We start from the raw sequence: 51,934 nt of genomic DNA on the forward strand, positions 1-51,934 counted from the left end.
GCAGGAGGGGGCGGAGGGAAGGGGTTTCCCAAAGGAAGCGCAAGCCCAAGAAGCTCCCTCCTTCCGGCTTCCCCGGGGGCCTTGGGGGCAAGGGAAGGGTGCGGTATAGCCCCGCCGCGAGAAAGAGGAATCCACTTCCCAAGCCCAGGGTCCAGAGGCGGCTTCGGGCGAAGAGGAGGCCTGCGGCCAGATCGGAAAGGGCGTCGGCCACGGTGTAGAGGGCCCCCAGCTGTCCCCGGGCCCGGGCCAAGGCCTCCTTGGGGAGGAGGTCGGCGAGAAGGGCGCCTGTGGCCACCATCCGCAGGGCCTCCAGGAGGGCGAAGAGGAAGCCCACGAGGTAGAAGGGGAGGAGGGCGGGGGTGGCGAGGAGGGGAAAGAGGGCCAGGGTGAGCCCCCCCTGGCCCAGGGTGGCCAGGAGGAGGAGCCTTGCCCTAGGCCACCGGTCGGCCAGGTGCCCCCCGTAGAGGGCAAAGAGGGGTTCCGCCAGGAGGCGGAAGGCCAGGGCCAGGCTGGCCTCCAGGGGGCTTAAGGCCCCAAGGGCGGTGAGGGCGGCGTGGCTAAAGTAGAAAAACCCTGCCCCAAAGAGACGGAAGGCCTCGAGGCCAAGGAGCAAGGTCACGGACATCCTCATGCGTGAAGGCCTGTGTCAGAAATCCTCGGGGGGCCTAGCTGCCCAGCCTGGGCTTACCCCAGGCTCTGCCGGTACGCCAGCGCCTCGGCCACGTGGGCTTCCTCCACCCTTTCCGCCCCTAGGAGGTCGGCGACGGTGCGGGCCACCCGCAGGATGCGGTCGTAGCTCCTTGCGGAGAGGAGCATCTTCTTGGCGGCGGCTTGCAGAAGGGCCTCGGCCCCTGGGGTGAGGCGCACGTGTTCCCGCAGGGCCTTGCCGGAAAGCTCCCCGTTGGGCCTGCCCTGGCGGGCGAGCATCCGTTCCCGAGCCCTTAGGACCCGTTCCCGCACCGCCTCCGTGCCCTCCCCTTCGGGGGCGCGGGATAGCTCCAGGGGCGTGAGGCGGGGCACCTCCACCACCAGGTCAAAGCGGTCCAAAAGGGGGCCGGAGATGCGGCCGGCGTAGCGCTTTTGGGCGGAGGGGGTGCAGGTGCAGGGCCTTTCCGGGTCGCCGTGCCAGCCGCAGGGGCAGGGGTTCATGGCCGCCACCAGGAGGAAGCGGGCGGGGAAGGTGAGGCTGGCCCGGGCCCGGGCCACGGTGACCACCCCGTCCTCCAGGGGTTGGCGGAGGGCCTCGAGGGCGTCCCGGGAGAACTCGGGGAACTCGTCCAGGAAGAGCACGCCCCGGTGGGCCAAGGATACCTCCCCCGGCTTGGGGATGGCCCCGCCCCCGATGAGCCCGGCGTAGCTCACCGTGTGATGAGGGGCGCGGAAGGGGGGCGTGCGCAGGAGCCCCTTCACCGGCTTCCCCGCGGCGGAGTGGATGCGGGTCACCTCCAGGGCGGCCTCCCGGGCGAGGGGCGGGAGGAGGAAGGGCAGGCGCCGCGCCAGCATGGTCTTCCCCGAGCCCGGGCTTCCCACCAGGAGCAGGTGGTGGTAGCCGGCGGCGGCGATCTCCAGGGCCCTTTTGGCCTTGGCCTGCCCCTTCACGTCCCGGAGGTCCAGAACCTCCAGGGCCTCCCCCGTTTCCTCGGGGTGGGCGGGGGCGAGGGCCGCTTCCCCCCGCAGGTGGGCCACCGCCTGGGCCAGGGTTTCCGCCCCCAGGGCCACCACCCCCTCCACCAGGGCCGCCTCCTTGGCGCTTTCCTTGGGAAGGAGGAGCTTTTTCCCCTCGGCCGAGGCGGCCAGGGCCAGGTTAACCGCCCCCGGCACGGGGCGGAGGGTGCCGTCTAGTCCCAGCTCCCCCGCCACGGCGAGGCCAAAGAGGGCCTCGAGGGGCACCACCCCTTGGGCCGCCAAGAGGCCCAAGGCGATGGGGAGGTCAAAGTGGCTTCCCTCCTTCCTGAGCTCGGCCGGGGCCAGGTTCACCACCACCCGGGCCTGGGGGTAGGGGAAGCCGGCGTTTTTCAGGGCGGCCCGCACCCTTTCCCGGCTTTCCTCCACCGCCTTGTCCGGGAGGCCCACCAGGGCGTAGGTGGGAAGCCCGGGGCTAACGTCCACCTCCACGGTAACCGGAACCGCGTCCAGGCCGAAGAGGGTGTAGCTTCGCACCTGGGCTAGCATGTAGGGAGTTTAACGAAAGTTTGTTGGTTTGCCCAGGGGGAAGGCCCTTTCCTAGCAGCGGGGTTTTGCGCTAGGGTTGGGGCCAGGTGCCCCGTAAGGCCAAAAGCGCATATAACAAACTTTGCCGCGCCCCAGGGTGAAAGACCTCCCCTCCTTTACCCGGAGGACTTCTGAAGCACGGGCAGGTAAAGCCCTAGGGCCAAAAGGAGCAAGAGGAGAAGCCCCCCAAAGGCCCACGTGTACCCCAGGCTTCCCACCGCCACCCCCACCCCCCATTGCAGGAGGAAGGTGCCGCCGATGCCGAAGAGGTTCACCAAGGTGGTGCCGCGGCCCACCAGGTGGCCCGGCACCAGTTCCCGGGCCTGGGTGAGGGTGAGGATGTTGAAGGCCCCGAAGAAGCCCAAAAGGGCGTAGGCGGGGGCCAAGAGCTTGAGGAGAAGGAGAAGAAGCCCAAGGGCGAAGGCCAAGGCGGAAAGGAGGAGCACCCGCGCCGTGCCCAGGCGGTCCGCCAGGTACCCGGATACCAGAAACCCCAAAACCGCCATCCCCGAGTAGAGGAAAAGGAGGTTCCCCACCGCCACCGCCGAAAGCCCCAGGTGGTACCCGTAGGCTCCAGCCCAAAGGGTCTGGAGGGCCAGGAAGCTCCCGGTGAAGGCCAAGGCCAAAAAGGCCACCCGGAGGAGCCTCCCGTTCTGCCAAACCTCCCGGAGCCCTCCACTCCCCCCCGCCTTGGGCCAGGGGACCCCGGGAGGGGTGTTCCGCACCCCCAGGTAGATGGCCAGGGCCACCCCCACCACCCCCAGGGCTCCCACGAGGAAAACCCCCCGCCAGCCCAGGGCCTCCTTGAGGAGGGCGAGGGGCGTGGCCGCCAAAAGCCCCCCCGTGGCCCCGAGGCCCACCAGCAGGGTGGACACCGTGGCGTAGTTCTTGGGGAACCAAAGGCTAAAGGCCTTGAGGGAGCCCATGAGGGCCGCGGCCATGCCCACCCCGATGAGGGCCCGGCCCAGGGCCAAGATGGGAAAGCTCGGGGCTAAGGCGAAGACCACGCTCCCCAAGGCGGCCACCAGGAGAAGGGCCGGGGTCACCACCCGGGGCCCCACCCGGTCCAAAAACCCCCCCAAGGGGAGTTGCGCCGCGGCGAAGGCCAGGTAGAAGAGGCTCGTCATGAAGCCGAGCTCCGCCGGCCCAAGCCCCAGGTCCTGGGAGAGGTCCTTGGCGAGCACCGCATTGGCCGAACGGTAGAAGTAGGAGAGGAAGTAGCCCAAGGTGAAGAGGAAAAACACCCGCGCCGCCATATCACCTCCGGTTTAAGACTACCCCCAAAAGGATGAGGCCGCCCCCCAAAAGCGCCTCTGGCCGTAAGGGCTCCCCCGCTAAGGGCCAGGCGAAGATGGCCCCCGCCACGGGCTCCAGCATGGCGAGGAGGGTGGCCTCCCGGGCGGGGACCAGCCGCACCCCCTGCAGGAAGAGGGCGAAGGGGAGGAGGGTGCCGAAGAGGACCAGGTAGGCCACGGCGCCCCAGGCCTCGAGGTCCAAGGCGAGGAGGTGGGGCAGGTTTAGGAGAAGAACGGGCAGGGCGAGGAGGCTTCCCACCCCGGTGGCCACCCCCAGGCTCACCAAGGGCGGGGTCTTGAGCCCTTGGGAGGTGGCGGCGTACAGGGCGAAGGAAAGGGCGGCCAAAAGGCCAAAGGCCACCCCCAGGGGGCTTCCCGCAAGCCCCACCCCCCCGCCACCAGGATGTAGGCCCCCAAAAGGGCCAGGGCCACCCCAAAAAGGGCCCGGCCGGGAAGCCTTTCCCGGCGGAGGAGGGCGTAAAGGGTGAGGAGGGCGGGGGCGAGGTACTGGAGGAAGATCCCCGTGGCCACGCCTGCGGCGTGGATGGCCAGGTAGTAAAAGGCCTGGGCCCCGGACAGGGAGAAGCCCACGGCCAAGAGGCGCCGCCTTTCCTCGGGCCTTGGGGGGTGGCGGAGGAGGAGGGGAAGGAGGAGGAGGAAGCTCAGGAGGAAGCGCAAGGGGATGAGGACCCCCGGGGGGATGCCCTCCATGAACCGCCCCGCCAAGGCCCCTCCCAGGCCCCAAAGGAGGGCGGCCAGGGCCACGAAGATCACCGCCTACCCCCCACCACGGCCAGGCCCACGCCCAGGAGGAGGACCAAGGCCCCGAGGAGCACGGGGAGGCCCGGAAGCTCCCCAAAGAGCAAGAAGGCCAGGAGGCTTGCCCCCACCGGCTCAAAGAGGATGGCCAGGGTGACCAGGACCGGGGGGATGTGCCGCGTGGCCCAGTTGAAGCTGGTGTGCCCCACGAGCTGGGGCAAAAGGGCCATGAGGAGGAGGTAGCCGTAGACGGCGGGGGGGTACCCGCCGTACCCGCCCCCAAAGAGGTAGGGAAGGGGGAGGAGGACCAAGGCCGCCACGGTGTAGGCGACCCGGATGTATTCCAAGGTGGAGAGCCCCCGCCGCTGGGCCTCCCGCCCCAGGAGAAAATAGAAGGAAACCGCCACCGCCCCCAAGACCGCCAGGAGGTCCCCCAAAAGGGGATTTTCCCCCCCGCCCCCTTCCGCATCCCCAAGCCCGATGAGAAGCCCCCCCACGAGGGCCACGGCCACCCCGAGGAGGGTGGTGCCGGAGGGCTTCTCCCCGAAGAGGAGCCAGCCGAAAAGGGTGACCCAGACGGGGTTGGTGGTGACGAGGGCGGTGCTTGCCGCCACGGAGGTGTAGGAGAGGGAGGTGATCCAGAAGGCGAAGTGGAGGGCCAAAAAGACCCCGGCGCCCACGGCGAAGGGAAGGCCCCTCTTTTCCCGCAAGGGCCTAAGCCAGCCCGGGGCGAGGAGGAGGGCGGCAAAACCCAGGCGCCCGGCGCTCATCACCAGGCTGAAGGCGAGGCTTCGGTCCTGGGCGGCCTCGAGGCTTAGGCGCACCAGGATGCTGCCGAAGCTTATGGCCAGGATGCCGGCAAGGAGCACGGCGAGGAGGGTGAGCCTCGAGGGGCGCATGGCGGTATTCTTCCACGAAAAGGCGGCGCTTGCGAGGGTGCGCTTTCTGCCCATCCCGGGGTACTTGGCGGAAAGTCCAGGAAGTGTAGACCTCCTTCCGGAGTGGTGTAAAGGGGGGCTTCCCCGTGGGACAGGCGTCCTCACCTGGGCTGGTATACTGCCCCCGAAGGAGGTCCTATGGTGACCGTAGCGGTTCCCAAGGAACGGGCTCCCGGGGAAAGAAGGGTGGCCCTGGTGCCCGAGGTGGTGGCCCGCCTGGTGAAGGGGGGTGCCCGGGTGCGGGTGGAGCGGGGCGCCGGGGAGGGCGCCTACCACCTGGACGCCGCCTACCAGGAGGCGGGCGCAGAGGTGGTGGAGCGAGGAGAGCTTCTCCAGGGCGCCAACCTCCTCTTCACCGTCCAACCCCCCCCGGAGGACCTCATCGGGGCGCTGGAGCCTGGGGCCATCGTGGTGGGCTTTGTCCAGGCCCACAAAAACCCCGAGTTGGTGCGGGCGCTTGCGGCCAAAAAGGCCACGGTGATCGCCATGGAGCTCATCCCCCGCATCACCCGGGCCCAGAGCATGGACGCCCTTTCCAGCCAGGCCACGGTGGCGGGGTACCTGGCGGCGGTCCACGCGGCGAGGCTTTCCCCCCGCTTTTTCCCCATGCTCACCACGGCGGCGGGCACCATCCGCCCGGCCAAGGTGATGGTCATGGGGGTGGGGGTGGCGGGGCTCATGGCCATCGCCACTGCCAAGCGCCTGGGGGCCCAGGTCTTCGCCTACGACGTGCGAAAAGCGGCGGTGGAGCAGGCGGTCTCCTTGGGGGCGAAGCCCATTGAGCTTCCCATCAGCGCCGAGGGGGAAGGCGGCTACGCCCGGGAGCTCACCGAGGAGGAGAAGCGCATCCAGCACGAGGCCCTGCGCGAGCACGTGGCGGGGATGGACGTCCTCATCACCACCGCCCAGGTGCCGGGCCGCCGCGCCCCCATCCTCCTCACCGAGGACATGATGGAAAGGCTCAAGCCGGGGACCGTGGTGGTGGACCTGGCGGCCGAGAGCGGGGGGAACTGCGTCCTCACCAAGCCGGGGGAGGTGGTGGAGGTGCGGGGGGTGCGGATCTTTGGCCCCTTGAACCTGCCGAGCGAGCTTTCCGTGCACGCCTCGGAGATGTACGCCAAGAACCTCCTCAACCTCTCCAGCTTGCTCATAGAAAAGGGGGAGTTCGCCCCCAAGTGGGAGGACGAGATCATCCAAGGAGCGCTCCTCATGAAGGAGGGGGAGATCCTGCACGGGCCCACCAAGGCCCTTCTGGGAGGTGCGTGATGGAGTTCGGCTTCTGGTCGGCCCTTTACATCTTCGTGCTCACGGCTTTTTTGGGCTACGAGCTCATCACCCGGGTGCCGGTGATCCTCCACACCCCCCTCATGTCCGGGTCCAACTTCATCCACGGGGTGGTGGTGGTGGGGGCCATGGTGGTCCTGGGGCATGCGGAAACCGGTTTGGAAAAGCTCATCGGCTTCCTGGGCGTGATCCTGGGAGCGGCCAACGCCGCCGGGGGGTACGCGGTCACCGTGCGCATGCTGGAGATGTTTGAGAAGAAGCCCGGCAAGGGGGGTGGTCAGTAATGGACCTCATCCAGGCGGCCTACTTCGTGGTGGCCATCCTCTTCATCGTGGGCCTGAAGCGCATGGCCCACCCCACCACCGCTAAAAGCGGCATCGTTTGGGCGGGCTGGGGCATGGTCCTGGCGGTCTTGGCCACCTTCTTCTGGCCGGAGATGGGGAACTTCGGCCTCATGCTCCTGGCCTTGGCCTTGGGTTCCGCGGTGGCCTGGTGGGCGGCGGTGAAGGTGGCCATGACCGACATGCCCCAGATGGTGGCCATCTACAACGGCATGGGCGGGGGCGCCGCCGCCACCATCGCCGCGGTGGAGCTTCTGAAGGGGGCTTTTGAAAACGCCGGGCTCATGGCCTTGGCCATCCTGGGCGGGCTCATCGGCTCGGTGGCCTTCACGGGAAGCCTCATCGCCTTCGCCAAGCTCCAGGGCCTCATGCGGAGCCGCCCCATCCTCTTCCCGGGGCAGAAGGTGGTCAACGCCCTGGTCCTTCTGGTCACGGTGCTCCTGGGCTTTTCCCTCCTTTGGAACGACCCCACCTTGAGCATCATCCTCTTCTTCCTCCTCGCCCTCCTTTTTGGCGTGCTCATGACCCTTCCCATCGGCGGGGGGGACATGCCCGTGGCCATCTCCTTCTACAACGCCTTCACCGGCATGGCCGTGGGCTTTGAGGGCTTTGCCGTGGGGAACCCAGCCCTCATGGTGGCGGGCACCTTGGTGGGGGCGGCGGGCACCCTCCTCACGGTGCTCATGGCGAGGGCCATGAACCGCTCGGTTTGGAGCGTGCTGGTGGGCGGTTTCGGCGTGGAGCAGGAGGCGGGGGAGGTCAAGGGGAGCCTGAAGCCCATTGACGTGGAGGACGCCGCCGTGATGCTGGCCTACGCGGGCAAGGTGGTCTTCGTCCCGGGCTACGGCATGGCCCTTTCCCAGGCGCAGCACAAGGTGAAGGAGCTCGCCGACCTCCTGGAAAGCCGGGGGGTGGAGGTGAAGTTCGCCATCCACCCCGTGGCGGGGCGGATGCCGGGGCACATGAACGTGCTCTTGGCGGAGGCCGGGGTGGACTACGATAAGCTCAAGGACCTCGAGGAGATCAACCCCGAGTTCCCCACCGTGGACGTGGCGGTGGTTATCGGGGCCAACGACGTGGTGAACCCGGCCGCCCGCCGCCCGGGAAGCCCCCTCTACGGCATGCCCATCCTGGACGTGGACAAGGCCAAGAACGTCATCGTCATCAAGCGGGGGCAGGGGAAGGGCTTCGCCGGGGTGGAAAACGAGCTCTTCTACGCCGACAACACCCGCATGCTCTACGGGGATGCGCAACAAGTCCTAACCCAGCTCACCCAGGCCTTGAAGAAGCTCTAGCGCCGAAAGAGCCCGCCCCGGAGGCCTTCCCGGGGCGGGTGCGTTTAGGCCAAGAGGAGCACGGGGTTTTCCAGGTAAAGGGCCACCCTTTCCAAAAGCTTCCGGGCCACGGGGGCTTCCAAGCCCGAGGCGGCCAGGACCCCTTCTGCGGAGAGGAAGAGGCTTGGCCGGCCCGTGTGGACCTCTTCCTCCCCGGCGAAGCAGAGGAGGCCCTCCCCCTCCTCGCCCCCTTCTTGCCGGAAGAGGGCGAGGAAGTTCCCCAAAGGCCTTAGCCCCACCACCCTCTCCCCCTCCAACCGGCCCAGGAGGGGCCTAAGGGGAAGCTCCAGTTCCGCCAGGGCCCGTTCCGCCCCTTTGAGCAAAAAGGGCAAGGGGTTTTCCGGCACCCCGTGGACCTGGGCGAAGGTTTTTAGGGCGTTTTGCAGGGAGGTGGGGTCAAGCCGGCGGCGGTAGACCCGAAGAAGGGTGGCCGCGGGGGCCACGGGGTTGGCGGCCGCGCCCAGGGTGGGGGCCACGGGGGGAGGGGGCGGGACCGGAACCGGGGCTTCTTCGGTCAGGAAGTCCTCCCCCGCCAAAAGTGTTTCGGGGACCGCTTCTTCCTCCGCCAGGAAGGCGGCGAGCTCTTCCTCCAGGGAACTTGGGGTCTCCGCAGGCTCCTTTTCCTCGGCCAAGAGGGCCTCGAGCTCCTCCTTCAAGGGGCTTGGTGCGGGCTCTTCCGGGGGAAGGACCAGGTCCTCCTCGAGGACGGGGGGCGGTTCCTCCGCCACCTCCAGGGCCTCCTCCTCCAGGTCCAGCTCCAGGTCCATCTCTTCCAGGACCGGCTCCAGCTCCAAGGCCTCCTCTTCCAGCTCCTCCAACTGCACCGTGGGGGTTTTGGGAGGCTCGGGGAGGAGTTCTGAGAGGTCCACCCCTTCCTTCCCCAGGGCTTCCTGGGCCCGCTTGAGGTCTTCCTCCGGCAGGACGGGGGGCGGCTCCTCCGGCATGGGGGGCAGGTCCACCTCCCCCGCCATCACCTTGGCCAAAAAGGCCAGGATGTCCCGCTCCACGATGGTCCCGTCGGGGCCCGTGCCTTGGAGGCGGCGCCAGTCTATGCCGTTCTCCTCGGCCAGCCGCCTTGCCAGGGGCGTGATCTTGGGTTCTTCCATCTTGGCCCTATGATAACAGGGTGGAAGCGCGTTTTGCCGAGCTTTTGGCCGAGTACTGCCTGGAGGCGGGCCCGGGAGAGACGGTTTTGGTGGAGGTGGAAACCCCGGCCCTTCCCCTCCTGCCTCACCTGAAGCGAACCCTGCTTCGGCGGGGGGCTTACCCCTTCTTCCGCCTGGCTTACCCCGGGGAGGGGCGGGACTTCCTCCTCCACGGAGGGGCATGGTTGGAGCGGGTTCCCGAGGTGGAGTGGGCCCTTTACGAGAAGGCGGACAAGTTCCTTAAGGTCCTTTCCGCGGAGAACCCCTTGGAGATGGCCTCCTTGGACCCAGAGCTTTCCCTAAAACACCAGCGGGCCTGGCGGCCCTTGCAGGAGGTGCGGCTTGGGAAGCGCTGGACCCTCACCCTCTACCCCACCGTGGGCTACGCTGTGGGGGCGGGGATGGGCACGGGGGAGTTCCGGGCGTACCTCGAGGGGGCCCTCTTCCTGGACCGGGAGGACCCCGTGGCCGCCTGGCGGGACCTTTCCCGCTTCCAGGAGGGCTTGATCGCGCGGCTTGCCCAAGGGAAGGAACTCCGCATCCTAGCCCCGGGCACGGACCTCACCCTTTCCGTGGCGGGGAGGGTCTGGATCAACTCCGACGGGCGGCGGAACATGCCCTCGGGGGAGGTCTTCACCGCTCCCGTGGAGGACAGCGCCGAGGGCGAGGTGCGCTTCAACCTCCCCGCCTTCGTGGGGGGGCGGAGGGTGGAAGGGGTTTACCTCCGCTTTGCCCGGGGCGTGGTGGTGGAGGCCCGCGCTGAGGTGGGAGAGGACTACCTGCGAAGCGCCCTGGCCACGGACGAGGGGGCGAGGCGGCTTGGGGAGGTGGGAATCGGCACCAACTTCGGCCTCACCCGGCCCACGGGCCTCATCCTCCTGGACGAGAAGATGGGGGGCACGGTGCACCTGGCCTTGGGGCAAAGCTACCCGGAAACGGGGGGCAAGAACCGAAGCGCCCTCCACTGGGACCTGGTGCTTTCCCTGAAGGAAGGCCGGCTCCTCCTGGACGGCGAGCCCCTCCTGGCCGAGGGGCGCTTTGTGGGCCTCTAGAGGTCCTTCCGCTCAAAGAGGAGGGCCGCCAGGAAGGCGAAGCCCAGGGTGTAGATGAGAAGGAGGGAAAGCCCAAGCCCCGCCGCCTGGGGCCGCAGGTGTAGGTCCAAATAGGTGGTGAGGAGGAAGGGCGTTAGGGCGGGGAAGGCCACCAGGAGGCGCATGAGGAGCAGGGTGGCCACCGCCGCCAGGGCGCTTGCCGTGGTGGAGAGGAAGAGGGTCCCGTAAAGGAGGGCCAAGGCGGCCAGGGGCACGAGGACCGCCCCCGCCAGGAGGTGCGCCCGGAGGAGTTCCCCTAGGGCTTCCCCCGGGGTGAGGAGCCCGGTGCCGGCAAACCCCCCTTCCCCCAGGCCCGTGCCGCCGAAGAAGGGGCCAAACCCGTGGGGTAGGCCCGCCAGGAGGCTTCCCAGGAAGCTCGCCGCCAGGAGGACGAAGGGGTAGAGGAGGACGGCGAGGAGCTTGCTCAGGAGGAGGAGGCTTCGGGGAAGGGGCCTGAGGAGGAGGGTCTTGAGCGTGCCCTGGGCCACCTCGCTTCCCAAGGACTCGCTCGCCGCCATGACCACCAGGAAGGGGAAGAGAAACTCCATCCCCGCCAGGAGGCTCAAGGAGACCACCTGCCACCCCGAGGCCAGGACCAGGCCGTAGACCTCCTTGAGCCCGGGGGCCAGGGCCCAGAGGAAGGGGAGGAGGAAGGCGAAAACGAGCCCCAGGGCCACGGAACGCAACCGGAAAAGTTTGTAAAGTTCAAAGAAAAAGAGCCTAAGCATGCTTCACCCGCTCCTGGTAGTAGCTCCTGAGGTCAAAGCGCTCGGCATGGAGGGCCTTCACCCGGTAGCCCTCCGCGAGGAGGGCCTTGAGCGCCGCTTCCGGGTTCCCCTCAAAGAGGATGGCGCCCCCCTGGAGCCGCGCCTGGGCCACCTGGGGGAGGGTCTTGAGGAGGGCCAAGGCCCCTTCCAAAGGGTGGGCCTCGAGGCGGTACACCTCCCGCCCGGAAAGCGCCACCTCGTCCAAAAGCCTTCCCCCGCCCAGGATCCCCACCTTGTGGGCGTACTGGCTCACCTCCTGGAGGTGGTGGGTGGAGAGGAGGACCGCCACCCCTTCCTGGGAAAGCTCCTTTAGGAGGCCGTGGACGAGCTCCACCCCTTCCGGGTCTAGGCCGCTGGTGGGCTCGTCCAGGATCAGGACCTTGGGCCGGTGGAGGATGGCCGCCGCCAGGCCCAGGCGCTGCCGTTGCCCCAAGGAGTAGCTTCCCACCTTCTGGTCCGCCACCGCCAGAAGCTTCAGGCGGGCCAGTACCTCGCCGATGCGCCCTTCCTCCCTCACCCCGGCCAAGTAGGCCTGCAGGTGGAGGTTCTCCCGCCCCGTGAGGTAGGGGTAGAAAGCGGCGGGCGCCTCTACCACCGCCCCCAGGTGGCGCCGGGCCGCGGGGTTTTTGTGCACGTCCTCCCCCAAAAGGATCGCCCGCCCTTCCGTGGGGAAGGCCAGGCCCGTCACCAGGCGGATCAGGGTGGTCTTGCCCGAGCCGTTGGGGCCCGCCAGGGCGTAGACCTCCCCCGGGGCCACCGTGAGGCTCACCCTTTCCAAGACGGGCTTGCGCCCGTAGCGCTTGCTCACGCCCTCTGAACCCGGACAGACACATATGAGACTGGACGAGTAAAAATGTGGGGACCACTCCAAGAGAGAGGAGGTCCCCACGGATGCAGCTTACCACGGTTGGCAAAGAGGTTTTGCGGGGAGCGCGGAAGGCCCGGGAACTCCAAGAGGCCGGGGCCGGCGATCCCACGGTTCAGGACCGCTTACGGAAGCTCAAACAGGTGGAGGCGCTCAGGAAATACCGGGTGGGCTGGCCCGAGATCCAGGAGCTTTTGGGGATCAGCCGGGCCACCTATTACCGCTGGCGGAAACGCCTCAAGGAAGAGGGCCTTGCCGGTCTTAAGCCTCGGTCAAGACGTCCTCAGCGCTTGCGGCGGAGGATTTACTGGTCTTCCGATCTGCTGATCCGGGTGGAAGCCCTAAGGAAGGAGAACCCCACCTGGGGCCGCTGGCCGATTTGGCTGACCCTAAGGAAGGAGGGCTTTGCGGTGAGCGAGCGCACCGTGGGGCGGATCCTGGCCTACCTGGAAGGGAGCGGACGCGTGGAGAGCGTGGCCAGTTTTTTGGCCAGGAGGGGAAGGGGAAAGGGAAGGGGAAGGCCAAGGAGGCCCTATGCGCAAAGGAAGCCCAAGGGATACGAGGTGGGTCACCCTGGCGACCTTATCCAGGTGGATACCCTCACCGTGACCCTGGGTCCTGGGGAGAGGATCCAGCACTTCTCGGCCGTCGACCTCTTCACCCGTTTCTCCCTTGCGGAAGTCCACACCCGAGCCACGGCCAACCTGGCGGCCAGCTTTCTTGCCCGCCTGATGGTGCGAGCGCCTTTTCCTATTCGTGCGGTGCAGGTGGATGGGGGCAGCGAGTTTATGTCCGATTTTGAGGAGGCCTGTGAACGTTTGGGCGTTAAGCTCTTCGTTCTTCCTCCGAGGAGCCCCAAGCTCAATGGTCACGTGGAGCGGATGCAGCGGACCTTTAGGGATGAGTTCTACACACGGCCGTTGCCTTCACAGATCCCCGAGCTCCAAAGGGAGCTTGACGCCTACCTGGACCACTACAACCGCCGGCGACCCCACCAGGCCTTGGGGGGCCTGGCCCCTTTAGAGTACCTGGCTAGAATACGGGGGGAGGCGGTCCCCACAGAGTCTCAAATGTGTTGACCGACTACACCCTCTAGCCTCAGGGCTTCCATGGGTGCTATACTACCCAAGCCCCCGGTCCAGCGCGGCGGGCCGGGCGTGAACCGGGTCAGGTCCGGAAGGAAGCAGCCCTAAGCGCCCAGGTCCGGGTGCCGCTGGGTAGCCGGGGGCGAGTTATCCACAGGGTTATCCACAGCCGTCCACGCCCTTGGCCAGAGGTTCTTGTGAAAAAAGCGCCCTTCCGAAGGGCGCTTTCCTTTACCCTTCTCGCCGCTTGGCCACCCGGGCGGCGCCCATTTCCACAAGGCGGCATACCTCCTCGGGGGTGTACCCCGCTTCCAAGAGGACGGCCTCCGTGTGCTCGCCCAAAAGGGGTGGGGGGTGGGGGGCCTGGCGGGGGTGCGGGAGAGGAAGCGCAAGGGGTTGGCCAGGGTGGGGAGGGTCCCCAAAAGGGGATGTTCCAGGGTCCAGACCGCTCCCCGGGCCTGCGCCTGGGGGTCCTGGAAGGCCTCGGCCAGGTCGTTCACCGGGGCGGCGGGGATGCCCGCCTCCTTGAGCCGCTCCAGCCAGTGGGCCCGGGGGCGGGTGCGGAGCACCTGGGCCAGGGTTCTTTCCACCTCCTCCCGCCCTTCCACGCGGCTCGGGTTGGTGGGGAAGCGCGCCGCCAAATGGGGAAGCTCTAAGACCTGGCAAAGCCTCCCAAACTGCTCGTCGTTCCCCACGGCGAGGACCAGCCACCCGTCCGCCGCCGGGAAGGCCCCGTAGGGGACGATCTGGGCGTGGGCGTTGCCAAGCCTTTGTGGGGGTCTTCCCGTGAGAAGGTAGCTTTCCCCCAGATTGACCAGGGCGAAGAGGCCCACGTCAAAGAGGGAGAGGTCCACGTGCTGGCCCACGCCGCTTCGCTCCCTTTCCCAAAGGGCGGTGAGCACGGCCACCGCCCCCATCATCCCCGTCATCACGTCAATCCAGGCCACCCCCACCTTCATGGGGGGGCCTTGGGGCTCCCCAGTGACGGACATGATGCCGGTGTAGCCCTGAAGGGCGGCGTCGTAGCCAGGTTCCTTGGCCCGGGGCCCGGTGTGGCCGAAACCGGTGAGGGAGAGGTAGACGAGCCTGGGGTTCAGGGCCTTTAAGCTTTCGTAGTCCAGGCCGTAGCGGGCGAGGTCCCCTGTTTTGTAGTTTTCCACCAGCACGTCCGCCCCCTGGGCCAGGCGCCGCACCGCCTCCTGGCCTTCTTTGCGCTTCAGGTCCAGGACCACGCTTTTCTTGCCCCGGTTCACCGAGAGGAAATAGGCGCTTTCCCCCGCGGCGAAGGGGGGGCCCCAGCCTCGAGTCTCGTCCCCCCAAGGGGGTTCCACCTTGATGACCTCCGCGCCCAAATCGGCCAGGATCATGGTGCAAAGGGGCCCCGCAAGCACGCGGGAAAGGTCCAGGACCTTGATGCCGGAAAGGGGTCCCATGGGGGCATCCTAACCCTTTATAGTGGGGGCGTGGGCCGCTTCCTCAAGCACCTTTTCGTCTTCGCCGTCCTCCTTTTCATCGCCCTCCCCTTCCTCTGGATGGCCTACGCCGCCTTCATGCCCAAGGAGGCGGTGTACTCGGGGGAGCTTTTCTCCCGGGTGGGCTTCAGCCTGGAAAACGTCCGCGCCCTGGCCAAGGAGGGTTTCTGGGATCGGCTTCTCTTCTCCTTGGGCCTCTCCGCGGGCGTGGTGGCCCTGCAGCTTTTCACCGCCCTTTTGGCCGCTTACGCCCTCCGAGCGGGGCTTGGGCTTTTGCCCTTTTACCTTTTTCTCATGGCGGTGCCGGCGGAGCTCCTTCTGGTCCCCCTTTACGGCGTTCTCCAGGGGCTTGGCCTTTTGGATACCCTTTTCGCCCTGGTTCTTCCCTTCGCCGCCAGTCCCTTTGTCATCTATCTGGTCTACCAGGCCATGCGGGGGGTGCCGGAGGAGCTTTTGGAGGCGGCCTGGCTGGATGGGGCGGGGCATAGGGTGCTCCTCTTCCACATCCTCTTCCCCTTGGTTCGGCCCACCTTGGTGGCTGCGGGGGTGCTCGCCTTCGCCGCCCACTGGAACCTGGTCCTTTACCCCAGGGTGGTGGTTTCGGACCCGAGGCTTTGGACGCTCCAGACCTGGCTCACCGACCTGCAGCGCAAGTACCCCACGGACTGGGGCCTCCTCTCGGCGGCGGCCCTTTTGAGCGTCCTGCCCATCGCCCTTTTGTACCTCCTTTTTGAGCGGCGGGTGGTGGCCACCTTTGAGGAGGGGCTAAAGGGCTGAGGTGCTATCCTGAGGGCGAGGGGTGAAAACGCATGCGGGCCCTACTTGCGGGGCTGCTTCTCTTCTTGGCGGGGTGCCTGCCCGTGGCGGTGTTGCGGGACCCGGAGCCAGTGCGGGGGGTGGCCTTCAGCGTGGGAGGGAGCCTCTTCCCCAGCCTTTCCCCGGGGAGCCAGTACCCGGTTTGGGCCTTGCCCTACGTGGCCTTGGCCCAAGGGGACGGGCGGTGGGAGTGGAACCTTTCCCTCCAGTGGAGCCTGCGCCTGGGGGGCAAGGTGGCCTTGGCGGAGGGGTTTAGCCTGGACGGCGGCCTAAGCCTGTGGCCTTCCGGGGAGGGACAGCGGGCTTTTAGCGCCGATCTGGGCCTTCTCCTGGGCGGGGGGGGTGGTACCTTTCCCCTCGAGGCCACCTGGCCTTGGACTGGGACGGCAACCTGGGCCTGGCCCCCCAGCTGAGCCTGGGGTACAGGGGGGAAGGCTGGCTTTTGGAGGTGGGCTACGGACCCTTCAGCCCTTACCTCGCCTTGGGCCTTCGCTTTCAAAGCGTGCCCTGAGGGCTTTTAGCCGCTCCCTTACCCGTTCTTCCCAGCCCTCCCCCGTGGCTTCAAAGAGGCGGAGGGCCTCGAGGCCCTCGGGCAGGTAGCGCTGGGCGAAACTCCCTTCCGGGTCCTCGTGGTAGTAAGCGTAGCCTTGGCCGTGGCCCTGGGCTTTGGCCAAGGGGGTGGGGGCGTTGCGCAGGTTTAGGGGCACAGGGGCATCGGGGTGGGCCTTGGCCGCTTCCTCCGCCTCTTGCCAGGCGGTGTAGAGGCTATTGGACTTGGGGGCCAGGGCCAGGTAGACCGCCGCTTCCACCAAGGCGAGCTCCCCCTCCGGACTGCCCAAGGCCTCGTAGGCCTCCAGGGCCGCCACCGCCAGGCGGAGGGCCAGGGGATCGGCCAAGCCCACGTCCTCCACCGCCACCCGGATAAGGCGGCGGGCCACGTAGCGGGGGTCCGCCCCTCCCTTGAGGAGCCTTGCCAGGTAGTAAAGGGCGGCGTCCACGTGGCAGCCCCTCAGGCTTTTGTGCAGGGCGGAGGTGAGGTCGTAGAAGTGGTCCCCTTGGCGGTCCATGGCGAAGCGCTCGGCCCCCAGGGCTTCCCGCACGCTTTCCCGGCTCACCTCGCCGAAAGCGGCGGCGAGCTCTAAGGTGTTCAGGGCGAAGCGGGCGTCCCCCCCGCCGCCTGGGCCAGGAGCCTCAAGGCCGCTTCCTCGTAAGGGGTGCCGGGAAGGCCCCGGGGGTCCTCGAGGGCCCGCTTGAGGAGGGCGAGGAGGTCCCCTTCGGAAAGGGGGCGCACGGGGAGGAGGCGGAGGCGGGAGCGCAGGGCGGGGGTGAGGAAAAAGGCGGGGTTTTCCGCCGTGGCCCCGATGAGGGTGAGGAGGCCGGATTCCAGGTGGGGAAGGAGGGCGTCCTGCTGGGCCTTGTTGAAGCGGTGGATCTCGTCTAGGAAAAGCAGGAGCCCCCCCTCCTCCCGCGCCCGCTCCAAAGCCTGCCGCACCTCCTTAAGCCCCGCCTCCACGGCGGAAAGCCGGAGAAAGGGCTGGCCCATCCCCTCCGCCAGGAGGCGGGCTAAGGTGGTCTTGCCCGTGCCCGGGGGGCCGAAGAGGACCATGGAGCTTAGGCGCTTGGCCTCCAGCATCCGCCTTAGGAGGCCCCGTTCCCCCGTGAGGTGGGGCTGGCCCAGGACCTCGTCCAGGCTTCTCGGCCGCAAGCGTTCCGCTAAGGGTTCCACCTTCCCATGCTAAGGCGGGTGTAAGGAAGGCGTGGTAGCCTTGGGGGGAGCATGCGCTGGCTCTTCTTGCTTCCTTGGCTTCTTTTCCTCCTGGGCCTTTTGCCCCTGGCCCAGGGGGAACCTTTAGGCCAGGTGGAAAGGGGGCTTACCCTTTTCGTGGTGGGCCTCCTCCTGGCGGCGGTGGCGAGCCTTTATTCCCGGTTCCCCGTGGGCTTTCGGGTGCAGTTCGCCTTGGTGCTGGGGCTTGGCCTTTTGGCCTTGACCCTCGCTTTAGAGAGCGCCTTGGCCTTCACCGGGCGGGAAGGCTCCCTCTACACCGCCCTATCTGGGGCCTTGGGAGCGGCCACATTAGGGGCGGCCTTCTTCCTGGGCACGGGGCGGGAGGCCCCCCTGTTGCCCGCCTTGGAGGGGGTGGGGACGCGGGAGGACCTTTTGCGCCTGGCCGGGGCCTTGGAGGGGCTAGCCCTAAGGCGGGAGCTGGTCTTGGTCTACTTCTCGGCCCCCTTGCCCCCGGAGCGCTTGGTGCGGGAGCTTCGCCGAGGGGACCTGGCCTTCCGCCTGGAAGGTGGATATCTTTTGGTGCTCCAGGGGGGGCGCCCAGAGGACGCCGCTGGGCTTCTCAAGCGGCTTAAGGAGCGGTTTCCCCTGGCGGCCTATGCCGTGGAGCGCTGGCGGGGAGGGAGCTTAGAGCGGGTTCTCGCCCGCCTCGAGGCGGAAAGCCTCCTGCAGACTTAGCGGTGTAGCCTCCTTCCGCCTACACCGCTTGGGGGTGTACGGGTTTTGCCTTTAGCTTGGGGCGCCTTGCCCGCTTGGGGGCTACCCTTAAGGCCAAGGAGGTCAGCCATGGAGCAGGCCAAGGAGATCAGCCAAGCGTGGCAGGAGGCTTTGGAAACCTACGGGGAGCGGGAAGAGGAGTAAGAAGGCCGGGCCTTTTGGCCCGGCCTTAACCGCTAGACCAGGCGGCTACGGAGCCAACTGGAAGCGAAGTCAATCAGGTTTACCACCAGGACGATGGCGATGATGCCAATTACCATTTGGTCGTAGTGGCCAGCGTCCATGGCTCCCTTGATGAAAAAGCCAATACCCCCCGCCCCCACCAGGCCGAGGACGATGGACACCCGGAAGTTGATCTCAAACCGGTAGAGGGTGTAGGAAACAAAAAGGGGCAGCACCTGGGGCAGAATGGCCCAGCGCAGCACGTTGCTGCCACTGGCTCCCACGCTTTCCAAGGCTTCTATGGGGCCTTTGTCCACGTTTTCAATGGCTTCCGAGTAAAGCTTACCCAGATCGGCGATGGAGTGGATGGCCATGGCCAGGACCCCGGCAAAGGGGCCAAGGCCCACCGCCGCCACCAGGATGAGGGCCAGGATCAAGGTGTCTACGCCCCGGTCCACGTTGTAGAAACCGCGCATGAGATAAAAGAGAAGGCGAAGGACCGGGTTTTTGAAGGTGAGGTTGCGGGCGGCTAGGAAGCTGGTGGGTAGGGCGAACAGGGCGGCGAGGAGGGTGCCCACCAGGGCGATTTCCACCGTGAGGAGCATCTCGCTGGCCACGCTTTGCAAAGGGTAGATATCGTGCTGGGGCTGGGCCAGATTGGGAGGCCAGGCCCGGTCCAGGAAGTTGACCAAGAAGGGCCAGCCCTTTACCAGCTTGCCCAGGTCAAACTCCGTGGCATCAAAGGCGGGGAAGATGCTCAAGGCCACGGCGGCCATCACCCCTCCTTGGCGCAGGTCGCCGGGCTCTTCCAACCCGGGCCGGAAGACGAGCCAAAGCCCAGCGCCGAACAAGACACCCAGGAAAAGGAGCAGGGCCACCGCCCCATACCTAAGGGCGGCGGGCTGGAGGAGGCGGTACCCTGCCTGGGCTACCTCCTGGGGCAGCCTTCCCTCCCCCAGGCCTGAAAGGTCTTGGATGGGCTTTAGCGGGGGAAGGCCGATTTCCTGGCGGACCCGGTTGAGCTCCTCGAGGCCCTGGTTAAAGGCCTGGACCAAGGCTTCCTCGGCCCCCGGCTCCGCCGGCAGGACCAGCTTGTAGTAGGCCCCCATCCGGGGGAAGTAGGTGTGCCCGGTGGGCGAGTTCAGCCAAGAAAAGGCACCAAACCCCAGCGCCACCCCCAAGGGAAGCCAGAGCCAGGCCCGCTTCCGCTGCCCCCAGGCCAGGGCGAGGAAGGGTATGGCCAAGGCCAAGGCGGCCACCCCTTCCATGAGGCCCGGTACAGGGCGGAGCTTAACCAGGTGGGCGTGCCCGTCCAGGAAGCTGAGGAGGGCGAAAAGGCCGAGCCCTCCTCCCAGGAGCCCCCCGAGCCCCGCCACCCGGCCCCCGAAGTGGGCCAGGGCCAAGGCCAAGGCGGCGGCCAAAGGCACCAAGGCCAGAAGAGGGTAGGCGGGAAGGAGGGCGGCCAGGGTTGGCTCCAGAGCTTCCCGGGAAAGGTACCCCACCGCGCCCACCAAGGGGAAGGCCGGGCTCGCCACCAGGATGCCTAAGGCCGCCGCCACCAGGTACCGCCGCACCGAACCCCGGCCAAGGCCTAAGAGCCCAGCTAGGGATAGGCCCGCGGCAAAAAAGGCCAGGCTCATAGCGCCTCCAGGTTGCCCGAATAGACCTGGCGCTCCACCTCGGGGGTTAGGGCTTCCACCGGGCCGTCAAAGACCAAGCGCCCTTTGTTGAAGGCCAAGATGCGCCGGGCGTAGCGCCGGGCCAGCTCCAGCACGTGGATGTTCACCAGGACGGTGACCCCCTTTTCCTCGTTGTACTCCTTGAGGATGCCCAGGATCACGTCGGAAAGGCGCGGGTCTAGGCTCGCCATGGGCTCGTCCGCCAGGATGAGCTCGGGTTCCTGGGCCAGGGCGCGGGCGATGGCCACCCGCTGCTGTTGTCCTCCGGAGAGCTGGTCGGCCCGGGCGCGCTCCTTGCCTTGAAGCCCCACCCGCTTAATCTGCTCCAGAGCGATGGCGGTGTCCTCTTCCCGGTAGAGGCCTAAAAGCCCCTTCCACGTGGGCAAGTACCCCAGTCGGCCGTGGAGCACGTTGTCCAGCACGGTAAGGCGTTGGACCAGGTTGAACTGCTGGAAAATGAAGCCCACCTTGCGGCGGAAAGCCTGGAGCTCTTTGCGGGAAAGGCGTGTGACCTCCACCCCGCCCACCCATACCTCCCCGGCGGTGGGCTCCACCAGGCGGTTTAGGGTGCGCAAGAAGGTGCTCTTGCCCGCCCCGGAGAGGCCGATGATGGCCACGAAATCCCCCTTGGGGATGGAAACGCTGGCCCCGGAAAGGGCCTGGGTGCCGTCGGGGAAAACCTTGCTCAGGTTGCGGACCTCAATCATGGTTTTCGGAAAAAAGCCCCCAGGGGGTCCTGGGGGCCGGAGGGAGGGGCTGTTCACTTGTCCTGGCCGGATATCCGGCGGGCTTCCCGCACCACGTCGTAGTCGCTGTCCTTGGCGGGGATCATGTAGTCAATGCGGTAGAGGTTCTGCAAGAGGTTGCACTGAGGAGCTTTGCAGCGCTGGATGGCGGCGGCGATCCCCCGGGCCAGGTTGGGGTACTTGGCCAGGAAGTCTTTGGCCACGGAGAAGGTGTCCCCGGGGATGGGCTTGGAGTAGAAGATGGCCGTGATCTGGCGGGCCTCCTCCGGCTTCAGGTACTGCGTCCAGGCCCCGGACTTGTTCTTGTCATCGTTGGCGAAGGTGGCGGCGGCGTCCACGGACTTGTTGAGCACCGCCAGCACGGCGGCGTCGTGCTTGCCGGCGAAGACCTGTTTGGCGAAGAAGGTATCGGGGTTGATGCCCCGGCTCACCAAAGCCGCCCGCGGGAAAACGTAGCCGGCGGCGGAGAGGGGGTCCACCCAGGCGATGGTCTTGCCTTCCAGGTCCTCAATCCGCTTGACGCCGGAGTCCTTGCGCACGATGATGGCCGACCAGTAGTAGGGGTTGCCGTTCCGCACCGACTTCAAAAGGACCTCGGCCCCGGCTTCCCGGTGGGCCAGGACGTAGCCGTCCGGGGGGAAGAAGGCGAACTCCAGCTTGCCCGCCTTCATGGCCTCAATAAGGCCGCGGTACTCCGTGGGGACGAAGATCTCCACCTCCACCGTGCCCTTGAACTCCCGCTCAATGTAGTCGGCGATGGCCTGGGCCGCCGCCTTGAGCTGGTCGGAGTTCTGGGTGGGGTTAAAGCCGATGCGCACCTTTACCGGGGCTTGGGCCAGGCCCACGCCAAGGCCCAAAAGGGCCAGGGTGAGGAGCAGAAAACGCTTCACGGGGCGATTCTACACCGGCTTGGGGCCCGTGGCTACTTCCCCACCAGGCGCTTGCGCTTGGCCGGGTCCAGGACCCTTTTCCGCAGGCGGAGGCTTTTGGGGGTGACCTCCAGGAGCTCGTCCTCGGCTAAGAACTCCAGGGCCTCCTCCAGGGAGAGCTTTCTTGGGGGGATGAGGCGGATGTTCTCGTCGGAGCCCGCGGCCCGGATGTTGGTGAGCTTTTTGGCGGTGGTGACGTTCACCTCCAGGTCGTTTTCCCGCACGTGCTCCCCCACGATCATGCCCACGTAGACCTCGGTGCCCGGCTCAATGAAAAACTGCACCCGTTCCTGCAGGCGGTGGAGGCTGTAGGCGGTGGCCACCCCCGCTTCCATGGCCACGGCGCTCCCCGTGGCGCGGGTGGGGATGGGCCCGGCCTCGGGGCCGTAGCCGTGGAAGGTGTGGCTCAGGATGCCCTCCCCCCCGGTGAGGGAGAGGAAGAGGCTCCGGAAACCGAAAAGCGCCCGGGCGGGCAGGATGAACTCCGCCCGCACCCGTTCGCCCGATTCCATGTGGACCATCTCCGCCCGCCTCTGCCCCAGGGCTTCCATCACCGCCCCAAAGCGGTCCTTGGGGGCTTCCACCACCAAGCGCTCGTAGGGCTCGAGGCCATCCTTCAGGAGGACCCGGGGCTGGCCCACGCTGAACTCGTACCCTTCCCGGCGCATGGTTTCCAGGAGGATGGCCAGGTGGAGCTCCCCCCGCCCCCTTAGCTCAAACACCTCAGGGGCCACCTCCAAAGCCTGCAGGGCCACGTTGGTGCGAAGCTCCCGTTCCAGCCGTTCCTTGAGCTTTTGCCCCGTGACGTACTTCCCCTCCCGCCCGGCGAAGGGGGAGGTGTTGGCGCTCAGGGTGAGGGCCACGGTGGGCTCGTCCACCGCCAGGCGGGGCAGGGCCTCGGGGGCCTCGAGGCTCGCCAGGGTGTCCCCGATCTCCGCCCCCTCCACCCCGGCCAGGGCCACGATGTCCCCGGGAAGGCTTTCCTCCACCTCCACCCGCTCCAGGCCCTGGTGGGTGTAGACCGCCGCCACCTTGGCCAGGACTTGGCCCCCCTCCTTCAGGACGGCCACCGTCTCCCCCTTGCGCACCCGGTCCCGGGCCACCTTGCCCACCGCCACCCGGCCCAGGTAGGGGGAGTGGTCCAGGTTGGCCACCAAAAGCTGCAAAGGGCCTTCCGTCCAGCGGGGCGGGGGCACGTGGTCCAGGATGGTCTGGAAAAGCTCCGCCAGGTCCTCCCGGGGCTCTTCCCGCCAGGCCCTCCCCTCGCGCCCGACGGCGTAGAGGTAGGGGAAGTCCAGCTGCTCCTCGGAAGCGCCTAGCTCCACCATGAGGTCAAAGGTGAGGTTTAAGACCTCGTCGGGGCGGGCCTCCTTCTTGTCCACCTTGTTCAGGACCACGATGGGCTTGAGGCCGGCCTCGAGGGCCTTCCTTAGGACGAAGCGGGTCTGGGGCATGGGGCCTTCCGCCGCGTCCACCAAGAGGAGCACCCCGTCCACCAGGGAAAGGGCCCGCTCCACCTCCCCCCCGAAGTCCGCGTGCCCCGGGGTGTCCACGATGTTCACCTTCACCCCGCCCCAGACCACGGCGGTGTTCTTGGCCAGGATGGTGATGCCACGCTCCTTCTCCAGGGCGAAAGAGTCCAGGATCCGTTCCCCCTCCTCCTTCTTCAGGGCCTTGGCTTGGTGGAGCATGGCGTCCACCAAGGTGGTCTTGCCGTGGTCCACGTGGGCAATGATGGCAATGTTTCTAATCTCCATGGGCGCACCCAATCCCCCCACTCTACCACGGGAAGGCGCGTAGGATAAGGGCATGGTGGTGGCCACCTTCTCCCTGGTGGCCCGGGACCCCAAAACCGGGGACCTGGGCGTGGCCGTGGCCAGCAAGTTCCTGGCGGTGGGGGCGGTGGTGCCCTTCGCCAGGGCCCAGGTGGGGGCCATCGCCACCCAGTCCTACGCCAACCCCCGCTTTGGCCCCCAGGGCCTGGCCCTTCTGGCGGAAGGGGCGAGCCCGGAAGGGGTCTTGGAGGCCTTCCGCCGCACCGATCCCCACTTGGAAAGGCGGCAGTTCGGCTTGGTGAGCGCGAGGGGCGAGGCCCTAAGCTTTACCGGGAGCCTTTGCCACCCCTGGGCCGGGGGGGTGGTGGGGGAGGGTTTCGCCGCCCAGGGCAACCTCCTGGTGGGCCCCGAGGTGGTGGAGGCCATGGCGGAAACCTTCGCCCGGGAAAAGGACCTCCCCTTTCCCGAGCGGCTCCTTTGGGCCCTGAAGGCGGGGGAGGCGGCCGGGGGGGATAAGCGGGGCCGGCAGTCCGCCGCCCTTTTGGTGGTGGGGGAAGGGAAAGGGTACGGGGGGCTTTGGGACCGCTACATAGACCTGCGGGTGGACGACCATCCCGAGCCCCTAGGGGAGCTTTCCCGCCTCCTTTCCCTCCACCGCCTCCTCTTTGAAAGGCCCAAGGCCCGGCGCCCCTTGCGGGAGGAGGAGGTGCGCTGGCTCCAGAAGGTGCTCGGGGAGCTTGGCCTTTACGCCGGGGAGGCCCACGGGGCCTTTGACCGGGAAACGGAGGAGGCCTTTTTGGCCCTCATCGGCATGGAGAACCTGGAGGAGCGCTACCAAGGGGGTCCTGAGGTGGACGAGGCCACCCTGGACCACCTCAAGCGGAGGTACGGGTGGAACTAGGCGCTGGGGGCGTGGTCTTCAACGCCAAGCGGGAAGTGCTTCTTCTTCGGGACCGCATGGGCTTTTGGGTCTTCCCCAAGGGGCACATAGAGGCGGGGGAGAGCCTGGAAAGCGCGGCGGTGCGGGAGGTGTACGAGGAAACCGGGGTCCAGGCCGTGGTCCTGGGCCCCCTTTACCCCACCCGCTACGTCAACCCCAAGGGGATAGAGCGGGAGGTGCACTGGTTCCTCATGCGGGGGGAGGGGAAGCCCAGGCTGGAGGAGGGCATGACCGGGGCCGGCTGGTTCGCCCCCGATGAGGCCCGGGCCCTCCTCGCCTTCCCCGAGGACCTGGGGCTTTTGGAGGTGGCCCTTGAGCGTTTACCGCTTTGAGGACAAGCTTCCCAAGGTCCACCCCACCGCTTTCCTCGCCCCCGGGGCCTACGTGGTGGGGGCGGTGGAGGTGGGGGAGGGGGCTTCCCTCTGGTTTGGCGCCGTGGCCCGGGGGGACTTGGAAAGGGTGGTGGTGGGCCCCGGCACCAACGTCCAGGACGGGGCCGTCCTCCACGCCGACCCGGGCTTTCCCTGCCTCTTGGGGCCTTCCGTCACCGTGGGCCACCGGGCGGTGGTCCACGGGGCGGTGGTGGAGGAGGGGGCCCTGATCGGCATGGGGGCCATCGTCCTCAACGGGGCCAGGATCGGCAAAAACGCCGTGGTGGGGGCGGGGGCGGTGGTGCCGGCGGGGATGGAGGTGCCCGAGGGGATGCTGGCCCTGGGCGTCCCCGCCCGGGTGGCGCGCCCCGCCGACCCCCCCGCCAACGCCCCTCGGTACCGGGCCTTGGCGGAGCGCTACCGCAAGGGGCTTTTCCCCGTGGACCCACCTAGGCGCTACCGGCTCACCCTCAGGGGCCAGGACGCCCTAAACCCCTTTAGCGAGCTCCACTTGCGGCTCAAGCGGCAAAAGCGGGAGGCTTTGGAGGCCCTGCGCCAGGTGGCCCAGGGCTTCCCCTTGGCGCCGGAAGCGGCCTTGCCCCTCGTGGAGGAGGGCCTCATCGTTCCCGAGTGAGCCCGGGGCCACAAAAAGAGGGGGAAAAAGGGAGCACCATGGAGCGCAAGATGGTGGAGATTGAAGAAACCGGCCTTTCTTTTGAAACCGAACTGGACCTGGACCGTCTCAAGGCCCTGGCCTCGGAGTGGCTTCAGGCCATCGGGGAGGATCCCAACCGGGAAGGGCTTTTGAAGACCCCGGAGCGGGTGGCCAAGGCCTGGGCCTTCCTCACCCGAGGCTACCGCCAGGACCTGAAGGAGGTGGTTAACGGGGCTGTCTTTCAGGCGGAGGGGAGCGAGATGGTGGTGGTGAAGGGTATAGAGTTCTACTCCCTCTGCGAGCACCACCTCCTCCCCTTCTTCGGCGAGGTGCACATCGGCTATATTCCCAACGGCAAGATCCTGGGGCTTTCCAAGTTCGCCCGCATCGTGGACCTCTTCGCCCGCCGCCTCCAGGTGCAGGAGCGCCTGGCGGTGCAGATCGCCGAGGCCATCCAGGAGGTCCTCGAGCCCCAGGGGGTGGGGGTGGTGGTGGAGGGGGTCCACCTCTGCATGATGATGCGGGGGGTGGAAAAGCAGCATTCCCGCACCCTCACGAGCGCCATGCTGGGGGTTTTCCGGGAAAGCCAGAAGACGCGGGAGGAGTTCTTAAGCCATCTGCGGTAGGGGCTAGCGCCGCCAAAAATACTCCAGGAGGTTGAGCAGGAGGGTGAGGAGAAGGGAAAGGAGGAGGGCTGAGGTGAGGGGGATGTACACCCGTAAGCCCTCCCGCTCTATACGGATATCCCCCGGCAGGTGGCCGAACCAGGCGAAGAGCTTGGGGAAGTAGAGGAGAAGAATTCCCAAGGCCACAAGGAAAAGCCCAAGGTAAAGGAGCGCCTTACCCAGTTCCATCCCGCACCTCCAAGTAGGCGGTGAGGGCGGCCCCCAAGAGCCCGGCGTCTCCCCCGAGCTCGGCCTTGCGCAAGGGGGGTACCTCCCAGCCCGCCAGGTAGTGGCGGTAGGCGGCGTGGAGGGCCTCCCAGTAGCCCTCTGGGGCGTTTAGGGCGAGCCCCCCGCCCACCACCACCGCCCCCGGGTCAAAGGCCTTGACCAGGCTGGCGAGGCCCAGGCCCACGTAGTGGGCCGCTTGCAGGAGGATGCGCCTGGCCTTGGGGTCGCCTTCTTGGAAGAGGGCGAAAAGCTCTTGGTTGCTGAGGGGGCGGTGGTAGGCGTAAGCGGCTTCCCGCTCCAGGGCCCGCCCGGCGGCCAGGGCCTCCAAACACCCCTCCAGCCCGCAGCCGCACATGGGCCCCCCGGGGAGGAGGGTCATGTGGCCCAGCTCGCCGCCTTGGCCCCTTTCCCCCCGGAGCACACGGCCCGCCAGGACCACCCCGCCCCCGATGCCGGTGGAAACCGTGAGGAAGAGGGAGCTTGTTTCCCCCTTGGCCGCCCCCAGGTGGTGCTCGGCCAAGGCGGCGGCGTTGGCGTCGTTTTCCAGGTGGACGGGCTTGCCCGTGGCCTCTTGCAGAAGGTCCCGGATGGGAAAGTCCACCAGGCCGGGGATGTTGGGGGTGAAGCGGATGATCCCCTTGCGGAAGTCCAAGGGCCCCGGGGTGCCGAGGCCAAGGGCCACCCCTGCCACCCCCGCTTCTTCCTCCGCCTTCTGGGCCGCTTCCGCTAAGGCCCGCACCACCGCCATCCCCCCCTCCTTGGGGGTGGGGAGGACCACCTTGGAAAGGAGCTTTTCCCCGTCAAACACCCCGGCGGCGATCTTGGTCCCCCCGAGGTCCAGGCCCACCACCCTCATGGCGCCTCCTCAGCCAAGACGGCCTCGGCCTCGCCCCAAAGGGCCTCGGGCACAAAGAGGGCCACGTCCCCCATGTAGGTGCCCAAGGCGGCCTCGGGGAGGCCGGCGAAGGGGGTTTCCAGGAGGACGGGGATGCCCCGGGCCTCGAGGCGGGCTCTAAGCCCCTCCGCCACCGGACGGGGGGCGGTGAGGAGCTTGGCGTATGGGGTTCCGGCTACCGTGCGCCGTTCCATAGGGCCTCCACTAAGCGGGCGTAGGCTTGGCCGGCGGCCTCCACCTGGGAGAGGAGGATGTGCTCCTTGGGGGTGTGGGCCAAGGCGGGGTCCCCCGGCCCCAGGCCCAGGACCGGGGCCTTGGCCCCCAGGTAAGGGGCGTCGGTGGTGAAGGGCCAAAGGCCCGCCCCATCTTGGCCCAGGGCCTTCAGGGCCGCCTGGAGGAGGGGGTGGTCCTCCGGCAGGCGGTAAGGGGGCCAGAGGGCGGGGATATTCATCCGCACCTCCCCCGAGGCCCGCTCCTCTTCGGGGATGTAGACCGAGGCGCTTCCCAGGGCCTTCAGGCGCTCCAAAAGCCCGTCCAGGTTCGCCTCGGGCTCGTAGCGCACGTCCAGGTAGAGCCGCACCACCCCGGGGGTCTGGTTGGTGGCTCCGGGGTAGGTGTCCACCCGGGTGGGGGTGAGCTTGATCCCCGAGGGCAAGGGGAGCTCCTTTAAGGCGGTTAGGTACTCCGCCAGGTCGTAAAGGGGGTTTTCCCCGGAGGCCAGGGCGGCGTGGGCCTCTTCCCCTTCAAAGTCCGCCCAGACCTCGGCCCGGCCCCGGTGCCCCCGCATGAGCCTTCCCCCCGAGGGCTCCCCCAGGATGAAGGCCAAGGGGTTAAGGCGGGCGGCGGCGTAGCGGCTCCCCAGGCCCCCCACCTCCTCCTGCACCACCGCCAAAAAGCGCACCCGGCCCCGGAGGGGGGCCTTGGAAAGCGCCTCCAAGGCCAGGAGCATGGCCACCAGGGCGCCTTTCATGTCCACCGCTCCCCGGCCGTAGAGCCGCTCGCCCACCACCGCCCCTTGGGGGTGAGGCCAGTGGGCGGGGTCCCCCACGGGCACCACGTCCATGTGCCCCGCGAGGACCACCTCGGGCTCCTTCTCCCCCAACAGGGCCTCCACGTTCCCCGCCTCGTCCAAGGTGGCGGGAAGGCCCAAGGCCTTCAGGGCTTCCAGGAGAAGCCCTGCCACCTCCTCTTCCTTCCCCGGAAGGCTTTCCGCCTGGACGAGGCGGGAAAGGAGCTTCACCCAGTCCACGCCCCTATCCTACACCCCGGGAAAGCCCCGCCTGGTAAAGGGCGATGCCCAGGGCCACGGAGGCGTTCAAGGACTCCGCCTCGGGCCGGATGGGGATGCGGAAGAGCTCGTCGCAGGACTCCCGCACGAGCCGCCGCATCCCTTCCCCTTCCGAGCCCACCACCAAGGCCAAGGGCCTTTGGAAGTCCAGTTCTTTGGGGGTCTTTTCCCCCCGCAGGTCCAAGCCGTAGATCCAAAGCCCCCTTTCCTTGAGCTCCTTCAGGGTACGGGGGAGGTTTTTCACCTTGATCACGGGAAGCTTGAGGGCGGCCCCGGCGCTGGCCTTGAGGGCCAGGGGGGAGAGGGGGGCGGCCCGCCGTTCCTCGGAAACCACCCCGTGGGCCCCGAGGGCCAGGGCGCTCCGGATCATGGCCCCGTAGTTCCTGGGGTCGGTGATCCCGTCCAGGACCACGAGAAGGGGAGATTCGCCCCGGGCTTGGGCCAGGAGGAGGGCGTCTTCCAGGGTGGCGTAGCTGGGCGCCTCCACCTCCGCCGCCAGGCCCTGGTGGTGGGTCGTGCGGAGGAGGGTGTCCAGCTCTATCCGGGGGACGAGTTCAAAGGGGGCCCCAAGACGCTCCAGTTCCCGTAGGAGCCAGGCCTCCACGCCCTTGGCCACCAGGACCCTCCGGGCGCGGCCTTCCCGGATGGCCTCGAGGACCGGGTTCCTCCCGTAGATCCACATGGCCCGAGTCTACGCCGTATGATGAGGGGGAAGGAGGCCTTATGTACAAGACCATCCTTATGCCCACGGACGGGAGCCCCTGCAGTTTCCAGGCCCTGGAGCACGGCCTCGCCTTGGCCAAGGCCTTGGGGGCCAAGGTGCACTTCCTCTACGTGCTGGAAAACCCCGCCCAGGCCATCTGGATCGCCCCCGAAAGCGTCCCCTACGGCCTTGAGCTTTTGGAGGACCTGAGGAAGGCGGGAGAGGAGGCCATCGGGAAGGCCCTGGCCCTGGCCCAGGAGAAAGGGGTGGAGGCCACGGGGGAGGTGAAGGAGGGTACCCCCATCCCCACCATCGTGGAGGCGGCCAAGGGGTTTGACCTCTTGGTCATGGGCACCCACGGGCGCACGGGGCTGGACAAGCTCCTGCTGGGCTCGGTGACGGAGGGGGTGCTCCACCGGGTTTCCGTGCCGGTTCTGGTGGTGCGCTGCCGCTAGATGCGCCTTCTTTCCGTCTTCGTTTCCTCCAGGCTTTCCCCGGAAGACCCCCTTTACCCCAGGCTCGTGCGCTACGGGGAGGTGCTGGCCGAGGAGGGGTTTGGCCTGGCCTGCGGCGGGTACGGAGGGGGGATGGAGGCCCTGGCCCAAGGGGTGAAGGCCAGGGGGGGTGTGGTGGTGGGGGTCACGGCCCCCGGCCTCTTCCCCGAGCGGAAAGGCCCCAACGCCCACGTGGACCTGGAGCTTCCGGCGGCGAGCCTTCCCGAGCGCATCGGCCGGCTTTTGGACCTGGGGGTGGGGTACCTGGCCCTGCCCGGGGGGGTGGGCACCCTGGCGGAGCTCGTCCTCGCCTGGAACCTCCTCTACCTGCGGCGGGGCTTGGGGCGGCCCCTGGGGGTGGACCCCTACTGGCTCGGCCTCCTCAAGGCCCACGGGGAGATCGCCCCCGAGGACCTCGCCCTCTTGCGGGTGGTGGCGGACGAGGAGGACCTGCGCCGCTTCCTGAGGAGCCTATGAGCGAAACCCTGGTGGTCTACGTGCCCGACCTGGGCCAGGGGGCGAGCTTCTACCAGGCCCTGGGCCTGGCCCTGGAGGAGCTCGTTCCCCTCGAGGCCTTGCTGGTGCCGAAGGAGGGGCCCCTTCTCCTCCTCCGGCCGGGGAAGGGGGGGTGGAGCGCGGACCGGGCCGGCCCCGGCCCGAGGGGCAGGGCTTCGCCCGGCTCCGCCTGGAGGAGGGGCGGCTCGTCTTCCTGGTGGAGAGCCTCGCCCACGAGCGGCTTCGCCTGGCCAAGTATGGCCTGGCCTACCGGGAGGCGGGGGACCACCTCCTCCTCTTTGACCCCGGGGAGAACCCGGTGGTGGTGCGGGAGGGCTGATGCGGCTTTGGCTTTTGGACCTGGACGACACCCTCCTCGTGGACCACGGGGTGACCCGGGAGGTGCTGGAGGCCCTGGGGGCGGAGGCGGGGGTGGAGGGGCTGTACCCCGCGGTGCGAGCGCGGGCCGAGGCCCTTTTTCGGGAGGCCCCCTTTTACCCTTGGGCGGAAAGGATCGGGCACTCGGCCCTGGAAGCCCTTTGGGCCCGCTACACCACCCCGGGCCTGGAAGACCTAGCCGCCTGGGCCTGGCCCTTTCGCGAGCGGGTCTTCCGCGAGGCCTTGGCCGCCTTGGGGGGACCGGTGGAAAGGGCCCGGGCCCTGGCCGAGGCCTTCTTCCAAAGGCGGCGCCGCTACCCCCTTTTCCCCGAGGTGCCGGAGTTCTTAGAGGCCCTGCGGGCCCGGGGGGCCTTCCTCGCCCTCCTCACCAACGGGGTCCCCGACCTGCAGCGGGAGAAGCTCGCGGGCTCGGGGCTAGGGGAGGCCTTTGACCTCACCCTGGTTTCGGGGGAGGTGGGGTGGGGCAAGCCCGACCCCAGGCTCTTTCGCATGGCCCTTTGCGCCTTCTCGGTGCGGGCGGAGGAGGCGGTGATGGTGGGGGATAACCCAGAGCGGGACATCCGGGGGGCCCTGGCGGCGGGGATTTATGCGGTCTTCGTGGACCGGGGCCACCGCCCGCCCGACCCCCGCTACCCCGCCCACCTGGAGGTGAAGGACCTCAAGGAGGCCTTGGCCCTCCTTTCGTGAGTCGCTTCACAGGGGTCCTGGAGTCTTTCCGGTAGACTCCCCCCATGCACGAGGTGCTCCTTTTCCTCCATGGCTGGGTGCGTTGGTTCGTCCTCCTCTTCGGCCTCCTTACCCTCCTCCGGCCCGAGCCCCGCTTGGGGGCCTTCTTCGCCCACACCCTCACCCTGCAGGTGGTCCTGGGGGTGGTGTTGGCCTTTACGAGCCCCCTCTTCCAAGGGGCCTTGGCCAACCTACCCGCGGTGATGGCGGCGGGGGGTGAGGCCCGCTACTTCGTGGCGGAGCACTGGGTGGGGGGGCTTGTGGCCTTGGGGCTAGCCCACGCCGGGCTCGCCCAGGCCCGAAAGGGGAAGCCCCGGGCCCGGCTCCTCTTTGGCCTCGCCCTCCTGGTCCTCCTCCTTTCCATCCCCTGGTTCCGGCCCCTGTTCCGGCTCTAGGTAGGCTAAGGCGGCGTAGCCCACCACCCGCGCCCTATCGCCCCCCGCCTCGGCGCTGGTGGCGTAGGCGAGGAGCTTCGGCCTCCAGTTCCAGGACCGGGCCAGGTGGGTGAGAGCGGCCCAAGGCAGCCGGCCGCAGGCCTCGGCCCGGGCCAGGCCCTCCGCGTCCAGGGCCAAAGCCTTCTCCAGGGTCCTCCCGTCCCGAAGGCGGGCCACGGGGTCGGGGTGGTAGTGGGAGAGGTCGCTGCTCGCCACCAGGAGGTCCTCGGGGCCCACCAGGGGGCGGAGGGCCTCCGCCGCCTCCTTGGGGTCCACCTCCCCAAAGAGGAGGGGGAGGATGGGGGTTTGGGGGAGGAGGCGCTGGAGGAAGGGGAGGAGGACCTCGAGGCTATGCTCCTCCCGAAAAGGCGCCTCGTACGCCAAGAAGGGCCTGCCCAGGGCGAGAAGCCCCTCCACCCCTTCCCGGTCCACCGCCACCTCTCCCAAGGGCGTGGCCCAGGCTCGGTGGGGGAAGAAGGCCACCCCCAGGAAGGGAACGAAGTGGCTTGGGCCGAGGAGGAAGACCCGCCTTGCCCTGCCCCGCCAAGCGGAAAGGGCCCGGAAGCTCTCCGCTATCGCCTTTCCCGCGTAGCGGTAGCCGGCGTGGGGGGAAAGGGCGCCCCGCACCCCCGGGAGGGGTGGGGTCTTGGCCTCTTGGAGAAGGCTTTCCACCTCCTCCTGGAGGGCCGCCGCCGACCCCGGGTAAAAAGAGCCCGCCACCGCCGGCTTCCTCACCATACCCCGGGGATCCTCCGCCCGCACCCCGGGCAGACCCCGGGGGTTTCCCAAAGGGCCTCCACCCGGAAGCCCCGCCGCCTGAGGAGGAGCCGGCCGCAGTCCGGGCAGTGGGTGGAGCTCCGTTCCTCGTCCAGGACGTTTCCCACGTAAACGAAAAGGAGCCCCTCCTCCTTGGCGATCTCGTGGGCCCGCGCCAAGGTGGCGTGGCGCGTGGGCTTCAGGTCCAGCATGCGGTAGTCGGGGTGGGCGGCGGTGAGGTGCCAGGGGATCTCGGGGGAAAGCCCCTTGAGGAAGCGGGCCATGGCCCTAAGCTCCGCCTCGCCGTCGTTGTACCCTTCCAGGAGCAGGGTGGTCACCTCCACCCAGACGCCGAGGCCCACCAGGTACTCCAGGCTTTCCAGCACCGGCTTGAGCCGGGCCCCGCAGATCTCCCGGTAGAACTTCTCCGTGAACCCCTTGAGGTCCACGTTGGCGGCGTCCAGGTAAGGCCCTATGTAGTCCCAGGCTTCCCGGGTTTCAAAGCCGCTGGTGACGAAGACGTTCTTCATCCCCCGGGCCTTGGCGAGGCGGGCGGTGTCGTGGGCGTACTCTATCCAGACGGCGGGCTCGTTGTAGGTGTAGGCGAGAAGCCTTACCCCCAAGGCCTCCGCCCTTGCCACCAACCGCTCGGGGGGCCAGTCCTCCCCCACGAAGCGGTCCAAGACGCCCTCCGGGCTTACCTGGAACTCCCGGAACTGGGAGATTTGCCAGTTCTGGCAGAAAGCGCAGAAGAGGTTGCACCCCACGGTGCCCACGGAGAGGATGGCCTCCCCGGGGTGGAAGTGGTAAAGGGGCTTCTTCTCCACTGGGTCCAAGTGGACCGCGGCGGCCTTGCCGTAGGTGACCAGGTAGAGCTTGCCCTTCAGGTTGCGCCGCACCCCGCACTTCCCCGCCCCGCCTTCGGGGATGGCGCAGTAGTGGGCGCAGGCCCGGCACTGAACGAAGCCCTTGGGCAGGGGGCGCTTTAGGTCCGCTTCCCTGAGCGTGGCCAGCGTCATTTCATAGGCTTCTAATCCCAGGATACCACGCCCTAAACTGGGGAGGTGCGGCCCTTTCCTCCCCAAAGCGAGGAGGACTTCGCCCCCTTCTTCCCCGAGGAGCTCTTGCGCCGGGGCCTGGCCTACGCCCGGGAGGGGCGGGTTCGGCGGGTTTTCCGGGTGGGGGAGAGGCTTCTGGGCGAGGTGCAGGGTTCGGCGCCCCTCCCTTACCGGGTGGAGGTGGGGCCGGGCCTTTCGGGCCGGTGCGACTGTCCTTACCCGGACTTCCCCTGCAAGCACACCGCCGCCCTCCTTTACGCCTACCTGGAAAGGCGGCCCGAGGACCTCCAGGCCCGCCTCGAGGCCCTCCCCCCCGAGGAGGCCAAGGCGCTTCTCCTCCGCCTTGCCCGGGTGCCGGAGGTGGCCTTCCGCCTCAAGGAGGCTTTGGCGCCCGAGGAGGCCTTCCGGGAAGGGGTGCGGCGCCTGCGCCAGGCCTTCCGCCTGGGGGAAGGGGAGGAGGAGGTGGAAGCCCTCCTCCTAAGGCTGGAAGAGGCGGGGCGGGAGGAGGTGGAGACCCTTTTGGAGGCCCTGCTCCAGGCCCCCTTTGACCCCGAGCCTTACCTGCGCCTGGCCCTGGCCCGCTACCAGGCCCTTTCGCCCCGGCTTCCCTTCCTCCTGGGGCTTTACCTGCGCCACCCTTCCGAGGCCTTGGGGGAGGCTTTTCTGAAGGCGGCGGAAGGGGCGCCGGAGGAGGCGCTTGCCCTCCTCAAAGGGAAAGACCCCTCGGGCCTAAAGCGGGCGCTTAGGGCCGAGCTCCTCTTCCGCCTGGGCCGGGAGGAAGAGGCCCTCGCCGCCTTGAAGGAGGGCCTCGAGGGGGTGGAGGACTACTTCCTCCTGGTGGAGCGCCTTTTGGCCCTGGGCCGCCTGGAGGAGGCCCTCTTCTACGCCGAGGAGGCCCTGGCCTGGTTCGGCCGGGATCCGAGGCTTCTTCCCCTTTTGGACCTCCTGGTGGCCCACCGGGGCCGGGTGGAGGACCACCGGGCCCGCTTCGCCCTGAGGCCGAACCTCGAGGACTACCTGGCCCTCAAGGCCAAGCTGGGAAAGGCCTTTTACCAGGAGCGCCCGCGGCTTTTGCGCCAGATGGACCTCCTTCTCCTCGCCCGCATCCACCTCCTGGAGGAGGACTGGAGGGCCTTGGAGCGCCTTCTGGAGCGGGCGTCTCCGGAGCACTACCCCGCTTTGGCCGGGCTTCTGGAGGAAAAGCTTCCCGAAGAGGCCTTTCGCCTTTACCGGGAGGCGGCCCGGCGCCTGGTGGAGGCGGGGGGGAGGGCCCGCTACGCGGAGGCGGCGCGGCTTTTGCAACAGGCGGCCCGCCTGGACCCCAAGGGAGCCGAGGAGGCGGCCTTGGCCCTCCTCCGGGCCTACCCCCGCCGCCGGGCGCTTCAGGAGGCCCTCACACCCCTTTTCGGGCAAAGCTCGTGAAGCCCTGGGAAAACGGGGAGGCGGAGCGCTCCCCTTGGGTGGAAGCTTTCCGGGGCTTGCCATCGTGGAGGTGGTCCTCCGCCACGTCATCGGCTATTTCCTGCGCGAGCTTTCCCTGGGGAGCCCAGAGTGGCTCCTCCTGGCGGCGGTGAACCGCACCCTGCGCCTCGCCGTGCCCGCCTTCCTCTTCATGACCGCCCTGGTCCTGGGGGCGGGGCTTTTGCGGGGGGTTCGCCTGGGCCGCTGGGTGAGGAACCCCGCCCTGCGCCTCCTTTGGCCCCACCTCCTCTTCCGCTACTGGGATGCGGGGGTTTTCCAGCCGGAGCGGCTTTTCCAAAGACTCCTTTGGGGCAGGGCCTACTTCCTGGCGGGGACCCTTCAGTTCACCCTGCTCCCCCCTTTGCCTTCTCCTCCTCTGGAGGCGCCCCTCGAGCCTCCTTCTCCTCCCCCGGCCGTGGGGCTTACCCTCCTCGTCTACTTCCTGAACCGGCGGTACCGCTTCCTGGCCTACCCGGGAAGCTTCGTCCATTGGTACACCCCGGCCATATTCCTCGGGCTTTACCTCGCCGCCCACCTGGCCCGCCTCCTCCCCCGGCTTGGGGTGCGGCGGCCCGCTTACCTGGGGCTACTCCCTCGGGGCTTGTGGGGCTCTCAAAGCGGCGGCCCGGAAAGGGGCCTCCAGGGGGGTGGCCTTTGTCATCGGGCCCGTGGACTTCGCCTAGCAGGTGGCCCTCCTCCGGCGAAGCCGCCCGGAGGCCTTAGGGCGCTGGCGGGAGGTCTTCGGCGGCCTCCCCGAGGACTGCCCCGCCTGCTACGTCCGGCAAAGCCCCTTGCCGGAGGCGGGGCGCCTGCAAGCTCCCCTCCTCGTCCTCCAGGCGGGCAACGACCCCCTCACCCCCCACCCAGGCCTGCCGCCTCCGGGACGCGCGGGAGGGGATGGGGCGGAGGGTGTACCAGGTGGCCCTTTCTCGGAGGACCATCCGATCCTCTTTCCCGACCTCCACCATGCGGTGGTGCCGGCCATGGGGGCCTTGGTGGAGCGGTTTCTTTTGGCCTGGCTTTGGCCTTGACAGGCGCGGGGCTTTGCCGCATAGTAAGGCTTGCGGCCAGACCTTGGAGGGTTGGCCGAGCGGTTGAAGGCGGCGGTCTTGAAAACCGCTGTGGGCCTTGGGCCCACCGGGGGTTCGAATCCCTCACCCTCCGCCAAAGGCGTGGAGAGGTGGCCGAGTGGTCTAAGGCGGCACCCTGCTAAGGTGTTGCACCGGGAAAACCGGTGCCGCGGGTTCGAATCCCGCCCTCTCCGCCAAAAGGGCCCGGCCTGAAGGCCGGGCTTGGCCCTTTATGATCCTTCCCCTGCCGCCCCTAAAACCCTGCCGCTTTTGTAGGCGGAAAAACCGCTTCCTGGTGGAGGCGGACGTGGGGCCCTTGCACCTTGCCAACACCGGCCGCATGGCGGAGCTTCTGCGCCCCGGGGTTTCCTGCTACTACCACCCCAAGCCCACCCCCAAGACCCTGGGGCGGATGGTCCTGGTGGCCGCAGAAGGGGTTTTGGTGGGAGTGGACGCGAGCCTTGCCGGCAGGCTTTTGGAACGCCTGCTCCGCTCCGGGCGGCTGGGCGCTTGCGAAGACCTTCGGCGGGAAGTGACGGTGGGTGGGGAAAGGTTGGACTTCTTCTCCCGGCTGGGGGGGAAGGAGACCTATTTGGAGGCCAAGAACTGCAACCGAGTGGCGGAAGGCCTCGCCCTTTTCCCCGACGCCCCCACCGCCCGGGGGGCGCGGCACCTCCGGCTCCTCGCCGCCTTGGCGCGGGAGGGGAAGGGGGCTTACGCCCTGTGGTTCGTGCAACACCCCTTGGCGGAGGCCTTCGCCTTAGACCCCGCCGATGCTCCCCTTTACCGTGCGGCCCAGGAAGCCCTGGAGGCGGGGGTGGTCCTCAGGGCCTACCGGGTGCGGCCCACCTTGGCGGCCCTGGTGGTGGAGGGAGAGCTCCCTTGGGTCTGGCTAGCCCCCTAGCAGGATCTGGAAGGCCACCATGAGGGCCGCGGCCACGGTTAAGACCGTGGCCACCCCCTCGGCCTCCGCCTCCTTGAGGGCGTCGGGCAGGAGCTCGGCCACCGCCATCCAGATCATGGCCCCGGCGGCGAAGCCCAGGCCCACGGGGAGGAGGGGCCGGAAGGCTTCCACCAGGAGGAAGGCGGGCACGGCCATGAGGGGCTGGGGCAGGCTGGAGAAGACGCTCCAGAAAGCGGCCCCCAGGACGTTCACCCCCCGGGGCACCAGGACTAGGCTGATGGCGAGCCCCTCGGGTATGTTGTGGACGGCGATGGCCAAGGTGATGAAAACTCCCAGGGCCTCCCCGCCCCCAAAGGCCACCCCCACCCCCACTCCCTCGGCGAAGGAGTGAAGGGTCATGATGCCCACGATCATCAGGGCCTTGCGGGCGTCCAGGCCCTTTAGCTCGCCGAAGCTCACCTCCCGGTTTTCCAGGTAGCGGTGGGAAAGCCGGATGAAAAGGAGGCCCAAGGCCACCCCCAGAAGGGTGCGGCCCAGGCTGTAGTTCACTCCCTCGTAGATGAGGCCGAAGCTCGCCGCCACCATGAGTCCGGCGGCGGCGGCGTTGGCCAGGCCCAGGTGGCGCTTGAGGACGTTTTGGGTGAAGAGGAAGGGCAAGGTGCCCAGGCCCGTGGCGGCGGCGGTGAAGAGGGCGTAGAGGAAGACGGTCCAGGGGGAAACGGTGAAGCCTTCCATACCCCCTCTAGCTTAATGCAAGCGATTACTAGTTGCAATAAGCCAATCCCGCACCGCTTCCGCTACCGCATGCCGGTTCCGGTCCAGTAGGAGGTCGTGCCCGCTTTCCGGGAAGACCAGGTGGCGCTTTTCCCGGCTCCCCAAAAGGGCGTAATAGCGGTCCTCTCCCTTGACCACGCGGTCCCGCCCCGCCTCCACCACCAAAGCGGGGGCCCGGACCTGGGGGAGGACCTTGGGGGTTCCGCGCATGAGGCCAAGGAGCTCCCCCACCGCCCGGGTGGGGAAGTAGGGGTAGTTGGGGTTTTGCCGCTTTAGAAGGGGGTCCTCAATGGAGTTGGGCCCGGGAAAGAGGGGGATAAGCCAGGCCAGGTAGGGGGCCAGGGGGGCCAAGGGGTTTTGCAGGGCGAAGGCGGGGGCCAGGGCCACCAAGGCCACGGTGGGGTGGACCGCCGCCAGGTGGGCGGCGAGGAGGGCCCCCATGGAAAGCCCCACCACCCCCCGGGGCTCCGGGAGGGCCAGATAGGCCTCCTCCGCCTTCTTGAGCCAATCCTGCCACCGCACCTTAAGCAGGTCCTCGGGGCGGGTGCCGTGGCCGGGGAGGGTGGGCTGGGCCACGGCGAAGCCCGCTTCCCGGAGCACCTCGGGCAAGGGCCCCAGGGTGAGGACGGGGTGGGAGGTAAAGCCGTGCAGGAGGAGGAGGTGCATGCCTCAGAATACCCCGCCTGGACGTTCTTGTAAGCGGCGTGGTAAAACGGGGGGGAATGCTGGAGGGCAACCTCGCGGAGTTCCCCTTTCCCTCCCTGGTGGGCGCCCTGATGAGCGCCGGGCGTACCGGGAGGCTTTTGGTAAGGCCACCCCACCTCGAGGGGGAGGTCTACGTACAAGGCGGCCAGGTGGTCCACGCCCGGGTCCAGGCGGGGGAAAAGGTTTTGGAGGGAGAAGAGGCCTTGGACCTCCTGGCGGGGCTCCGGCGGGCCCCTTTCCGCTTTGAACCGGAAACCCTTCCCCCCCACACCACCCTACTTGGGGGGCTTGCCGTGCCTGCGCGGCTTGCGGAGGCCCAGGCGGCCTGGCAGGCCCTAAGCCTCCCCGCGGACTGGGGCTACGTTCTGCGCCTGCCGAGCAAGGAGGGAGCGGCGGAGCTCACCCCGGAGGCCTTGAGGGTCCTGGCCCAGGTGGAGGGGAAGCGCATCGCCGAGGTCCTGGTGGCCCCTGGGGTGTTGCGCCTTGCCCGCATCCTCCACACCCTGTTGCAGATGGGGGTTTTGGAGGCGGTGCCCGTGGTGGAGGTTCCCCCCGAGCACCTTCTGGTCCTGCCCATCTACGGACCGGGGCACGGGATTGCCTACGTGGACGAGGCCCTTTACGCTGCGTGGGCCCGGGCCATCCGCCACGGGTTCCGCTTGCGGGTCACCCCTCCTGGGACCACCATGGAGGTGCGGCCCAGACCCAACATCCCCGGGCGGCTTGGGCTTTTGGAGGAGGACCTGAAACGCCTGCGCCTCAGGCGTGGGGATAAGGTGGAAGCGGTGCCGGAGGTGTAGCCTATGGATATCCTGACCCTAAACGAGTATCTAAACCGCATCGTCTACGGCTTCCCCATGAAGTTGGTCTTCCTTCTCGTGGGAGCTTATCTGGTGATTTTCCAAATACGTTGGTTTAGCGCTCCCTTCCGGATGATGCGGGTCTCCTTCAGCGAGACCTTTGGGGCTCTCCGGGAGCGGGCCTACGGCTTCGGCGGCCAGATTACCCCATTCCAGGCCACCATGGTGGCCCTCTCCGCCACGGTGGGGACCGGGCACCTTCTCGGGATGCTGGCGGCGGTTTTGCTGGGGGGGCCGGGGGCGGTCTTCTGGATGTGGGTGGGCTACTTCTTCGGCACAGGAAGCAAGTTCGCCGAGGCCACCCTGGCGGTGCACTACCGCCGCCGCTACGCCGATGGCTCCGTGTCCGGAGGCCCCATGTACTACCTTTCCCGGGGGCTACCCCGCCTTCGCTTCTTGGGCTACCTTTTCGCCTTTTTCGCCGCCGTGGCCGCTTTTGGCATCGGCAACCTTTCCCAAGCGGGGGCGGTGGGGGGAGCCTTGGCGCCCCTAGGGGCGCCCCCAGCCCTGGTGGGGCTTGGCCTCGCCCTTTTGGTGGGGGTGGTGCTGGGTGGGGGGATCGTTCGGGTGGCCCGTTTCGCCCAGGTGGTGGTGCCCCTCAAGCTTCTCCTCTTTTTGGTGGCGGTGCTGCCCCTCCTGGTCCTTTACGGAGGCAACCTCCCCGAGGCCTTGGCCCTGGTCTTCCGGGCGGCCTTCACCCCGGAGGCCGCCTTGGGCGGGGCGGCGGGGTACAGCCTCTTTGCCGCCCTCAACGCCGGGCTTGGCCGGGGCATCTTCGCCAACGAGGCCGGGCTGGGTTCAGCGGCCATCGCCCACGCCCAGGCCCAGGTGGACCACCCCGTGCGCCAGGGTTTCTGGGGGGTCACGGAGATGTTCGTGAGCTTCCTGGTGACCTCCCTCACCGCCCTCACCTTCATCGCCTCCGGCCTTTGGCGCCAGGGGGGAAGCGCGGCGGAGGCGGCCCAGGCCCTCTTCCAGGCCCACCCCTTGGGGGGGGTGATCCTGGCCCTCACCGTGGCCGTCTTCGCCCTGGGAACCATGGTGTCCTGGGGGTTTTACGGGGAGGAGGCGGCGGCCTTCCTCTTCGGGGAGGGGGTGCGCTGGCCCTACCGCCTCACCTTCGCCGTTTTGGCCTTCGTGGGGCCTTTGGGGGGCCTCGAGGCCTTTTTGGCCATTTCCGACACCCTAAACGGCCTCATGGCCATCCCCAACCTCCTGGGTCTCCTCCTCCTGGGTGGGGTGGTGGGCCGGCTCGTCTACGGTTTCTTCCGCGGGGAGCCTTGGGTGCCGCCCCGTTAGCGGAAAAGGGCCCGGATGGCCTTTTCCAGCTCTTCTCCCGCCTTGCGGTCCAGGGTGAGCTTCACCTTGAGGGCCACCCGCAGGGCCTCCTCCTCTAGGGCCTCCCGGCTCTCGCAGGCCTTAAGCCGAGCGGCGAAGGGCTCCGCCCTTGGTCCCAGGCGGGCCTTGAGGAGGTCTAGGAGCTTTTGGCAAAGCTCCTTCGGCCCTTCCACGGGCAGGATGAGCCCCCGCTTGAGGAGGCTCGCCAGGATGGCGTAGGCGTTCTCTCCTAAGCCGCTATCCCGCACCACCTCCTCCTCCGTGCGCCGCCCATCGCAGAGGGTGTACACCCGCCACTCCTCCGGGGTGGGTTTCCAGTCGGCCACGGGGGGGTTGGGATTGCGGCGGAAGACCATGGCTACAAGGAGGCCACGATGGCGTCCACCAGGCGGAGGACCAGGTAGACGAAGACGGCGCCCAGGAAGAGGACCAAGGAGAGGAGAAGGAGGAGGAGGCTTGCGGGCTCGTTCCAGGTGAGGAAGAGGATGGCGAGGTAGGCCAGGGCGAAGAAGGCGATGAGGAAGAGCATCTGCCCGCCCCGCTCCCCCATCACCCCGCCGGGAATGGCCCGCTTGAGCCTTAGGCCATAAAGGACGTTGTAGACCATGAGGATAAGTCCCAGGAGAAGCAGGATTTTTTCCATGGCACTATTTTACCCCTTCCACTCCCGGATGGGCACGAGTTCGCCACCTTCCACATGCTTCCGCACGGGGCGGTAGCGGCGGTCAAACCAGATCTCCAAAACCGCCCGGTCCAGGCTCCTTGGGGCCACGATCTCCTTGCGCACGTAGTAGCCGCCTTCCGTGGGGCTAATCTCCATACTCTTGGAAAGCCTTAGCTCCACCACCTCCCCGCTTTTCGTGCGCACCCGCACCCGGAAGGCCAGGGGGCCCTCCGGCTTCACGTGGGGGTCTTGGCGGAAGGGCCACATCATTCCTCCTTGAGGTCGGCCACCCTCGCCCCCGTGAGGGCGAGGAGCTCCTCGGGCCTGACGGCGAAAAGGGCCTTAGGCGTGCCCGCCGCCGCCCAAAGGGTCTCGTAGGCCAGGAGGTCTTGGTCCAAGAAGGCGGGCAGGGCCCGGGCGTGGCCCAGGGGGGGCACCCCGCCGATGGCGAAGCCGGTGAGGGTCCGCACCTCCTCGGGACGGGCCCGGCGCAGGGGCTCGCCCACCAGGGCGCCCGCTTTGTTTAGGTCCAGGCGGTTCTTGCCGCTTAGGAGGAAGAGGTATGCCCCCTTCTCCCCCACGAAGACTAAGCTCTTCACAATCTGCCCCACCTCAGCCCCCACCGCCTCCGCCGCCTCCTGGGCGGTGCGGGTGGAGGCCGTGAGCTCCACCACCTTTAGGTGGCCGAAGCCCTTGGCCTTAAGCGCTTCCTGCACCTTCTGGGCGGAGGGGCTCATAGGGCGTAGAGGAGCTCGGCCAAAAGGGCCGCCCGCCGGGGGATTTCCGAGACCACCACGTACTCCGTCTTTTGGTGGGCGTCCCCGCCGAAAAGCCCCAGGCCGTCCAGGGTGGGCACCCCGAGGGCGGCGGTGAAGTTGCCGTCGGACCCCCCGCCCACCCGGCCCGGCTCCAGGCGGAGCCCCAGGGCCTCCCCGATGGCCTTGGCCTTGGCGAAGAGGGCGAGGCTTTCCTCCGTGGGCTCCATGGGGGGGCGGTTGAGGCCCCCCGTGACCTCTAGCCGGGCCCCGGGGAGGGCGGGGGTGAGGCGCCTAAGGCCCTCTTCCACCCGGCGCACCTCCTCGAGGGTCCAGGCCCTCAGGTCCACCTCCACCCAGGCCTCCTCCGCCACCACGTTGCTCACCGTGCCCCCCCGCACCACGTTGGGGCCCAGGGTGGTCCCCTTTTCCCGGTCCTCCAGGGCGGCCACCTGAAGGATCTGGTGGGCGAGCTCCAGGATGGCGTTCACCCCCTTTTCCGGCTCCACCCCCTGGTGGGCGGCCTTGCCCAGGGCCCGGACCCGGTAAAGCCCCACCCCCTTGCGGGCCACCTTCAGGTCCCCCGTGGCGGTGGGGGGCTCCAGGACCAGGGCGGCCCTGGCCTTCTTGGCCGCCGCCTCAATGAGGGGGTGGCTTTCCTTGGAGCCCGTTTCCTCGTCGGGGGTGAAGAGGATCTCCAAAGCGGGAAGCCTCCGCCCCGTGGCCTCGGCGTGGCGCAGGGCGTAGAGGAGGGCGATAATCCCCCCCTTCATGTCGTAGACCCCGGGGCCCACCGCCCGGTCCCGCTCCAGGCGGAAGGGCTCGGGGAAGCTTCCCCTGGGGTGGACGGTGTCGTAGTGGCAGAGCACCAAGACGGGGTCCCCCTCCCCTTCCCGCCGGAGGAGGAGGACCGGCCCCGCCGGGGTGTCCTTGCGGGAAAGCCGCCCTTCAAGGGGCCCGAAGGCCTCTTCCAAAAAGGCGGCCGCGGACCTCAGGCCCTCCAGGTCCCCCGAGGGGGACTCCCGGCGCACGAAGGCCTCGAGGTCCTTCAGGAACTCGGGGAGCTTGGCCTGCATCCAGGCTAGGGTTTCCATACCCCCATTATGCCCCGGGGATAGGGGGCAATTTGTCCGGGCTAAAAGGGAAGGGTGAGGGTGAAGCCGGCGGCGAAGCCCTCTCCCTCGGGTCTTAGGGCGAGGAGGAGGTCGGCGCGGAAGATGCCGTCTTGGCGGTTCCCCACCTGGGGCATGCCCCTTTGGGCGTAGGGGGGACGGGTGTAGACCTGGCGCTGGACCTCCTCGGGAAAGAAGAGCTGGGTGGTGAAGGCCCTCCCCTTGGCCTCCACCCGGAGGTGCAGGTGGGGGGTGCGGCTTGGGTACCATCCGGGGAAGAGGGTGAGGAAGGCCACCTCCCCCTTTTCGTCCGTGGCCTGCCACCCCCGGCAGAAGACGCCGGGGGCGTTCACCCCGGAGTAGCGGCCCAGGGCGTCCGTGTGCCAAAGGTCCACCCGGGCGCCCTCCAAGGGCCGGCAGGCGGCGTCCTGCACTTTTAGGGTGAGGCGCAAAGGGATTCCGGGAAGCCCTTCCCGCAGGTCCGCCCTCTTGGGCACCTCCCGCAGGTAATAGGGGCCCTCCGTGAGGGCCGGGGTGGGGCGGCAGGCCCCTTGGGCCCGGACCAGGGGGAGGAGGAAAAGGCCCAAGACCGCACGCCTTCGCATCACCGCCTCCTGAGGAGGAGCTCCACCTCTAGCCGGATCCGGTTCTCCACGCTAAGGAGGATGGGCACCCGGGGCTGGACCAGGCGGAACCGCTCAAAGGGGAACTCGGTCTTCAAAAAGACCCTCACCTCTTGGCCCCTGAACTCCGCCTCCCCCTCCCAAGCCACCTCCTGGGTCACGTCCCGGAGGGTGAGGTCCCCCACCACCTGGATGGCCGCCTTGCCGCTTTGGGGCAGGGGGTTGGGAAGGCCCTTCACCTCCTTGGGGCGGAAGGTGGCGGTGGGGAAGCGGTCCGTCTGCAGGGTGTTCTGCCGCAGGTAGTTGTCCCGGCGGGCTTGGTCGCTCCTCAGCTCCCTCAGGTCCACCACGAACTCCCCGCTCACCCGCCCTCCCTGGAGGGTCACCCGCCCCTGCACCGCCTTGGTGGTGCCCACGGCGTCGGTGATGCCCACCTGCAAAAGCTCTTCCTTCACCCGGTAGCGGGCCTCCCCCGAGGCCACCTCAAAGGTCTGGGCCAAAGCCGGTATAAGAAGGGCCAAGCTCCAAGCGAGCCATCGCATCCCGTTCACCTCCTTTGCTATGAAAAGTGTAGTGAGCTAGGGTTAGACCCGGGTTAGAGGGAAGCGGTTTAGACTTGAGCCATGACCCGGGCCGTGCTCTTTGACGTGGGCAACACCCTGATCCTGGCAAGCCCCCGCTTTTGGCTCCTGCCCTTTTTGGAGGAGCGGGGCCTGAGGCCTCGCAAAGACCCCAAGGCGGCGGCTCTGGAGGCCTTTCGCTTCTACGAGGAAAACCACCTCCAGGCCAAGGACCTCGCCGCGGCCCTCGCCCTTTGGCGGGAGTTCCACCGGAGGCTTTTTGTGGGCATGGGCCTCGAGGCGGAAGCGGAGGCCCTCTCCCAGGAGTTGGTGGAGAACTGGAAAAACCCCCGTTTCTGGCCCCTTGTCCCGGGGGCCCAGGAGGTGCTCTCCACCTTGAAGGAGCGGGGCTACGCCCTGGCCGTGGTGTCCAACTGGGACGCCACCTTGCCGGAGATCCTGGAGGTGGTGGGCCTAAGGCCCCACTTCCACCACCTGGCGGTAAGCGCCCTTTCCGGGGTGGCCAAGCCCGACCCCAGGCTTTTCCAAGAGGCCCTGGAGGCCTTGGGCGTGGCGCCGGAGGAGGCGGTGCACGTGGGGGATTCGGAGGCGGACCTTCTGGGGGCCCAGGGGGCGGGGGTAAGGCCCCTCCTCTTTGACCCCCTGGGGCAAAACCCCGAGGCCCTCCACCACCTGGAAAGGGTGCTAGACTTCCTGCCATGAGCGTGCGGGCGGCCATCTGGGGGGAGAAGCAAAGGGCCATTGAGGAGAGCCTCGAGGCGGTGGACGAGGACCTCTTCCGCTACATCCGCGACTTCGCCTATGAAGAGGTCCTGGCCCGCCCCGGGCTGGACCTGAAGACGCGGGAGCTCCTCGCCATCACCGCCCTCATCGCCCTGGGAAGCCCGAAGGAGCTCGCCACCCACCTGGAAGGGGCCTTGCGGGTGGGGGCCACGGAACGGGAGGTGCGGGAGACCATCCTCCAGTCCGCCCTCTTCCTGGGCTTTCCCCGGGCCCTGGCGGCCATGAAGCTCTTCCAGAAGGTGCTGAAGGGCCGTGGTGCTCCTCACGAGGGGGAAGGATAAGGCTCTTTTAGAGCGGCTCGCCGCCTTGGGGGTGGAGGCGGCGGAGGTGGCCCTTCTGGAGCAGGTGGACCTCCCCGGGCTAGGGGAGCTTCCCGGGAGGCTTTGGGAACCCTGGGACTACGTGGCCGTCACCTCCAAGGAGGGGGCGAAAAGGCTCCTTTGGGCCTGGGAGGAGGCGGGGCGTCCCCCCTTGCGGGTGGCGGCGGTGGGGGAGGGGACAGGGGAAGCCTTGGCGCAGGGGGGGCTACCCCCCGCCCACGTTCCGGGAAGGGCCACGGCCAAGGACTTAGCCGGGAGCTTTCCCCCGGCGAAAAGGGTCCTCTTCGTGGCGGGGGACCTGGCGGGGCGGGACCTGGAGGCGGGGCTAGGGGCTAAGGGGGTGGAGGTGGTGCGCCTTGCGGTCTACGCCACCCGGGAAAGGGAGCTTTCCCAGGTAGAGCGCCGCCTTTTGGAGAGGGCGGAGGTGGTGGCCTTTTTCAGCCCGAGCGGGGTGCGGGCCTACGCCCGCTGGACGAATCGGCGGCCCAAGGCGGCCTGCATCGGCCCCGCCACGGCGGAGGCGGCGGCGGCCTTGGGCTTTCCCGTCTTCGCCGCGGAAGAGCCGGGGCTAGAGGGGCTTTTCCAGGCGATCCTTCGCGCTTTGTAGGGGACAGGTGTCCCTACCCGGCTTGGGTATACTAGCGGGAGGTTATGGCCCTGCCCCTTTACCTGGTGGGCCTTTCCCATAAGACCGCTCCCTTGGCGGTGCGGGAAAAGGCCGCTTTGGACCCCGCCGTGGCCCTTCCCGCCGCCCTCCGGCGCCTGGGCAAGGCGGTGGTCCTTTCCACCTGCAACCGCACGGAGATCTACGGGGTGGGTCCTTTCCAGGAGGCCAAGGGGCTCCTTTTGGAAAGGGGCGTGGGGCCCCAGCACCTCTACCTCAAGGAGGGGACGGAGGCCCTCCGCCACCTCTTCCGCGTGGCCGCGGGGTTGGACTCCTTGGTGGTGGGGGAGGCGCAGATCCTGGGCCAGGTGCGGGAGGCCCTTTTCCTGGCGCGGCGGCACGGGGCCACGGAAAGCCTTCTGGAAAAGGCCTTCCAGTCCGCCATCGCCGTGGGCAAGCGGGCCCGGAGCGAAACCGCCATCGGGGCTGGGGCGGTGAGCGTGGCCTACGCCGCCTTGGACCTGGCCCTGGCCGTTTTTGGCGACCTCATGGGGCTTTCCGTGGCGGTCCTGGGGGCGGGGGAGATGGCGGAGCTCTTCCTCACCCACCTCCGCGCCCACGGGGTGGGACGGGTCTTGGTGGTGAACCGCACGGCGGAAAGGGCCAAGGCCTTGGCGGAGCGCCTGGGTGGGGAGGCTTTTACCCTGGAAGCCCTGCCCCAGGTCCTGGCGGGGGTGGACTTGGTGGTGGCCTCCGCCGCCGCCCCCCACTACCTGGTGCGCCCCCAGGACCTGCCTCGGCGGGCCAAGCCCCTTTTCCTCATAGACATCGCCCTGCCCCGGAACATTGACCCCCGGGTGGGGCGCCTTCCCCACGCCTACCTCTACAACCTGGACGACCTGGAAAAGGTGGTGGAGAAAAACCGCCAAGCCCGCCTAGGGGAGGTGCCCAAGGTGGAGGCCCTCGTGGAAAAGGCCTTGGGCGACTACCTGGAGTGGTACGCCGGCCACCGGGTGCGGGAGGCCATCCGGGCCTTGGAGGAGAGGCTTCTTAGGGAAGTGTCCGCGGAACTGCCCCAGGCCGACCCCCTCACCTGGCACAAGGAGGCGGGCCGCCGGGCCCACCCCTTGATCCTGGCCCTCAAGGCCCAGGCCCGGCCATGACCTTGGCGAGCGCCCTGGCCTTTCTGGGGGTGGCCTTCCTGGCCCTGGGGTGGTTCTGGCCCCGGGGGATTGGGCTTGGGGCCTGGCTCTACCTGGGGGCCGCCCTGGCTGACGCCTTCGCCAAGGGGCTCTTCTCGGGCCCGGCTCAGCCCGCCTTGGTCCTTGGGGGCCTTTTGGCCCTGCGGGGCGAGTCCCTCGCCCTCCGCCCTAGGCTCACCCCTTTGCGCCGCTACCTCCTGGCCCTCTCCTTGGTCCTGGGCCTCTTCGCCCTCAAGGCCCTGCCCCACCCCAAGGGGGAGCTTCCCCTTCCCCTCACCCTCTTTCACGCTGGGGCTTTTTTGGTGGCCTATCTGGCCTTGGCGGTGGGGGTAGGGGCGGGGGTCCTGTGTGCGCTTCAGGACCTGCGCCTGCGGGCGCACCCGGAGCGGGCCTTGGGGGCCCCGCCCCTTTGGAGCCTAAGGCGGCTTGAGCGGGGGTACCTGAGGGTGGGCTACTGGGCGGCCACCTTGGGCCTGGGAAGCGGCATGGCTTGGGCCTTCAGCTACTTCGGAAGCGCTTTGAGCCTGGACCCCAAGGAGGTTTCCGCCTTTTTGGGCTGGCTCCTTTTCACCCTTTACTTCCTCCTGGAGGAGCGGCTTGGGGGCCGGGCCCGGGCCGCGCTCCTCCTTCTGGCCTACGCCCTTTTCCTCTTCGCCTTTTTGGGGGCGCCCTTCCTGGGGTCCCGCCACCCCTCGAGGCTCCCCTTTTAAATATCGCAAGCAAGACTTGACAATCTGTAAACGTCTGGTTTAACCTTTTAGCCAGGAGGTGCGCATGGGGCTTGGGCACTGGGGCCGGGAGCGCCTTGGGGAAGCGGAGCGGGAAAGGCTTCTCCTTCCCCTGCGCCGGGGGCTCTTTGGCGCCTGGCCGAGGCCCTGGCGCCCGAGGTGCGGTGGGGGGTGGCCCGTGGAGGCTAAGCGGCGCGTCTTGCTTAGGGAAGGCGCCATCGGCCTCGAGGCGGTGGCGCGATTGGAGGCGTGGGTGCGGTTGGGCGACCTGGCGCTTTGAACCAAGGAGGCGTGATGGAGGAGAAGCGGAGGGTTTTGGAGATGGTGAGGGCGGGGGAGATCGGGGTGGAGGAGGCCTTGGCCCTTCTGGAAGCCCTGGGGGAGCGGCCCAAGGCCTCCTCCCCAGCCCGGCTTTTGCGGGTGCGGGTGGACGGGCACGACCAGGGCAAGCCGGTGAAGGTGCACGTCAACCTTCCCTTGGCCTTGGCGGAGCTTCTGGAGAAGTTCCTGCCCGAGGAGGCCCAGCTCACCCTGGGACGCCAAGGGGTGAACCTGAAGGAGCTCCTGGCGGCGGTGGGCCAGGGGGTGCCGGAGGGGAAGCTGGTGGAGGTGGAGGCGGAGGACGAGGGCAAGCCCGTGCGCATCCTGGTGGAGGTGGTTTGAAGGGCCGCCTGATCCCCTTGCGCCCCCGCTTCCTCTACCTGGGGGTATGGGTGGGGAGGGTGCCCGTGGGGCTTGTCTGCCCCCTTTTCCTCCTGGAGGGGCTTCTCCTTGCGGTCCTTTGGTGGGAAAAGACGCGGGCCCTCCGCGGCCAACGCCCCCGCCTTTTTCTCCCCCTTGGGGCGGTCTTCGCCTTTCGGGCGCTTCCGCCCTTGGTCTTCTTGGAGGTGGAGGCGGAAGGGGTCAAGCTAAAGGTGGGACTATGGTGATGCGACCGCTTCCCGTGCGTTGCCCGGCTTGCGAAAACCCCTTGGCGGTGAAGGTCCTTTTCTGCCCCGCCTGCGGTACCGAGGTTTCGGGCCGCTTCGCCCTAAACGAGTTCGCCCTCTTGCCCAAGGAGCACCTGGACTTCCTGCGGCTTTTCGTGAGGGTCCGGGGGAACCTCAAGGAGATGGAGCGCCTCCTCGGGGTTTCCTACCCCACGGTGCGGGCCCGGCTGGACGCCCTCCTGCGGGCTTTGGGCTACGAGGCGGAGCCGGAGGGCACGGAGGAGCCGCGCCTCCAGGTCCTGGAGGCCTTGCGCAAGGGGGAGATCAGCGTGGAGGAGGCGGTGGCGCGCTTGCGGGGAGGGAAAAGCTGAAGGCGGTGCCCTTTCCCACCTCGCTTTCCACCCAGACCTCCCCCCCGTGGGCCTCGAGGATGGCCTTCACGATGGCCAGCCCCAGCCCCGAGCCCCCCCGTTCCCGGTCCCGGGCCTTGTCCACCCGGTAAAAGCGCTCAAAGAGGTGGGGGAGGTGCTCCTCGGGGATGCCTTCCCCGTCGTCCTCCACCCGCACCACCACCTTCTTCCCCAGATCAAAGGCCCTGAGCCACACGTGCCGGGCCCCGGCCTTGAGGCTGTTGGCCACCAGGTTGGCCAGGACCTGGTGGAGCCTATCCGGGTCCCCCCGCACGTACACCTCCGGGGGGGCCTCCACCAGGATTTCCCCCTCAAAGCTCCGCTTGAACTCCTCCCGCACCTCCTCCAGGAGGTCCAAAACCCGCACGGGAATGGGCTCTATGCGCCAGCTCCCGCTTTGGGAAAGCTCTAGTAGGTCCGAGACCAGCTTGCCCATGCGCTCGGCCTCCCGCCTCACCGTTTCCAGGCTTTCCCGCTGAACGTCACTCAGGGGGGTGCGGCGGAGGAGGTAGCCCACGTGGCCCAGGATGGCGGTGATGGGGGTCCTGAGCTCGTGGGAGGCGTCTTGGAGAAAGCGGGTCTGGGCCTCAAAGGCCTTCTGCATGCGGGAAAGCATCCCGTTAAGGGCCCGGACCAAAGCCGCCACCTCGTCCTCCCCTTCGGGCTCGGGCAGGGGCTCGGGGCGCTCGGGCATGGCCTCGGCCCGCTGGGCCAGCCACTCCAAGGGGGAAAGGGCCCGGGCCACCAAAGCCCGGGCCAAGAGCACCGCCAGGAGGAGGACGGCCAAGGCGGTGCCGGCGTAGATGCGGGCGAACTGGGTGAGGGTGGCCTCTATTCCCTCCGTGGGCCGGCCCACCAGGAGGAGGCCCTTCCACACCGTGCCGGCCACGTTCACCTCCACCCGCCTGGCGTAGACCAGAAGGGCCAGGGGCTTCCCTTCCCGGGGGAGCTCCACCCGGGCCCAGACCTCGCCCTGGGCCAGGAGGGTGCGGTAGTCCGCCTCCTTGAGGAGGAGGCGCCCACTTCCCAGGGCCGGGCTTTTTTGCAGGCTGATCCCCCCCTCCCGGGCCAAGAAGGCGGGGTCTTCCTCGGGCAGGAGCTGGAGCTCGGCGTAAAGGCCGGCGGGGAGGCCCGCTTCCAAAAGGGTCTGCCCCCCGAGGTTCAAAAGGCGCACCACCTGGTTGCTGGCCTCCAAAAGCTCGGCCCGGAGGTTGCGGTAGAGGAAGCTCCGCAAAACCCCCTCCAGGGCGAACCCCAACACCAAGAGGGTGACGAAGAGGAGGCCGGCGGTCAAAAGGGTGATGCGGGTGCGCAGGGTCATGGAGGGGGGCTAGTCCTCCCTTAGGACGTACCCCACGCCCCGCACCGTGTGGATGAGGCGGCGCTCCCCACCCGCCTCCAGCTTCTTGCGCAGGTAGCCGATGTAGACGTCCACCACGTTGCTCCCGCCCTGGTAACCAGGCCAGACCTTTTCCTCTATCTCGTAGCGGCTGAAGACCTTGCCCGGGTTCTTGGCCAGGAGTTCCAGTAGCTCAAACTCCTTGTTGGAAAGCTCAATGCGCCGTCCGGCGCGGAAGACCTCCCGCCCCTCCACGTTGATGATGAGGTCGGCCACCCTAATCTCCCCGGTGATGGCCGGGCTTACCCGGCGCAGGTGGGCCCGCACCCGGGCCAGGAGCTCCTCTATGGAGAAGGGCTTCACCAGGTAGTCGTCCGCCCCGGCGTCCAGGCCCTCCACCTTGTCCTCCACCCGGTCCTTGGCGGTGAGGATGAGGATGGGCACGTTGGAGGTCTTGCGGATGCGCTTGGCCACCTCTATCCCGTCCATCACGGGGAGCATCAGGTCCAGGATCACCAGGTTGGGGTTCACCTCGCGGAAGCGGGAAAGGCCGGTGATGCCGTCGTGGGCCACCTCGGTGCGGTAGCCCTCCGCTTGGAGCTCCAGTTCTATGAAGCGGGCGATGTCCTTCTCGTCCTCCACGATGAGGATCAGAGGGGGTTCCATACCCCCCAGGATACACACTTTCTCATGAGAAAGCTAGGTGTAGAGGCTGAGGACCGCCAGGTACATGAAGAGGCTTCCCAAAAGCACCAGGAGGTGCCAAAGCCCGTGGAAGCCCACCCGGTGCGGCCAGGGGTTGGGGCGCTTGAGCCCGTAGACCAAGGCCCCCAGGGTGTAGAGGGCCCCCGACAGGGCCATGAGGGCGAAGGTGGAAAGGGGAAGGTCAAGGCGGGGTAAGAAAAGGACGGAAAGCCACCCCAGGCCCAGGTAGGCCAGGGTGTAAAGCCAGCGGGGGGCCTTGAGGAAGAAGAGGCGGAAGGCCACGCCCAAGAGGGCGAGCCCCCAGACGAGGCCCAGGGCGAAGGTTTTGGGGCCTTCCCGCAAGCCCGCAAGCAAAAAGGGGGTGTAGCTCCCGGCGATGAAGAGGAAGATGGCGGCGTGGTCCAGCCGCCTGAGCCAGGTTAGCGCCCTTTCCTCCACCTTTAGGGCGTGGTAGAGGGCGCTTGCGCCGAACATCAGGGCCATGGTGAGGCCGAAGAGGAGGATGCCGCCCCAGGCCTCCTTGGGGGCCAGGAAGAGGAGAAGGAGGCTACCCAAAAGGGCAAACGGCACGCCCAAGGCGTGGCTTAGGGCGTTGAAGGGCTCGCGGACCATGCCCAAGCTTACCCCAAGCCCAAGGCGCGTTCCACCTCCGCCACCTTTCTCACCGTGCGCAGGAGGGCGTCCGGGTTGAGGCTTAGGGAGTCAATCCCCCGCTCCACCAGGAAGGCGGCGAACTCGGGGTAGTCGGAAGGGGCCTGGCCGCAGA

The 51,934-nt window shown here is 68.1% G+C and carries 60 protein-coding genes, 2 tRNA genes, 1 other RNA gene and 4 pseudogenes (2 of these 67 cut by a window edge); 33 read left to right on the forward strand and 34 right to left on the reverse strand.

Annotation, left to right across the window (positions count from 1 at the left end; all coding sequences use genetic code 11):
* The 5 genes and pseudogenes from QT17_RS00885 to QT17_RS00905 all read right to left on the reverse strand — a co-directional run.
* Positions 1-625: the 5' portion of an MFS transporter gene (locus tag QT17_RS00885; RefSeq protein ID WP_039455297.1), read on the reverse strand. The gene continues 530 nt to the left of window position 1, outside the view; the window shows 625 of its 1,155 coding nt (coding positions 1-625); the start codon lies at positions 623-625; its stop codon lies beyond the left edge, outside the window.
* Between the two features lie 59 nt (positions 626-684).
* Positions 685-2,172 carry a YifB family Mg chelatase-like AAA ATPase gene (locus QT17_RS00890; protein WP_039455300.1) on the reverse strand — a complete coding sequence of 496 codons (1,488 nt, stop codon included), beginning with the start codon at positions 2,170-2,172 and terminating at the stop codon, positions 685-687.
* A 155-nt stretch (positions 2,173-2,327) separates the two neighbouring features.
* Positions 2,328-3,467 carry a nitrate/nitrite transporter gene (locus tag QT17_RS00895; protein ID WP_039455301.1) on the reverse strand — a complete coding sequence of 380 codons (1,140 nt, stop codon included), beginning with the start codon at positions 3,465-3,467 and terminating at the stop codon, positions 2,328-2,330.
* Between the two features lies 1 nt (position 3,468).
* Positions 3,469-4,280, reverse strand: a pseudogene (locus QT17_RS00900) (EamA family transporter).
* Positions 4,277-5,164 carry a DMT family transporter gene (locus QT17_RS00905; protein ID WP_039455303.1) on the reverse strand — a complete coding sequence of 296 codons (888 nt, stop codon included), beginning with the start codon at positions 5,162-5,164 and terminating at the stop codon, positions 4,277-4,279. The pseudogene QT17_RS00900 and the gene QT17_RS00905 overlap by 4 nt, the downstream one beginning before the upstream one ends.
* Positions 5,165-5,341: 177 nt before the next feature.
* On the opposite strand from QT17_RS00905, the gene QT17_RS00910 reads away from it, so the two are divergent.
* The 3 genes from QT17_RS00910 to QT17_RS00920 are packed head-to-tail and all read left to right on the forward strand — an operon-like array spanning position 5,342 to position 8,123.
* A complete protein-coding gene (locus tag QT17_RS00910) occupies positions 5,342-6,469 on the forward strand; it encodes an NAD(P) transhydrogenase subunit alpha (protein ID WP_039455310.1) in 1,128 nt (375 codons plus the stop codon).
* Complete coding sequence (locus QT17_RS00915) at positions 6,469-6,771, forward strand: proton-translocating transhydrogenase family protein (protein ID WP_008630585.1); 303 nt, start codon at positions 6,469-6,471, stop codon at positions 6,769-6,771. Before QT17_RS00910 ends, QT17_RS00915 begins: the two co-directional genes overlap by 1 nt.
* Positions 6,771-8,123 (forward strand): NAD(P)(+) transhydrogenase (Re/Si-specific) subunit beta, encoded by a 1,353-nt coding sequence (locus QT17_RS00920; RefSeq protein WP_039455319.1) that lies wholly within the window; start codon positions 6,771-6,773, stop codon positions 8,121-8,123. Before QT17_RS00915 ends, QT17_RS00920 begins: the two co-directional genes overlap by 1 nt.
* 44 nt (positions 8,124-8,167) lie before the next feature.
* On the opposite strand, the gene QT17_RS00925 is transcribed toward QT17_RS00920, so the two are convergent.
* On the reverse strand, positions 8,168-9,268 hold the full coding sequence (locus QT17_RS00925; RefSeq protein ID WP_039455321.1) for an E3 binding domain-containing protein: 1,101 nt from the start codon (positions 9,266-9,268) through the stop codon (positions 8,168-8,170).
* Positions 9,269-9,288: 20 nt separating this feature from the next.
* Here QT17_RS00925 and QT17_RS00930 point away from each other — a divergent pair, with 20 nt between their 5' ends.
* Complete coding sequence (locus tag QT17_RS00930; protein WP_039455323.1) at positions 9,289-10,359, forward strand: aminopeptidase; 1,071 nt, start codon at positions 9,289-9,291, stop codon at positions 10,357-10,359.
* On the opposite strand, the gene QT17_RS00935 is transcribed toward QT17_RS00930, so the two are convergent.
* Both QT17_RS00935 and QT17_RS00940 read right to left on the reverse strand, forming a co-directional pair.
* The gene (locus QT17_RS00935; RefSeq protein WP_039455325.1) at positions 10,356-11,126 is read right to left on the reverse strand and encodes an ABC transporter permease; all 771 of its coding nucleotides are present in this window, start codon (positions 11,124-11,126) and stop codon (positions 10,356-10,358) included. The two genes, QT17_RS00930 and QT17_RS00935, sit on opposite strands and share 4 nt — an antisense overlap.
* A complete protein-coding gene (locus QT17_RS00940) occupies positions 11,119-12,000 on the reverse strand; it encodes an ABC transporter ATP-binding protein (protein WP_039455478.1) in 882 nt (293 codons plus the stop codon). The genes QT17_RS00935 and QT17_RS00940 overlap by 8 nt, the downstream gene beginning before the upstream one ends.
* Positions 12,001-12,056: 56 nt before the next feature.
* On the opposite strand from QT17_RS00940, the gene QT17_RS00945 reads away from it, so the two are divergent.
* A complete protein-coding gene (locus tag QT17_RS00945; protein ID WP_008633893.1) occupies positions 12,057-13,109 on the forward strand; it encodes an integrase core domain-containing protein in 1,053 nt (350 codons plus the stop codon).
* A gap of 51 nt (positions 13,110-13,160) precedes the next feature.
* Positions 13,161-13,261, forward strand: an RNA gene (ffs, locus tag QT17_RS13145) — signal recognition particle sRNA small type.
* Positions 13,262-13,346: 85 nt separating this feature from the next.
* On the opposite strand, the pseudogene QT17_RS00950 reads toward ffs, so the two are convergent.
* Positions 13,347-14,548, reverse strand: a pseudogene (locus tag QT17_RS00950) (CaiB/BaiF CoA transferase family protein).
* A gap of 30 nt (positions 14,549-14,578) precedes the next feature.
* On the opposite strand from QT17_RS00950, the gene QT17_RS00955 reads away from it, so the two are divergent.
* Both QT17_RS00955 and QT17_RS13535 read left to right on the forward strand, forming a co-directional pair.
* The gene (locus tag QT17_RS00955; RefSeq protein WP_039455332.1) at positions 14,579-15,364 is read left to right on the forward strand and encodes a carbohydrate ABC transporter permease; all 786 of its coding nucleotides are present in this window, start codon (positions 14,579-14,581) and stop codon (positions 15,362-15,364) included.
* Between the two features lie 32 nt (positions 15,365-15,396).
* Entirely contained in the window at positions 15,397-15,816 is a 420-nt protein-coding gene (locus QT17_RS13535) for a hypothetical protein (RefSeq protein WP_052155131.1), read from the forward strand.
* Positions 15,817-15,867: 51 nt separating this feature from the next.
* Here QT17_RS13535 and QT17_RS00965 read toward each other — a convergent pair.
* Positions 15,868-17,129 (reverse strand): annotated as a pseudogene (locus tag QT17_RS00965) (replication-associated recombination protein A).
* A 51-nt stretch (positions 17,130-17,180) separates the two neighbouring features.
* Here QT17_RS00965 and QT17_RS00970 point away from each other — a divergent pair.
* Entirely contained in the window at positions 17,181-17,864 is a 684-nt protein-coding gene (locus tag QT17_RS00970) for a hypothetical protein (RefSeq protein ID WP_039455333.1), read from the forward strand.
* A 215-nt stretch (positions 17,865-18,079) separates the two neighbouring features.
* Here QT17_RS00970 and phnE read toward each other — a convergent pair whose 3' ends face one another.
* From phnE to typA, 4 genes are read right to left on the reverse strand one after another with little or no spacing between them, the layout of a single operon-like run.
* The gene (gene phnE / locus QT17_RS00975) at positions 18,080-19,705 is read right to left on the reverse strand and encodes a phosphonate ABC transporter, permease protein PhnE (protein ID WP_039455335.1); all 1,626 of its coding nucleotides are present in this window, start codon (positions 19,703-19,705) and stop codon (positions 18,080-18,082) included.
* The gene (phnC, locus tag QT17_RS00980; protein ID WP_039455336.1) at positions 19,702-20,451 is read right to left on the reverse strand and encodes a phosphonate ABC transporter ATP-binding protein; all 750 of its coding nucleotides are present in this window, start codon (positions 20,449-20,451) and stop codon (positions 19,702-19,704) included. Before phnC ends, phnE begins: the two co-directional genes overlap by 4 nt.
* Positions 20,452-20,504: 53 nt before the next feature.
* Positions 20,505-21,380, reverse strand: coding sequence for a phosphate/phosphite/phosphonate ABC transporter substrate-binding protein (locus QT17_RS00985; protein ID WP_039455338.1), 876 nt, complete (start codon positions 21,378-21,380; stop codon positions 20,505-20,507).
* Positions 21,381-21,412: 32 nt separating this feature from the next.
* Complete coding sequence (typA, locus tag QT17_RS00990; RefSeq protein WP_039455339.1) at positions 21,413-23,176, reverse strand: translational GTPase TypA; 1,764 nt, start codon at positions 23,174-23,176, stop codon at positions 21,413-21,415.
* A gap of 52 nt (positions 23,177-23,228) precedes the next feature.
* Between typA and QT17_RS00995 the strand changes: the two genes are divergently transcribed.
* From QT17_RS00995 to folE, 4 genes are read left to right on the forward strand one after another with little or no spacing between them, the layout of a single operon-like run.
* Positions 23,229-24,095, forward strand: coding sequence for a DUF1028 domain-containing protein (locus QT17_RS00995; RefSeq protein WP_039455341.1), 867 nt, complete (start codon positions 23,229-23,231; stop codon positions 24,093-24,095).
* Positions 24,086-24,466: an NUDIX hydrolase gene (locus tag QT17_RS01000; protein ID WP_039455343.1), complete on the forward strand. Its 381-nt coding sequence runs from the start codon at positions 24,086-24,088 to the stop codon at positions 24,464-24,466. Before QT17_RS00995 ends, QT17_RS01000 begins: the two co-directional genes overlap by 10 nt.
* Positions 24,447-25,139, forward strand: a complete 693-nt coding sequence (locus QT17_RS01005) for a gamma carbonic anhydrase family protein (RefSeq protein WP_039455345.1) — start codon at positions 24,447-24,449, stop codon at positions 25,137-25,139. Before QT17_RS01000 ends, QT17_RS01005 begins: the two co-directional genes overlap by 20 nt.
* 38 nt (positions 25,140-25,177) lie before the next feature.
* Positions 25,178-25,786 (forward strand): GTP cyclohydrolase I FolE, encoded by a 609-nt coding sequence (folE, locus tag QT17_RS01010; RefSeq protein WP_039455481.1) that lies wholly within the window; start codon positions 25,178-25,180, stop codon positions 25,784-25,786.
* Positions 25,787-25,789: 3 nt separating this feature from the next.
* On the opposite strand, the gene QT17_RS01015 is transcribed toward folE, so the two are convergent.
* The 5 genes from QT17_RS01015 to rlmB are packed head-to-tail and all read right to left on the reverse strand — an operon-like array spanning position 25,790 to position 28,918.
* Positions 25,790-26,014, reverse strand: a complete 225-nt coding sequence (locus tag QT17_RS01015) for a DUF2905 domain-containing protein (protein ID WP_039455347.1) — start codon at positions 26,012-26,014, stop codon at positions 25,790-25,792.
* The gene (locus QT17_RS01020) at positions 26,001-26,909 is read right to left on the reverse strand and encodes a glucokinase (protein WP_039455349.1); all 909 of its coding nucleotides are present in this window, start codon (positions 26,907-26,909) and stop codon (positions 26,001-26,003) included. Before QT17_RS01020 ends, QT17_RS01015 begins: the two co-directional genes overlap by 14 nt.
* On the reverse strand, positions 26,906-27,142 hold the full coding sequence (locus QT17_RS01025) for a hypothetical protein (RefSeq protein ID WP_039455351.1): 237 nt from the start codon (positions 27,140-27,142) through the stop codon (positions 26,906-26,908). The genes QT17_RS01020 and QT17_RS01025 overlap by 4 nt, the downstream gene beginning before the upstream one ends.
* Positions 27,124-28,197 carry a M20 family metallopeptidase gene (locus QT17_RS01030; protein ID WP_039455353.1) on the reverse strand — a complete coding sequence of 358 codons (1,074 nt, stop codon included), beginning with the start codon at positions 28,195-28,197 and terminating at the stop codon, positions 27,124-27,126. Before QT17_RS01030 ends, QT17_RS01025 begins: the two co-directional genes overlap by 19 nt.
* A gap of 4 nt (positions 28,198-28,201) precedes the next feature.
* Positions 28,202-28,918 (reverse strand): 23S rRNA (guanosine(2251)-2'-O)-methyltransferase RlmB, encoded by a 717-nt coding sequence (rlmB, locus tag QT17_RS01035; RefSeq protein ID WP_039455355.1) that lies wholly within the window; start codon positions 28,916-28,918, stop codon positions 28,202-28,204.
* Between the two features lie 41 nt (positions 28,919-28,959).
* Here rlmB and QT17_RS01040 point away from each other — a divergent pair, with 41 nt between their 5' ends.
* The 4 genes and pseudogenes from QT17_RS01040 to QT17_RS01055 all read left to right on the forward strand — a co-directional run bounded on the left by QT17_RS01040 (position 28,960) and on the right by QT17_RS01055 (position 31,014).
* Positions 28,960-29,394 carry a universal stress protein gene (locus QT17_RS01040; RefSeq protein ID WP_039455357.1) on the forward strand — a complete coding sequence of 145 codons (435 nt, stop codon included), beginning with the start codon at positions 28,960-28,962 and terminating at the stop codon, positions 29,392-29,394.
* Complete coding sequence (locus QT17_RS01045; protein ID WP_039455359.1) at positions 29,395-29,910, forward strand: LOG family protein; 516 nt, start codon at positions 29,395-29,397, stop codon at positions 29,908-29,910.
* Positions 29,907-30,268, forward strand: a pseudogene (locus tag QT17_RS01050) (hypothetical protein). Before QT17_RS01045 ends, QT17_RS01050 begins: the two are co-directional and overlap by 4 nt.
* Positions 30,268-31,014, forward strand: a complete 747-nt coding sequence (locus tag QT17_RS01055; protein WP_039455361.1) for an HAD family hydrolase — start codon at positions 30,268-30,270, stop codon at positions 31,012-31,014. The pseudogene QT17_RS01050 and the gene QT17_RS01055 overlap by 1 nt, the downstream one beginning before the upstream one ends.
* A gap of 311 nt (positions 31,015-31,325) precedes the next feature.
* Here the strand turns inward: QT17_RS01055 and amrB are convergent, their stop codons facing one another.
* Together amrB and amrS are read right to left on the reverse strand one after the other, a co-directional pair.
* Positions 31,326-32,225, reverse strand: coding sequence for an AmmeMemoRadiSam system protein B (gene amrB, locus QT17_RS01065; RefSeq protein ID WP_081995744.1), 900 nt, complete (start codon positions 32,223-32,225; stop codon positions 31,326-31,328).
* Positions 32,219-33,262, reverse strand: a complete 1,044-nt coding sequence (amrS, locus tag QT17_RS01070; protein WP_039455365.1) for an AmmeMemoRadiSam system radical SAM enzyme — start codon at positions 33,260-33,262, stop codon at positions 32,219-32,221. The genes amrB and amrS overlap by 7 nt, the downstream gene beginning before the upstream one ends.
* 45 nt (positions 33,263-33,307) lie before the next feature.
* On the opposite strand from amrS, the gene QT17_RS01075 reads away from it, so the two are divergent.
* The 5 genes from QT17_RS01075 (at position 33,308) to QT17_RS01095 (ending at position 36,736) form a co-directional block, all read left to right on the forward strand.
* Complete coding sequence (locus QT17_RS01075) at positions 33,308-34,723, forward strand: SWIM zinc finger domain-containing protein (protein WP_039455368.1); 1,416 nt, start codon at positions 33,308-33,310, stop codon at positions 34,721-34,723.
* A 725-nt stretch (positions 34,724-35,448) separates the two neighbouring features.
* Positions 35,449-35,793 (forward strand): S9 family peptidase, encoded by a 345-nt coding sequence (locus QT17_RS13155; RefSeq protein WP_052155133.1) that lies wholly within the window; start codon positions 35,449-35,451, stop codon positions 35,791-35,793.
* 45 nt (positions 35,794-35,838) lie between these two features.
* Positions 35,839-35,929, forward strand: a tRNA-Ser gene (locus QT17_RS01085).
* A 7-nt stretch (positions 35,930-35,936) separates the two neighbouring features.
* Positions 35,937-36,029 (forward strand) — tRNA-Ser (locus QT17_RS01090).
* Positions 36,030-36,064: 35 nt separating this feature from the next.
* Entirely contained in the window at positions 36,065-36,736 is a 672-nt protein-coding gene (locus QT17_RS01095; protein WP_039455371.1) for a DNA/RNA nuclease SfsA, read from the forward strand.
* Here QT17_RS01095 and QT17_RS01100 read toward each other — a convergent pair.
* Together QT17_RS01100 and QT17_RS01105 are read right to left on the reverse strand one after the other, a co-directional pair.
* A complete protein-coding gene (locus QT17_RS01100; RefSeq protein WP_039455373.1) occupies positions 36,725-37,471 on the reverse strand; it encodes a ZIP family metal transporter in 747 nt (248 codons plus the stop codon). The two genes, QT17_RS01095 and QT17_RS01100, sit on opposite strands and share 12 nt — an antisense overlap.
* A 12-nt stretch (positions 37,472-37,483) precedes the next feature.
* The gene (locus QT17_RS01105) at positions 37,484-38,176 is read right to left on the reverse strand and encodes a carboxylesterase (protein ID WP_039455376.1); all 693 of its coding nucleotides are present in this window, start codon (positions 38,174-38,176) and stop codon (positions 37,484-37,486) included.
* Positions 38,177-38,232: 56 nt separating this feature from the next.
* Here QT17_RS01105 and QT17_RS01110 point away from each other — a divergent pair, with 56 nt between their 5' ends.
* On the forward strand, positions 38,233-39,015 hold the full coding sequence (locus QT17_RS01110; RefSeq protein ID WP_039455377.1) for a DUF4388 domain-containing protein: 783 nt from the start codon (positions 38,233-38,235) through the stop codon (positions 39,013-39,015).
* Between the two features lie 3 nt (positions 39,016-39,018).
* Entirely contained in the window at positions 39,019-40,374 is a 1,356-nt protein-coding gene (locus QT17_RS01115; RefSeq protein ID WP_039455379.1) for a sodium:alanine symporter family protein, read from the forward strand.
* Here the strand turns inward: QT17_RS01115 and QT17_RS01120 are convergent.
* The 7 genes from QT17_RS01120 to QT17_RS01150 are packed head-to-tail and all read right to left on the reverse strand — an operon-like array spanning position 40,371 to position 44,109.
* A complete protein-coding gene (locus QT17_RS01120) occupies positions 40,371-40,769 on the reverse strand; it encodes a hypothetical protein (RefSeq protein ID WP_039455382.1) in 399 nt (132 codons plus the stop codon). The two genes, QT17_RS01115 and QT17_RS01120, sit on opposite strands and share 4 nt — an antisense overlap.
* 2 nt (positions 40,770-40,771) lie before the next feature.
* Entirely contained in the window at positions 40,772-41,056 is a 285-nt protein-coding gene (locus tag QT17_RS01125; protein ID WP_039455383.1) for a hypothetical protein, read from the reverse strand.
* A 9-nt stretch (positions 41,057-41,065) separates the two neighbouring features.
* A complete protein-coding gene (locus QT17_RS01130) occupies positions 41,066-41,344 on the reverse strand; it encodes a hypothetical protein (protein WP_039455384.1) in 279 nt (92 codons plus the stop codon).
* The gene (locus QT17_RS01135) at positions 41,344-41,814 is read right to left on the reverse strand and encodes a YbaK/EbsC family protein (RefSeq protein ID WP_039455385.1); all 471 of its coding nucleotides are present in this window, start codon (positions 41,812-41,814) and stop codon (positions 41,344-41,346) included. Before QT17_RS01135 ends, QT17_RS01130 begins: the two co-directional genes overlap by 1 nt.
* On the reverse strand, positions 41,811-42,926 hold the full coding sequence (locus tag QT17_RS01140) for a M20 family metallopeptidase (protein ID WP_039455386.1): 1,116 nt from the start codon (positions 42,924-42,926) through the stop codon (positions 41,811-41,813). The genes QT17_RS01135 and QT17_RS01140 overlap by 4 nt, the downstream gene beginning before the upstream one ends.
* A gap of 41 nt (positions 42,927-42,967) precedes the next feature.
* A complete protein-coding gene (locus QT17_RS01145; protein ID WP_039455387.1) occupies positions 42,968-43,549 on the reverse strand; it encodes an intradiol ring-cleavage dioxygenase in 582 nt (193 codons plus the stop codon).
* Positions 43,549-44,109 carry a YceI family protein gene (locus tag QT17_RS01150; RefSeq protein ID WP_039455388.1) on the reverse strand — a complete coding sequence of 187 codons (561 nt, stop codon included), beginning with the start codon at positions 44,107-44,109 and terminating at the stop codon, positions 43,549-43,551. The genes QT17_RS01145 and QT17_RS01150 overlap by 1 nt, the downstream gene beginning before the upstream one ends.
* 81 nt (positions 44,110-44,190) lie before the next feature.
* On the opposite strand from QT17_RS01150, the gene QT17_RS01155 reads away from it, so the two are divergent.
* The 9 genes from QT17_RS01155 (at position 44,191) to QT17_RS01195 (ending at position 49,085) form a co-directional block, all read left to right on the forward strand.
* Positions 44,191-44,850, forward strand: a complete 660-nt coding sequence (locus QT17_RS01155) for an HAD family hydrolase (protein WP_039455389.1) — start codon at positions 44,191-44,193, stop codon at positions 44,848-44,850.
* Entirely contained in the window at positions 44,847-45,212 is a 366-nt protein-coding gene (locus QT17_RS01160) for a carboxymuconolactone decarboxylase family protein (protein ID WP_039455390.1), read from the forward strand. The genes QT17_RS01155 and QT17_RS01160 overlap by 4 nt, the downstream gene beginning before the upstream one ends.
* The gene (locus tag QT17_RS01165; RefSeq protein WP_039455391.1) at positions 45,184-45,858 is read left to right on the forward strand and encodes a uroporphyrinogen-III synthase; all 675 of its coding nucleotides are present in this window, start codon (positions 45,184-45,186) and stop codon (positions 45,856-45,858) included. Before QT17_RS01160 ends, QT17_RS01165 begins: the two co-directional genes overlap by 29 nt.
* 44 nt (positions 45,859-45,902) lie before the next feature.
* Positions 45,903-47,018 (forward strand): glutamyl-tRNA reductase, encoded by a 1,116-nt coding sequence (gene hemA, locus QT17_RS01170; protein ID WP_039455393.1) that lies wholly within the window; start codon positions 45,903-45,905, stop codon positions 47,016-47,018.
* Positions 47,015-47,767 carry a cytochrome c biogenesis protein CcsA gene (gene ccsA, locus QT17_RS01175; RefSeq protein ID WP_039455394.1) on the forward strand — a complete coding sequence of 251 codons (753 nt, stop codon included), beginning with the start codon at positions 47,015-47,017 and terminating at the stop codon, positions 47,765-47,767. Before hemA ends, ccsA begins: the two co-directional genes overlap by 4 nt.
* Before the next feature lie 64 nt (positions 47,768-47,831).
* A complete protein-coding gene (locus QT17_RS01180) occupies positions 47,832-48,065 on the forward strand; it encodes a hypothetical protein (protein WP_039455396.1) in 234 nt (77 codons plus the stop codon).
* A gap of 14 nt (positions 48,066-48,079) precedes the next feature.
* Entirely contained in the window at positions 48,080-48,448 is a 369-nt protein-coding gene (locus QT17_RS01185) for a hypothetical protein (RefSeq protein ID WP_039455398.1), read from the forward strand.
* Positions 48,445-48,714, forward strand: a complete 270-nt coding sequence (locus QT17_RS01190) for a hypothetical protein (RefSeq protein WP_039455399.1) — start codon at positions 48,445-48,447, stop codon at positions 48,712-48,714. Before QT17_RS01185 ends, QT17_RS01190 begins: the two co-directional genes overlap by 4 nt.
* Complete coding sequence (locus tag QT17_RS01195) at positions 48,708-49,085, forward strand: DUF2089 domain-containing protein (RefSeq protein WP_039455400.1); 378 nt, start codon at positions 48,708-48,710, stop codon at positions 49,083-49,085. The genes QT17_RS01190 and QT17_RS01195 overlap by 7 nt, the downstream gene beginning before the upstream one ends.
* Here QT17_RS01195 and QT17_RS01200 read toward each other — a convergent pair.
* The 4 genes in view from QT17_RS01200 to ppsA are tightly spaced (at most 33 nt apart) and all read right to left on the reverse strand, a layout consistent with a single transcriptional unit that may run on beyond the window.
* Positions 49,039-50,445: a cell wall metabolism sensor histidine kinase WalK gene (locus tag QT17_RS01200; protein WP_039455402.1), complete on the reverse strand. Its 1,407-nt coding sequence runs from the start codon at positions 50,443-50,445 to the stop codon at positions 49,039-49,041. The genes QT17_RS01195 and QT17_RS01200 overlap by 47 nt on opposite strands.
* Before the next feature lie 9 nt (positions 50,446-50,454).
* A complete protein-coding gene (locus QT17_RS01205) occupies positions 50,455-51,129 on the reverse strand; it encodes a response regulator transcription factor (RefSeq protein WP_039455403.1) in 675 nt (224 codons plus the stop codon).
* A gap of 33 nt (positions 51,130-51,162) precedes the next feature.
* A complete protein-coding gene (locus tag QT17_RS01210) occupies positions 51,163-51,780 on the reverse strand; it encodes a hemolysin III family protein (protein WP_039455485.1) in 618 nt (205 codons plus the stop codon).
* 8 nt (positions 51,781-51,788) lie between these two features.
* Positions 51,789-51,934, reverse strand: partial view of a phosphoenolpyruvate synthase gene (ppsA, locus tag QT17_RS01215; protein ID WP_039455405.1) — the end only. It continues 2,248 nt past the right edge of the window; 146 of the gene's 2,394 nt are visible here — the last part of the coding sequence; the start codon falls outside the window, past its right edge; it ends in the stop codon at positions 51,789-51,791.

The organism is Thermus sp. 2.9 (assembly GCF_000794385.1).
GTDB lineage: Bacteria > Deinococcota > Deinococci > Deinococcales > Thermaceae > Thermus > Thermus thalpophilus.

Excerpts from the sequence above, each read along its gene's own strand:
- typA (WP_039455339.1), bottom strand. The coding sequence starts at position 23,176 with ATGGAGATTAGAAACATTGCCATCATTGCCCACGTGGACCACGGCAAG.
- QT17_RS01125 (WP_039455383.1), bottom strand. The coding sequence starts at position 41,056 with ATGGAAAAAATCCTGCTTCTCCTGGGACTTATCCTCATGGTCTACAAC.
- QT17_RS01115 (WP_039455379.1), top strand. The coding sequence starts at position 39,019 with ATGGATATCCTGACCCTAAACGAGTATCTAAACCGCATCGTCTACGGC.
- QT17_RS00905 (WP_039455303.1), bottom strand. The coding sequence starts at position 5,164 with ATGCGCCCCTCGAGGCTCACCCTCCTCGCCGTGCTCCTTGCCGGCATC.
- ccsA (WP_039455394.1), top strand. The coding sequence starts at position 47,015 with ATGACCTTGGCGAGCGCCCTGGCCTTTCTGGGGGTGGCCTTCCTGGCC.
- QT17_RS01095 (WP_039455371.1), top strand. The coding sequence starts at position 36,065 with ATGATCCTTCCCCTGCCGCCCCTAAAACCCTGCCGCTTTTGTAGGCGG.
- QT17_RS01135 (WP_039455385.1), bottom strand. The coding sequence starts at position 41,814 with ATGAGCCCCTCCGCCCAGAAGGTGCAGGAAGCGCTTAAGGCCAAGGGC.
- rlmB (WP_039455355.1), bottom strand. The coding sequence starts at position 28,918 with ATGTGGATCTACGGGAGGAACCCGGTCCTCGAGGCCATCCGGGAAGGC.
- QT17_RS01055 (WP_039455361.1), top strand. The coding sequence starts at position 30,268 with ATGCGGCTTTGGCTTTTGGACCTGGACGACACCCTCCTCGTGGACCAC.
- QT17_RS00915 (WP_008630585.1), top strand. The coding sequence starts at position 6,469 with ATGGAGTTCGGCTTCTGGTCGGCCCTTTACATCTTCGTGCTCACGGCT.
- QT17_RS01015 (WP_039455347.1), bottom strand. The coding sequence starts at position 26,014 with ATGGAACTGGGTAAGGCGCTCCTTTACCTTGGGCTTTTCCTTGTGGCC.
- QT17_RS01185 (WP_039455398.1), top strand. The coding sequence starts at position 48,080 with ATGGAGGAGAAGCGGAGGGTTTTGGAGATGGTGAGGGCGGGGGAGATC.
- QT17_RS00920 (WP_039455319.1), top strand. The coding sequence starts at position 6,771 with ATGGACCTCATCCAGGCGGCCTACTTCGTGGTGGCCATCCTCTTCATC.
- QT17_RS01180 (WP_039455396.1), top strand. The coding sequence starts at position 47,832 with ATGGGGCTTGGGCACTGGGGCCGGGAGCGCCTTGGGGAAGCGGAGCGG.
- QT17_RS01155 (WP_039455389.1), top strand. The coding sequence starts at position 44,191 with ATGACCCGGGCCGTGCTCTTTGACGTGGGCAACACCCTGATCCTGGCA.
- QT17_RS00895 (WP_039455301.1), bottom strand. The coding sequence starts at position 3,467 with ATGGCGGCGCGGGTGTTTTTCCTCTTCACCTTGGGCTACTTCCTCTCC.
- QT17_RS00890 (WP_039455300.1), bottom strand. The coding sequence starts at position 2,172 with ATGCTAGCCCAGGTGCGAAGCTACACCCTCTTCGGCCTGGACGCGGTT.
- QT17_RS01110 (WP_039455377.1), top strand. The coding sequence starts at position 38,233 with ATGCTGGAGGGCAACCTCGCGGAGTTCCCCTTTCCCTCCCTGGTGGGC.
- QT17_RS00970 (WP_039455333.1), top strand. The coding sequence starts at position 17,181 with ATGCGCTGGCTCTTCTTGCTTCCTTGGCTTCTTTTCCTCCTGGGCCTT.
- QT17_RS01040 (WP_039455357.1), top strand. The coding sequence starts at position 28,960 with ATGTACAAGACCATCCTTATGCCCACGGACGGGAGCCCCTGCAGTTTC.
- hemA (WP_039455393.1), top strand. The coding sequence starts at position 45,903 with ATGGCCCTGCCCCTTTACCTGGTGGGCCTTTCCCATAAGACCGCTCCC.
- QT17_RS01205 (WP_039455403.1), bottom strand. The coding sequence starts at position 51,129 with ATGGAACCCCCTCTGATCCTCATCGTGGAGGACGAGAAGGACATCGCC.
- QT17_RS00945 (WP_008633893.1), top strand. The coding sequence starts at position 12,057 with ATGCAGCTTACCACGGTTGGCAAAGAGGTTTTGCGGGGAGCGCGGAAG.
- QT17_RS01140 (WP_039455386.1), bottom strand. The coding sequence starts at position 42,926 with ATGGAAACCCTAGCCTGGATGCAGGCCAAGCTCCCCGAGTTCCTGAAG.
- QT17_RS01045 (WP_039455359.1), top strand. The coding sequence starts at position 29,395 with ATGCGCCTTCTTTCCGTCTTCGTTTCCTCCAGGCTTTCCCCGGAAGAC.
- QT17_RS01150 (WP_039455388.1), bottom strand. The coding sequence starts at position 44,109 with ATGCGATGGCTCGCTTGGAGCTTGGCCCTTCTTATACCGGCTTTGGCC.
- QT17_RS01105 (WP_039455376.1), bottom strand. The coding sequence starts at position 38,176 with ATGCACCTCCTCCTCCTGCACGGCTTTACCTCCCACCCCGTCCTCACC.
- QT17_RS01145 (WP_039455387.1), bottom strand. The coding sequence starts at position 43,549 with ATGCGAAGGCGTGCGGTCTTGGGCCTTTTCCTCCTCCCCCTGGTCCGG.
- phnC (WP_039455336.1), bottom strand. The coding sequence starts at position 20,451 with ATGATTGAGGTCCGCAACCTGAGCAAGGTTTTCCCCGACGGCACCCAG.
- QT17_RS01025 (WP_039455351.1), bottom strand. The coding sequence starts at position 27,142 with ATGGAACGGCGCACGGTAGCCGGAACCCCATACGCCAAGCTCCTCACC.
- amrB (WP_081995744.1), bottom strand. The coding sequence starts at position 32,225 with ATGGTGAGGAAGCCGGCGGTGGCGGGCTCTTTTTACCCGGGGTCGGCG.
- QT17_RS00925 (WP_039455321.1), bottom strand. The coding sequence starts at position 9,268 with ATGGAAGAACCCAAGATCACGCCCCTGGCAAGGCGGCTGGCCGAGGAG.
- QT17_RS01210 (WP_039455485.1), bottom strand. The coding sequence starts at position 51,780 with ATGGTCCGCGAGCCCTTCAACGCCCTAAGCCACGCCTTGGGCGTGCCG.
- QT17_RS01130 (WP_039455384.1), bottom strand. The coding sequence starts at position 41,344 with ATGTGGCCCTTCCGCCAAGACCCCCACGTGAAGCCGGAGGGCCCCCTG.
- folE (WP_039455481.1), top strand. The coding sequence starts at position 25,178 with ATGGAGCGCAAGATGGTGGAGATTGAAGAAACCGGCCTTTCTTTTGAA.
- QT17_RS00910 (WP_039455310.1), top strand. The coding sequence starts at position 5,342 with ATGGTGACCGTAGCGGTTCCCAAGGAACGGGCTCCCGGGGAAAGAAGG.
- QT17_RS01020 (WP_039455349.1), bottom strand. The coding sequence starts at position 26,909 with ATGAGGGTGGTGGGCCTGGACCTCGGGGGGACCAAGATCGCCGCCGGG.
- QT17_RS13535 (WP_052155131.1), top strand. The coding sequence starts at position 15,397 with ATGCGGGCCCTACTTGCGGGGCTGCTTCTCTTCTTGGCGGGGTGCCTG.
- QT17_RS01120 (WP_039455382.1), bottom strand. The coding sequence starts at position 40,769 with ATGGTCTTCCGCCGCAATCCCAACCCCCCCGTGGCCGACTGGAAACCC.
- QT17_RS01200 (WP_039455402.1), bottom strand. The coding sequence starts at position 50,445 with ATGACCCTGCGCACCCGCATCACCCTTTTGACCGCCGGCCTCCTCTTC.
- phnE (WP_039455335.1), bottom strand. The coding sequence starts at position 19,705 with ATGAGCCTGGCCTTTTTTGCCGCGGGCCTATCCCTAGCTGGGCTCTTA.
- amrS (WP_039455365.1), bottom strand. The coding sequence starts at position 33,262 with ATGACGCTGGCCACGCTCAGGGAAGCGGACCTAAAGCGCCCCCTGCCC.
- QT17_RS01160 (WP_039455390.1), top strand. The coding sequence starts at position 44,847 with ATGAGCGTGCGGGCGGCCATCTGGGGGGAGAAGCAAAGGGCCATTGAG.
- QT17_RS00995 (WP_039455341.1), top strand. The coding sequence starts at position 23,229 with ATGGTGGTGGCCACCTTCTCCCTGGTGGCCCGGGACCCCAAAACCGGG.
- QT17_RS00935 (WP_039455325.1), bottom strand. The coding sequence starts at position 11,126 with ATGCTTAGGCTCTTTTTCTTTGAACTTTACAAACTTTTCCGGTTGCGT.
- QT17_RS01195 (WP_039455400.1), top strand. The coding sequence starts at position 48,708 with ATGGTGATGCGACCGCTTCCCGTGCGTTGCCCGGCTTGCGAAAACCCC.
- QT17_RS01100 (WP_039455373.1), bottom strand. The coding sequence starts at position 37,471 with ATGGAAGGCTTCACCGTTTCCCCCTGGACCGTCTTCCTCTACGCCCTC.